The 56,079-nt window shown below is 63.1% G+C and carries 55 protein-coding genes (1 of these 55 only partly in view); 31 read left to right on the forward strand and 24 right to left on the reverse strand.

Annotation, left to right across the window (positions count from 1 at the left end; genetic code table 11):
• Positions 1-237: 237 nt before the first annotated feature.
• Complete coding sequence (locus tag MKI86_RS04170) at positions 238-1,131, reverse strand: LysR substrate-binding domain-containing protein (protein ID WP_241597892.1); 894 nt, start codon at positions 1,129-1,131, stop codon at positions 238-240.
• A gap of 100 nt (positions 1,132-1,231) precedes the next feature.
• On the opposite strand from MKI86_RS04170, the gene MKI86_RS04175 reads away from it, so the two are divergent.
• The gene (locus MKI86_RS04175) at positions 1,232-1,411 is read left to right on the forward strand and encodes a hypothetical protein (protein ID WP_241597894.1); all 180 of its coding nucleotides are present in this window, start codon (positions 1,232-1,234) and stop codon (positions 1,409-1,411) included.
• Here MKI86_RS04175 and xdhC read toward each other — a convergent pair.
• Positions 1,408-2,274, reverse strand: a complete 867-nt coding sequence (xdhC, locus tag MKI86_RS04180) for a xanthine dehydrogenase accessory protein XdhC (RefSeq protein WP_241597896.1) — start codon at positions 2,272-2,274, stop codon at positions 1,408-1,410. The two genes, MKI86_RS04175 and xdhC, sit on opposite strands and share 4 nt — an antisense overlap.
• 38 nt (positions 2,275-2,312) lie before the next feature.
• Positions 2,313-3,086 carry a 3-hydroxybutyrate dehydrogenase gene (locus MKI86_RS04185; RefSeq protein WP_241597898.1) on the reverse strand — a complete coding sequence of 258 codons (774 nt, stop codon included), beginning with the start codon at positions 3,084-3,086 and terminating at the stop codon, positions 2,313-2,315.
• A gap of 194 nt (positions 3,087-3,280) precedes the next feature.
• Between MKI86_RS04185 and glpK the strand changes: the two genes are divergently transcribed.
• Positions 3,281-4,774: a glycerol kinase GlpK gene (gene glpK / locus MKI86_RS04190; RefSeq protein ID WP_241597903.1), complete on the forward strand. Its 1,494-nt coding sequence runs from the start codon at positions 3,281-3,283 to the stop codon at positions 4,772-4,774.
• Between the two features lie 8 nt (positions 4,775-4,782).
• Here glpK and MKI86_RS04195 read toward each other — a convergent pair whose 3' ends face one another.
• The gene (locus MKI86_RS04195) at positions 4,783-5,151 is read right to left on the reverse strand and encodes a GNAT family N-acetyltransferase (protein WP_241597905.1); all 369 of its coding nucleotides are present in this window, start codon (positions 5,149-5,151) and stop codon (positions 4,783-4,785) included.
• A 321-nt stretch (positions 5,152-5,472) separates the two neighbouring features.
• Here MKI86_RS04195 and MKI86_RS04200 point away from each other — a divergent pair, with 321 nt between their 5' ends.
• The 7 genes from MKI86_RS04200 (at position 5,473) to sbmA (ending at position 12,199) form a co-directional block, all read left to right on the forward strand.
• Positions 5,473-5,901 (forward strand): YkgJ family cysteine cluster protein, encoded by a 429-nt coding sequence (locus tag MKI86_RS04200; protein WP_241597907.1) that lies wholly within the window; start codon positions 5,473-5,475, stop codon positions 5,899-5,901.
• 75 nt (positions 5,902-5,976) lie between these two features.
• Positions 5,977-6,351, forward strand: a complete 375-nt coding sequence (locus tag MKI86_RS04205) for a YciI family protein (RefSeq protein ID WP_134646892.1) — start codon at positions 5,977-5,979, stop codon at positions 6,349-6,351.
• Positions 6,348-7,619, forward strand: coding sequence for an RNA polymerase sigma factor (locus tag MKI86_RS04210; protein ID WP_241597909.1), 1,272 nt, complete (start codon positions 6,348-6,350; stop codon positions 7,617-7,619). Before MKI86_RS04205 ends, MKI86_RS04210 begins: the two co-directional genes overlap by 4 nt.
• A gap of 81 nt (positions 7,620-7,700) precedes the next feature.
• Positions 7,701-8,762 carry an LLM class flavin-dependent oxidoreductase gene (locus tag MKI86_RS04215; RefSeq protein WP_241597911.1) on the forward strand — a complete coding sequence of 354 codons (1,062 nt, stop codon included), beginning with the start codon at positions 7,701-7,703 and terminating at the stop codon, positions 8,760-8,762.
• Between the two features lie 46 nt (positions 8,763-8,808).
• A complete protein-coding gene (gene map / locus MKI86_RS04220; RefSeq protein ID WP_241597913.1) occupies positions 8,809-9,561 on the forward strand; it encodes a type I methionyl aminopeptidase in 753 nt (250 codons plus the stop codon).
• A 74-nt stretch (positions 9,562-9,635) separates the two neighbouring features.
• A complete protein-coding gene (locus MKI86_RS04225; protein WP_241597915.1) occupies positions 9,636-10,826 on the forward strand; it encodes a YbfB/YjiJ family MFS transporter in 1,191 nt (396 codons plus the stop codon).
• A 95-nt stretch (positions 10,827-10,921) separates the two neighbouring features.
• Complete coding sequence (gene sbmA, locus MKI86_RS04230) at positions 10,922-12,199, forward strand: peptide antibiotic transporter SbmA (protein WP_241597925.1); 1,278 nt, start codon at positions 10,922-10,924, stop codon at positions 12,197-12,199.
• Positions 12,200-12,217: 18 nt separating this feature from the next.
• On the opposite strand, the gene MKI86_RS04235 is transcribed toward sbmA, so the two are convergent.
• Entirely contained in the window at positions 12,218-13,228 is a 1,011-nt protein-coding gene (locus MKI86_RS04235) for a polysaccharide deacetylase family protein (RefSeq protein ID WP_370879884.1), read from the reverse strand.
• A gap of 143 nt (positions 13,229-13,371) precedes the next feature.
• Here MKI86_RS04235 and MKI86_RS04240 point away from each other — a divergent pair, with 143 nt between their 5' ends.
• From MKI86_RS04240 to der, 3 genes are all read left to right on the forward strand, one after another.
• Entirely contained in the window at positions 13,372-13,956 is a 585-nt protein-coding gene (locus tag MKI86_RS04240) for an NnrU family protein (protein ID WP_241597927.1), read from the forward strand.
• Positions 13,957-14,057: 101 nt separating this feature from the next.
• Entirely contained in the window at positions 14,058-14,729 is a 672-nt protein-coding gene (locus MKI86_RS04245) for a tetratricopeptide repeat protein (protein WP_241597929.1), read from the forward strand.
• Between the two features lie 36 nt (positions 14,730-14,765).
• The gene (gene der, locus MKI86_RS04250; protein WP_241597933.1) at positions 14,766-16,199 is read left to right on the forward strand and encodes a ribosome biogenesis GTPase Der; all 1,434 of its coding nucleotides are present in this window, start codon (positions 14,766-14,768) and stop codon (positions 16,197-16,199) included.
• Here der and MKI86_RS04255 read toward each other — a convergent pair.
• From MKI86_RS04255 to MKI86_RS04270, 4 genes are all read right to left on the reverse strand, one after another.
• Positions 16,150-17,007, reverse strand: coding sequence for a helix-turn-helix transcriptional regulator (locus MKI86_RS04255; RefSeq protein ID WP_241597934.1), 858 nt, complete (start codon positions 17,005-17,007; stop codon positions 16,150-16,152). The two genes, der and MKI86_RS04255, sit on opposite strands and share 50 nt — an antisense overlap.
• Positions 17,008-17,072: 65 nt before the next feature.
• On the reverse strand, positions 17,073-17,630 hold the full coding sequence (locus MKI86_RS04260) for a YbhB/YbcL family Raf kinase inhibitor-like protein (RefSeq protein WP_370879885.1): 558 nt from the start codon (positions 17,628-17,630) through the stop codon (positions 17,073-17,075).
• A gap of 97 nt (positions 17,631-17,727) precedes the next feature.
• Positions 17,728-18,642, reverse strand: coding sequence for a sugar kinase (locus tag MKI86_RS04265; protein ID WP_241597935.1), 915 nt, complete (start codon positions 18,640-18,642; stop codon positions 17,728-17,730).
• A gap of 16 nt (positions 18,643-18,658) precedes the next feature.
• Positions 18,659-19,663, reverse strand: a complete 1,005-nt coding sequence (locus MKI86_RS04270) for an Ldh family oxidoreductase (protein ID WP_241597936.1) — start codon at positions 19,661-19,663, stop codon at positions 18,659-18,661.
• Positions 19,664-19,823: 160 nt separating this feature from the next.
• Here MKI86_RS04270 and bglA point away from each other — a divergent pair, with 160 nt between their 5' ends.
• From bglA to MKI86_RS04285, 3 genes are read left to right on the forward strand one after another with little or no spacing between them, the layout of a single operon-like run.
• Positions 19,824-21,467: a beta-galactosidase BglA gene (gene bglA / locus MKI86_RS04275; RefSeq protein WP_241597937.1), complete on the forward strand. Its 1,644-nt coding sequence runs from the start codon at positions 19,824-19,826 to the stop codon at positions 21,465-21,467.
• Between the two features lie 55 nt (positions 21,468-21,522).
• Positions 21,523-21,786 (forward strand): type II toxin-antitoxin system ParD family antitoxin, encoded by a 264-nt coding sequence (locus tag MKI86_RS04280; protein WP_241597938.1) that lies wholly within the window; start codon positions 21,523-21,525, stop codon positions 21,784-21,786.
• Complete coding sequence (locus MKI86_RS04285) at positions 21,779-22,075, forward strand: type II toxin-antitoxin system RelE/ParE family toxin (protein ID WP_241597939.1); 297 nt, start codon at positions 21,779-21,781, stop codon at positions 22,073-22,075. The genes MKI86_RS04280 and MKI86_RS04285 overlap by 8 nt, the downstream gene beginning before the upstream one ends.
• Before the next feature lie 8 nt (positions 22,076-22,083).
• Here the strand turns inward: MKI86_RS04285 and ade are convergent, their stop codons facing one another.
• The 9 genes from ade to MKI86_RS04330 all read right to left on the reverse strand — a co-directional run bounded on the left by ade (position 22,084) and on the right by MKI86_RS04330 (position 31,673).
• Positions 22,084-23,778 (reverse strand): adenine deaminase, encoded by a 1,695-nt coding sequence (gene ade, locus MKI86_RS04290; RefSeq protein WP_241597940.1) that lies wholly within the window; start codon positions 23,776-23,778, stop codon positions 22,084-22,086.
• A gap of 74 nt (positions 23,779-23,852) precedes the next feature.
• The gene (locus tag MKI86_RS04295; protein ID WP_241597941.1) at positions 23,853-24,722 is read right to left on the reverse strand and encodes an aldose 1-epimerase family protein; all 870 of its coding nucleotides are present in this window, start codon (positions 24,720-24,722) and stop codon (positions 23,853-23,855) included.
• Positions 24,723-24,765: 43 nt separating this feature from the next.
• Positions 24,766-25,662 (reverse strand): DMT family transporter, encoded by an 897-nt coding sequence (locus MKI86_RS04300; protein ID WP_241597942.1) that lies wholly within the window; start codon positions 25,660-25,662, stop codon positions 24,766-24,768.
• Positions 25,663-25,784: 122 nt separating this feature from the next.
• Positions 25,785-27,110 carry an omega-aminotransferase AptA gene (gene aptA / locus MKI86_RS04305; protein WP_241597945.1) on the reverse strand — a complete coding sequence of 442 codons (1,326 nt, stop codon included), beginning with the start codon at positions 27,108-27,110 and terminating at the stop codon, positions 25,785-25,787.
• Between the two features lie 185 nt (positions 27,111-27,295).
• On the reverse strand, positions 27,296-27,625 hold the full coding sequence (locus MKI86_RS04310; protein ID WP_134646930.1) for an ArsR/SmtB family transcription factor: 330 nt from the start codon (positions 27,623-27,625) through the stop codon (positions 27,296-27,298).
• A gap of 189 nt (positions 27,626-27,814) precedes the next feature.
• Positions 27,815-28,579, reverse strand: a complete 765-nt coding sequence (locus MKI86_RS04315) for a HugZ family pyridoxamine 5'-phosphate oxidase (RefSeq protein WP_241597947.1) — start codon at positions 28,577-28,579, stop codon at positions 27,815-27,817.
• 77 nt (positions 28,580-28,656) lie between these two features.
• Positions 28,657-29,697, reverse strand: a complete 1,041-nt coding sequence (gene choV / locus MKI86_RS04320) for a choline ABC transporter ATP-binding protein (RefSeq protein WP_241597957.1) — start codon at positions 29,695-29,697, stop codon at positions 28,657-28,659.
• On the reverse strand, positions 29,694-30,566 hold the full coding sequence (choW, locus tag MKI86_RS04325; RefSeq protein ID WP_241597959.1) for a choline ABC transporter permease subunit: 873 nt from the start codon (positions 30,564-30,566) through the stop codon (positions 29,694-29,696). Before choW ends, choV begins: the two co-directional genes overlap by 4 nt.
• A 147-nt stretch (positions 30,567-30,713) precedes the next feature.
• On the reverse strand, positions 30,714-31,673 hold the full coding sequence (locus MKI86_RS04330) for a choline ABC transporter substrate-binding protein (protein ID WP_241597961.1): 960 nt from the start codon (positions 31,671-31,673) through the stop codon (positions 30,714-30,716).
• A gap of 229 nt (positions 31,674-31,902) precedes the next feature.
• On the opposite strand from MKI86_RS04330, the gene MKI86_RS04335 reads away from it, so the two are divergent.
• The 10 genes from MKI86_RS04335 to MKI86_RS04380 all read left to right on the forward strand — a co-directional run bounded on the left by MKI86_RS04335 (position 31,903) and on the right by MKI86_RS04380 (position 42,430).
• The gene (locus tag MKI86_RS04335) at positions 31,903-32,490 is read left to right on the forward strand and encodes a thymidine kinase (protein WP_241597963.1); all 588 of its coding nucleotides are present in this window, start codon (positions 31,903-31,905) and stop codon (positions 32,488-32,490) included.
• A gap of 28 nt (positions 32,491-32,518) precedes the next feature.
• A complete protein-coding gene (locus MKI86_RS04340; RefSeq protein ID WP_241597965.1) occupies positions 32,519-32,893 on the forward strand; it encodes a c-type cytochrome in 375 nt (124 codons plus the stop codon).
• Between the two features lie 172 nt (positions 32,894-33,065).
• Complete coding sequence (locus MKI86_RS04345) at positions 33,066-34,154, forward strand: hypothetical protein (RefSeq protein WP_134646944.1); 1,089 nt, start codon at positions 33,066-33,068, stop codon at positions 34,152-34,154.
• A 250-nt stretch (positions 34,155-34,404) separates the two neighbouring features.
• Complete coding sequence (locus tag MKI86_RS04350) at positions 34,405-35,553, forward strand: hypothetical protein (RefSeq protein WP_134646946.1); 1,149 nt, start codon at positions 34,405-34,407, stop codon at positions 35,551-35,553.
• A gap of 49 nt (positions 35,554-35,602) precedes the next feature.
• Positions 35,603-37,513, forward strand: coding sequence for an AAA family ATPase (locus MKI86_RS04355; RefSeq protein ID WP_241597967.1), 1,911 nt, complete (start codon positions 35,603-35,605; stop codon positions 37,511-37,513).
• A 69-nt stretch (positions 37,514-37,582) separates the two neighbouring features.
• Positions 37,583-37,816, forward strand: a complete 234-nt coding sequence (relB, locus tag MKI86_RS04360; protein WP_160869757.1) for a type II toxin-antitoxin system RelB family antitoxin — start codon at positions 37,583-37,585, stop codon at positions 37,814-37,816.
• Positions 37,800-38,069, forward strand: a complete 270-nt coding sequence (locus tag MKI86_RS04365) for a type II toxin-antitoxin system RelE family toxin (RefSeq protein WP_241597969.1) — start codon at positions 37,800-37,802, stop codon at positions 38,067-38,069. Before relB ends, MKI86_RS04365 begins: the two co-directional genes overlap by 17 nt.
• Before the next feature lie 18 nt (positions 38,070-38,087).
• Positions 38,088-39,389 (forward strand): DUF6638 family protein, encoded by a 1,302-nt coding sequence (locus MKI86_RS04370; protein WP_241597971.1) that lies wholly within the window; start codon positions 38,088-38,090, stop codon positions 39,387-39,389.
• On the forward strand, positions 39,382-40,530 hold the full coding sequence (locus MKI86_RS04375) for a DUF2333 family protein (protein WP_241597973.1): 1,149 nt from the start codon (positions 39,382-39,384) through the stop codon (positions 40,528-40,530). The genes MKI86_RS04370 and MKI86_RS04375 overlap by 8 nt, the downstream gene beginning before the upstream one ends.
• Before the next feature lie 220 nt (positions 40,531-40,750).
• Complete coding sequence (locus MKI86_RS04380) at positions 40,751-42,430, forward strand: formate--tetrahydrofolate ligase (RefSeq protein ID WP_241597976.1); 1,680 nt, start codon at positions 40,751-40,753, stop codon at positions 42,428-42,430.
• 38 nt (positions 42,431-42,468) lie between these two features.
• Here MKI86_RS04380 and MKI86_RS04385 read toward each other — a convergent pair whose 3' ends face one another.
• The 3 genes from MKI86_RS04385 to MKI86_RS04395 form a co-directional block, all read right to left on the reverse strand.
• Complete coding sequence (locus MKI86_RS04385) at positions 42,469-42,975, reverse strand: DUF1993 domain-containing protein (RefSeq protein ID WP_241597977.1); 507 nt, start codon at positions 42,973-42,975, stop codon at positions 42,469-42,471.
• Between the two features lie 90 nt (positions 42,976-43,065).
• Positions 43,066-43,890: an extensin-like domain-containing protein gene (locus MKI86_RS04390; protein WP_306424443.1), complete on the reverse strand. Its 825-nt coding sequence runs from the start codon at positions 43,888-43,890 to the stop codon at positions 43,066-43,068.
• 121 nt (positions 43,891-44,011) lie between these two features.
• On the reverse strand, positions 44,012-46,312 hold the full coding sequence (locus tag MKI86_RS04395) for a TonB-dependent hemoglobin/transferrin/lactoferrin family receptor (RefSeq protein WP_241597979.1): 2,301 nt from the start codon (positions 46,310-46,312) through the stop codon (positions 44,012-44,014).
• Positions 46,313-46,664: 352 nt separating this feature from the next.
• On the opposite strand from MKI86_RS04395, the gene MKI86_RS04400 reads away from it, so the two are divergent.
• From MKI86_RS04400 to MKI86_RS04410, 3 genes are all read left to right on the forward strand, one after another.
• Positions 46,665-48,860 (forward strand): anthranilate synthase, encoded by a 2,196-nt coding sequence (locus MKI86_RS04400; RefSeq protein ID WP_241597980.1) that lies wholly within the window; start codon positions 46,665-46,667, stop codon positions 48,858-48,860.
• A gap of 57 nt (positions 48,861-48,917) precedes the next feature.
• The gene (lepB, locus tag MKI86_RS04405; protein ID WP_241597981.1) at positions 48,918-49,727 is read left to right on the forward strand and encodes a signal peptidase I; all 810 of its coding nucleotides are present in this window, start codon (positions 48,918-48,920) and stop codon (positions 49,725-49,727) included.
• Positions 49,728-49,880: 153 nt separating this feature from the next.
• Entirely contained in the window at positions 49,881-50,798 is a 918-nt protein-coding gene (locus tag MKI86_RS04410; RefSeq protein ID WP_241597982.1) for a cation diffusion facilitator family transporter, read from the forward strand.
• A gap of 79 nt (positions 50,799-50,877) precedes the next feature.
• On the opposite strand, the gene MKI86_RS04415 is transcribed toward MKI86_RS04410, so the two are convergent.
• Entirely contained in the window at positions 50,878-51,456 is a 579-nt protein-coding gene (locus tag MKI86_RS04415) for a HupE/UreJ family protein (protein WP_241597983.1), read from the reverse strand.
• Positions 51,457-51,720: 264 nt separating this feature from the next.
• Here MKI86_RS04415 and MKI86_RS04420 point away from each other — a divergent pair, with 264 nt between their 5' ends.
• The 3 genes from MKI86_RS04420 (at position 51,721) to MKI86_RS04430 (ending at position 55,058) form a co-directional block, all read left to right on the forward strand.
• The gene (locus MKI86_RS04420) at positions 51,721-52,299 is read left to right on the forward strand and encodes an ATP-dependent Clp protease proteolytic subunit (protein WP_117366840.1); all 579 of its coding nucleotides are present in this window, start codon (positions 51,721-51,723) and stop codon (positions 52,297-52,299) included.
• Positions 52,300-52,744: 445 nt separating this feature from the next.
• Positions 52,745-54,451 carry a 2-isopropylmalate synthase gene (gene leuA / locus MKI86_RS04425; RefSeq protein ID WP_241597986.1) on the forward strand — a complete coding sequence of 569 codons (1,707 nt, stop codon included), beginning with the start codon at positions 52,745-52,747 and terminating at the stop codon, positions 54,449-54,451.
• Between the two features lie 133 nt (positions 54,452-54,584).
• On the forward strand, positions 54,585-55,058 hold the full coding sequence (locus MKI86_RS04430; RefSeq protein ID WP_241597988.1) for a VOC family protein: 474 nt from the start codon (positions 54,585-54,587) through the stop codon (positions 55,056-55,058).
• 93 nt (positions 55,059-55,151) lie between these two features.
• Here the strand turns inward: MKI86_RS04430 and MKI86_RS04435 are convergent, their stop codons facing one another.
• Both MKI86_RS04435 and MKI86_RS04440 read right to left on the reverse strand, forming a co-directional pair.
• Positions 55,152-56,012, reverse strand: a complete 861-nt coding sequence (locus tag MKI86_RS04435; RefSeq protein WP_241597990.1) for an anti-sigma factor — start codon at positions 56,010-56,012, stop codon at positions 55,152-55,154.
• Positions 56,012-56,079, reverse strand: the end of a protein-coding gene (locus MKI86_RS04440; protein ID WP_160869739.1) for an RNA polymerase sigma factor. It continues 451 nt past the right edge of the window; only the last 68 of its 519 coding nucleotides appear in the window; its start codon lies beyond the right edge, outside the window; its stop codon occupies positions 56,012-56,014. The genes MKI86_RS04435 and MKI86_RS04440 overlap by 1 nt, the downstream gene beginning before the upstream one ends.

Consider the following 56,079-nt stretch of genomic DNA (forward strand, 5'->3'; position numbering starts at 1 on the left):
GTCCGGCGGCGGAAGGACGTTCAGGATAGGCGATGGGCGGAAGGCGGGGATGATTTGCGGGTGAAAAGGGCGGCGGGAACTGGAATGATTGGGTTTTTCCGGCGTCGATGTCCCCGCACTTCGCTGTTGTGGCTTAACAATTCCCGCGAGCGCGGGGATCACGGTGGAAAGGGAGGGGGCGGAGGAAAGGTTGCGAAAGTTGAAAGGGTGGGGCGGCGTGCGTGCAGGTGCCGTCCCTCACACCGCCTTGGGCAAGGCAGTGAGGATCCAGTCGCGGAAGGCCTTGATCTTGCGGATGTTGCGGCGGTTTTCGGGGTAGGCGAGCCAGTAGTCGCGGCCGTCGTTGCAGGTAAGCTCGAAGGGCTGGTAGAGCTGGCCGGCGGCGACTTCGGCGCGAAAATGGCCGGGATTAAGAATGGCGACGCCCTGGCCGGCCATGGCGACCTGTGCGTCGATGGTCTGGACGCCCAGCTCGTTGGCCGGAAAGCGCTCCAGGCCCGGATCATCGATGCCCGCGGCGGCAAACCAGGTGCGCCACCAGATGTCCAGCGGGCTGATGATGGGCAGTTTCAGGAGGTCGGCGGGCGCGCGGATGCCGCCGATCGTTTCGGCAAGTTTGGGGCTGAGCATCGGTGCGAAATCCATGCGCATGACGCGGTGGCAGGCAAGACCCGGCCAGTCACCCTTGCCCCAGCGGATCGAGACATCGGCCTCCTCGCGTGAGAAATCGATCAGGTCCTGCGATGTGGACAGCCGCACCGCGATGGCCGGATGCTTGAGCTGGAAATCGCCGAGCGTGCGGCTCAGCCACTGCGTGGCGAAGGTGGGCGTGGAATTGATATGCAGCTTTTCCTCGCTCGCGCCCTTCAGGTCGGCGATGGCTTCGGCGAGCTTGCCGAGACCTTCCGCCACCTTGGGCCGCAGACGCTCCCCGGCCTCGCTCAGCACGACCTGACGCGGCTGGCGCAGGAAGAGCGTTACGCCGAGCGTCTCCTCCAGAAGCTTGATCTGGTAGCTGACGGCCGTCTGGGTCATGCCGAGCTCGTCGCCGGCGCGGGTGAAGCTGCCGTGGCGTGCGGCCGCCTCGAAGACGCGTAGCGCATTGAGCGGGACGTTCCGGGACATCTTCAAGGCCAAGTTCTCTTTATGGATGTAGATTAAGGTTCGATTGGAATTCCAACATTTTCCAGGGCATGGTGCAATCCATCACTGGAAATTTCGAGGCTTCATTATGTCCTACGCTGTTGATCGGGAGCCCGTCGGCGTCCTGCCGTTTCGTGAACTCACTTTCTGGCAAAGGCTGTCACACGGCATCTTCCGCCGGCAGCGGGCGGCTATATCGCGGCTCGACGTCACCGCGCTGTCGGATCACCTGAAACGGGATCTCGGCTTTCTTGACGGGCGCTGTTAGAGCCCTGCTGCATCATTCGATACCGAAGCAATCCCGCTTCGACTGGAAATGCCCTGGGTTTTCGCGGCGAAGGCGACGAGCAGTTCGGCGGCGGTCATGGCAGCGATAACCTCAGGCCGCTTGTCGTTCACGGCCGTTCCGCCGATCGGCAGGACGAGCCTGTCGGCCACGCTGCGGTCGATGCCGTCCTCGTCCAGCGTATGCAGGAAGCTGGCGCGCTTCGACTTCGAGCCGACCATGCCGATATAGGCGAGGTCGGTGCGGGCGAGCGCTTCGCGCGCGATCATGAAATCGAGCGCGTGATCATGCGTGACGATGACGACGGCCGCGCCCGCCGGAATGTCGGCGATCACCGATGCCGGCTTGTCGCTCAGCCGGTGATGCACCTCGGAGGTCATCTGGTCGAGTTCGGTCTCGCGCTTCTCCACGACGAAAACCTTGAGAGGCAGAGGCGTCAGCGCATCGGCCAGCGCGCGCCCGACATGGCCGGCGCCGAAGACCCAGACCTGCGGCTTGCGCCGCTCGTCCTCGGCCAGCCGTGCATCCAGCGCGGCGCGGGCGGGCTCGTCTGCAAAGGTGAAGGTCAGCGTGACGCGGCCGCCGCAGCACTCGCCGATCTCAGGACCAAGTGGGATATCGAGCACCGGCTCGCCGCCGGCCTCGGCCAGCAGCTTGCGCGCGTTCTCGATGGCTTCGTATTCCAGCTGCCCGCCGCCGATGGTACCGTGAATATCGGTCGGCGCCACCAGCATGAAGGCGCCGGCGTCGCGCGGGGCCGAGCCCTTGACGGCGGTGATATCGACGATGACGACGCGGTGTTCCCGGGCGAGAAAACCCTCCAGGCTGTCCTGCAGAAAATTCATGATGGTCTTCTTGTTTGCTGCTTATCGGTTGTTTGTTCTTACTGGGCGGTCCAGCCGCCATCGACGGAGATGTGGGTGCCGTTGATGGACTTTGCCGCATCCGAGGCGAGGAAAAGCGCGATGGCAGCGACCTCGTCGGTGCCGACGAATTCCTTGGTGGGCTGGAATTTCAGCATGACATCCGATTTCACCTCCGCCTCGCTAATGCCGCGGGCCTTGGCCGTATCGGGGATCTGCTTTTCGACGAGGGGTGTGAGCACATAGCCGGGGCAGATGGTGTTGGCGGTAATGCGGTTTTCGGCGACCTCCAACGCCACGGTCTTCGTGAGACCCATGACGCCATGCTTGGCGGCGACATAGGCTGCCTTGAAGGGGGAGGCGACCAGGCCGTGCGCGGAGGCGATGTTGATGATGCGGCCCCAGCCCTTGCGCTTCATGTGCGGCACGGCATTGCGAATGGTGTGGAAGGAGCTGGAAAGATTGATCGCGATGATCTGGTCCCACTTCTCCACGGGAAAGTCCTCGATCTTCTCGACATGCTGGATGCCGGCATTGTTGACGAGGATATCGACGCCGTCGAACTGTTCGACCGCCGTCTGGATGAGGTCGGAAATCTCGTGCGGTTTGGTCATGTCGGCGGGATGGTAGAGCACCTTGCCCTTGCCGAGGCCGTCGAGCTTCGCGCGGATCGCCTCGATCTCGTCGGCCGCGCCGAAGCCGTTGATGACGACATTGGCGTTGTTTTCGGCAAAGGCGGTGGCGATGGCGAGACCGATGCCGCTGGTCGAGCCGGTGACGACGACGCTTTTCATGAGGGCAATCTCCAATTCATGCTCTGATGTCGGCAGCCTACGCCCAAAATTCAAGCAATGACAATTGCGTTTTGCGCGCGGTACAGTCCCGCTGGAAGCGGGGCAAAGGTGCGTTTTATTTTCCTTTGACATTCGTTTTTGTATCGTATTGAAGATTCGAAGGGTCCTGGAGAGGCCCGCAACGGGAGGGCGGAATGAGCGGATATGTTCTCGCGATCGATCAGGGCACGACATCGAGCCGGGCGATCGTTTTCGACGGCAAGCAGAAGGTCGTCGGTTCGGGGCAGAAGGAATTCACGCAGATCTTTCCGCAGTCCGGCTGGGTGGAGCACGATCCGGAGGAAATCTGGGAAAGCGTCGTCTGGTCGGTGAAGGCGGCGCTGAAAAAGGCCGACGTCAAGGCCTCCGACATTTCCGCCATCGGCATCACCAACCAGCGCGAGACGGTCGTGGTGTGGGAGCGCGAGAGCGGTAAGGCGATCCACAATGCCATCGTCTGGCAGGACCGCCGCACGGCCTCCTATTGCGAGAAGCTGAAGCGGCAGGACCTTGAAAAGACCTTCACGAAGAAGACCGGCCTGCTGCTCGATCCCTATTTCTCGGGCACCAAACTGTCCTGGCTGCTCTCCAATGTGAAGGGCGCCCGCGCCCGCGCGGCCAAGGGCGACCTGTGCTTCGGCACCATCGATTCATTCCTTATCTGGCGGCTGACGGGCGGCACGGCCCATGTCACCGACGCCACCAATGCCAGCCGCACGCTGATGTACAACATCGCCGACAACAGCTGGGATGACGACCTCCTCGACATCCTGCGCGTGCCCAAGGCCATGCTGCCCGAGGTGCTGGACTGCGCGGCGGATTTCGGCGTGACGGAGAAAAGCCTGTTCGGTGCTGAAATCCCGATCCTCGGCGTGGCCGGCGACCAGCAGGCTGCGACCATCGGCCAGGCCTGCTTCGAGCCGGGCATGATGAAATCCACCTATGGCACCGGCTGCTTTGCGTTGCTCAACACCGGCCCGGACATGGTGCGCTCGAAGAACCGGCTGCTGACCACCATCGCCTACCGGCTGGACGGCGAGACGACCTATGCGCTCGAGGGTTCGATCTTCATTGCGGGGGCGGCCGTGCAATGGTTGCGCGACGGGCTGAAGGTCATCAAGTCGGCCGCCGATACCGGCGATCTCGCGGCCAAGGCCGACCCGACGCAAAATGTCTATCTCGTGCCTGCCTTCACGGGGCTGGGCGCGCCGCACTGGGACCCGGAGGCGCGTGCCGCGATCTACGGCATGACGCGCAATACGGGGCCGGCGGAATTCGCCCGCGCCGCGCTTGAAGCCGTGTGCTACCAGACGCGCGACCTGCTCGACGCCATGCACAAGGACTGGAAGGCGAACGGCAAGGAAACGGTGCTGCGCGTCGATGGAGGCATGGTCGCCTCCGACTGGACGATGCAGCGCCTTGCCGACATTCTCGACGCGCCCGTCGACCGCCCGACCATTCTGGAGACGACGGCGCTGGGGGCCGCATGGCTTGCCGGCCAGCGCGCCGGCGTGTGGCCGGACCGCAAGGGCTTTGCCAAGTCCTGGGCGCGCGACACGCGCTTCGAGCCCAAAATGGATGAGAAGACCCGCGCGACGAAGATCAAGGGCTGGAAAGATGCGGTGCGCCGCACGCTGAGCGCCGGCTAGGATTTTGGTCACGGGGAGGGCGGTCCGGTGCCCTTCCAGTCCGCGCGGTTCAGCTCGTACCATACTTCGCCCTGTTCGCAGCCCGGGAAGATGTCCGGGCCGGTAACATCGACGGTGCGCGTGTGGCGCATGCCGAGCTTTTCCATGACGCGGCGCGAGGGATTGTTCACCGCCATCGTGCAGGCGACGATGGTATCGTAGCCGGCGTTCTCGAACCCCCAGTTCACAAGGGCTGCGGCACTTTCCGATGCAAAACCTTGGCCCCATTCCGCCTGTCGCAGGCGGTAGCCGAGTTCGGCCAGCCTTGCCGTTTCCGGCCAAAGGCCAGATCCAGCCGACGAAGGCCCGGCTGGCGGTGCGGCGCACCGTCCAGACATGGGGCTCGGTGCCGCGCGGCATGAGGAAGGTTGCATCCGGGTCGCTCTCCGCCTTGCCGACCGGGTAGCCGCCATTGAGGAAGCGCATGACCGCGGGATCGCTTTCGAGCGCGATGAAATCGGCGCGGTCGTCAGGCGTGCACGGGGTCAGTGTCAGTTGCCTCGTCTGCAACACCGTCATGCGTACAGTCCTCTCTGTCTGGCGGCGACTGTGCCCCGATTTTTCCACTTTGCCAGCCTGGCGGCGGATGCGTGCAGAAAATCGGTGCATGACGGCGGGCGGAGCGGTATGGATCGGCCGGTTCGTCAATGGAGATCGCCATGCCGCAGGCCGAAGACCGGTGCGCGACGCCTTCGCCCGCCACCGTGCCGGGCCGGGCGTGCGGTAGCTGCACGCTGTGCTGCCGGCTGCCCGATATCGATCTGTTCGACAAGCCGGCCAACGCCTGGTGCCGGCATTGCATTGCTGGCAAGGGCTGTTCGATCTACGAGGAGCGGCCGTCCGTCTGCCGGGATTTTCTCTGTCTGTGGATGACGGACGCTACGCTCGGCGCTGCCTGGGACCCGTCGCGTTCCCACATGATGATCTATCGGCAGGGGCCGCAGATCACCGTTCTGGTCGATCCCGATCACGCGGATATCTGGCGGCTGGAGCCGTATCACGCGCAGTTGCAGGCCTGGGCTGACCAGGGGGCGTCGACAGGCGGCTATGTCATCGTGTTCCAGCAGGACGACGTCTTCAAGATCTGATCCGGTGAAAATAATCCGGTGCGGCCTGTCGGCGGACGCGCTACGTCTACGTCTTCCAGCCAACGGGAGGTTTCCATGCTGTATGCCGTTCTCTGCTACGATTCCGAAAGTGAAGTCTGTGCCTGGTCGAAGGAGCAGGACGACAAGGTCATGGCCGATCTCGGCGCCGTCAACCAGCGGTATGCCGAGGCCGGCAAGCTGGGGCCTGTCGCCCGCTTGATGCCGACGACGGCGGCCGTGACGGTGCGCAAGGGCGCGACCGATGCCATCGTGATGGACGGGCCGTTTGCCGAGACCAAGGAACAGTTCCTTGGCTTCTTCGTGGTGCAGGCCGAGACGCTGGAGGAGGCGATCACCTTCGCGCGCGAGCTTTCCGCCGCCAACCCGGCGCACGGCACCTATGAAATCCGGCCGCTGCAATATTTCATGCCGGGAGTGCCCATCGCATGACGGACCCCGGCTGGATCGATCTTGCGCTCACATCGGCGCGGCCGCAGGCCATGGGCGCGCTTCTGCGCTATTTTCGTGACCTCGACCTCGCGCAGGAGGCCTTTCAGGAGGCCTGTCTCAGGGCGCTGAAGACCTGGCCGGAAAAGGGACCGCCGCGTGACCCCGCGGCCTGGCTGATCTTCGTGGGCCGCAACAGTGGTATCGACCAGGTGCGCAAGCGGGCAAAGACCCAGCCGCTGCCGCCCGAAGAGATGCTCTCCGACCTCGAGGACCGGGAGGCGGACATGGCCGACCGGCTGGACGGCGCGCATTACCGCGACGATATCCTGCGGCTGCTCTTCGTCTGCTGCCATCCCGAACTGCCGGCGACACAGCAGATCGCGCTGGCGCTGCGCATCGTTTCCGGGCTTTCCGTGCGCCAGATCGCGCGCGCGTTCCTCGTATCGGAAGCGGCGATGGAGCAGCGCATCACGCGGGCCAAGGCGCGGATCGGTGCGGCGGGCGTTGCCTTCGAGACGCCGGATGCGGTGGCGCGTGCCGAACGCCTCGGCCGTGTCGCCGCGATGATCTATCTCGTCTTCAACGAGGGCTATTCGGCCGGCGCGCCGGAAAAGCTCGATACGCCGTTCTGCGCGGAGGCGATCCGGCTGGCGCGGTTGCTTTTGGTGCTGTTTCCGGCCGAACCGGAGATCATGGGGCTGACGGCGCTGCTGCTGCTCCAGCATGCGCGGCGCAAGGCGCGTTTCGACGGCGACGGCCAGATCGTGCTTCTGGAGGACCAGGACCGGTCGCTCTGGGACCGCGGCATGATCGACGAAGCACTGGTGCTGATCGACAAGGCGCTGCGCCACCGCGCGCCGGGACCATTCCAGATCCAGGCAGCTATTGCCGCGCTGCATGCCCGCGCGCCGACGGCGGCGCAAACCGACTGGCTGGAGATCGACCTACTCTACCAGACGCTGGAACGCCTCCAGCCGTCGCCGGTCGTCACGCTCAACCGGGCGGTGGCGGTGTCGAAGCGCGCGGGGCCGGAGGCCGCACTGGCGCTGGTGGAGCCGCTGGCGGATACGCTTTCGGGCTACTTCTACTTCCACGGCCTGCGCGGCGGGCTCCTGAAACAGCTTGGCCGTTATTCAGAGGCCTGCGAGGCCTTCGGCAAGGCGATCGCACTTGCCACCTCTACAGCGGAAGCCGCGCATATCCGCCAGCATCTCGACAGCCTGCAGCGTGAGATGGCCGCAGGTGCAGTGCCTTCAAGCGCTCCGTAAACACACTGTTTCCCGAGCGGGGCTTTCAACCGGGGCGCGGACGCCATATTTCAGGGAAAATCCTCTGATCTGGAACATCCCATGGAACTTGGCCTCTATACCTTCGCCGATGTCGATCCCAATGCCGCCGACAAGGGTCGGGATGGGGAGCGGCGGCTGAAAGAGCTGCTTGACGAGATCGAGCTTGCCGATCAGGTCGGCCTCGACGTGTTCGGGCTTGGTGAACATCACCGTCCGGACTATGCGGCGTCTGCCCCCGCCGTCGTGTTGGCGGCGGCAGCGGCGCGCACGAAGACCATCCGGCTTTCAAGTGCGGTGACGGTGCTGTCGTCGGACGATCCGGTGCGGGTGTTCCAGCAGTTCTCGACTGTCGACCTCATCTCGGGTGGCCGGGCCGAAATCATGGCGGGGCGCGGCTCCTTCATCGAATCCTTCCCGCTGTTCGGCTATGCGCTCGACGATTACGACAAGCTCTTCGAGGAGAAGCTCGATCTGCTGCTCGCGCTCAACGAGAGCGAAAAGGTCTCGTGGAACGGCACCATGCGCGCGCCGCTGCCCGGGCTCGGTGTTTATCCCCGGCCGGTCCATGGCCGGCTGCCGATCTGGATTGCCGTCGGCGGCACGCCGCAATCGGTGGCGCGCGCGGGCGCCTATGGCCTGCCGCTGGCCCTTGCCATCATCGGTGGCACGCCGGCGCGCTATGCGCCGCTCTTCGATCTCTACCGCGAGGCCGCGCGCCGCGCGGGCCAGGACGCAGCGGGGCTGAAGACGAGCATCAACGTGCACGGTTTCATCGCTGACACGACGCAGGAGGCGGCCGACACATTCTATGGCCCGCAGGCTGCGGTGATGAACCGCATCGGCGGCGAGCGCGGCTGGGGACCCACCAGCCGGGCGCAGTTCGACCAGTCAACCGGACCTGACGGCCATCTGTTCCTGGGCGATCCGGAGACGGTGGCGCGCAAGATCGTGGCGCATCAGCGGATTTTCCGCAACGATCGCTTCCTTTTGCAGATGGCAATCGGGCTGATGCCGCATGACCGGCTTCTTCGCGGGATCGAACTCTACGGCACCAAGGTTGCGCCGCTGGTGCGCGAAATGCTGGCCGAGGACAAGACGGCGGAGGCGCCCGCTTCTGCCTGACAGCGGCGCGCGGTTGTGTTAGGACGCCCCGCGAAAGAGAGATGCGATGACTCTAGAAAATGATGAAGACCTGGAGGGCCTGAAGGCCATCGGGCGGATCTGCGCCAATGTTCTGCAGCATATGTCGACGGCCGTCCGGCCGGGCATGACGACCGGGGAACTCGACCTGATCGGCCGGCGCATGCTGGAGGAGGCGGGTGCCACCTCCGCACCGGAGAGCTGCTACAAGTTTCCGGGCGCGACCTGCATCAGCATCAACGAGGAAGTTGCGCACGGCATTCCCGGCGAACGCGTGATCAGGAACGGCGATCTCATCAATATCGACGTCTCGGCGGTGCGGGACGGTTATTTTGCCGATACGGGCGCATCCTTCACATTGGGCCGTTCAACGCCTGCCGTTGAGCGCCTTTGCCGTGACGGCAAGCGGGCGCTCTGGGTGGGGCTCAAGGAGGTCAAGACCGGAAAGCCTTTCGCGCAGGTGGGCAACGCCATCGGCGAATTCGCCCGCAAGAACCGTTATACGCTGATCGCCAATCTTGCGAGCCACGGCGTCGGCCGGTCGCTGCACGAGGAGCCCACGGAAATCGCGACCTGGCCAGACCCACAGGAAAAGCGCCGCATGACGGAAGGCTTGGTTTTCACGGTGGAGCCGTTCCTGTCGCTCGGCGCCAACTGGGCGGGCAGCGGCGACAAGGACGAATGGACGCTCTATAGCGAGCCGAGCGCACCGACCGTGCAGTTCGAGCATACTGTGGTGGCCACCCGCAACGGGCCGCTCGTCGTCACGCTGCCGGGCTGAGCCTTCAACGGCGCTGATCGACGGATCAATTTATCTCGTTTGTTCGCCTGGCGCCGCGGTGCCATGGTCGCGCCATGACGCAGTGCACAAATTTCCTGTCCCGCGAGCCGGTGCGGGCCGCGCTTTCAGGCGCGGTCGCGATGGCCGTTGCGATGGGCATCGGCCGGTTCTTCTACACACCCGTGCTGCCGGGCATGATGACGGGGCTTGGTCTTGATGCGGCCGAGGCCGGCGTGATTGCCGCGGCAAATTTCGCGGGCTACCTGCTGGGAGCACTGCTTGCCGCCCACGGCTGGGCCACCGGCCGGGAGAGGCCTCTGGCAATCGGTGCGCTCGCCGCCACCGTGCTGCTGCTGTTTGCCATGGCGCTGGCGTCCGATGTCGCGGTGCTCTCCGTCATTCGTTTCCTTGCAGGGCTCGCCAGCGCCTTCGCCATGATCTTCACCTCCGGCATCGTGCTTTCCATCGGCCTCAGCCACGGCGATCCGCGCGTGCAGCGGGCGCATTTTTCCGGCGTCGGCTGCGGCATCGCGGTTTCGGCGGTGCTCGTCTATGTCCTGTCGCTGGTTCCGCCCACGGCGATTTCGCCGTGGCGCATCGACTGGCTGGCCGGCGGGCTTCTGGGGGCTGTCGGCCTTGCAGCCGTGGCGCTTCTTCTGCCCCGTCCGGCCGCGCAGGCTGACTCCCGGCGCGAGCCGTCCATCAGGTGGACGCGGCCACTGGTGGCGTTGACGGCGAGCTATGGACTGTTCGGCATCGGCTATGTCGTCACCGCCACCTTCATCGTGGCCATCGCGCGCGCGGGCGCCCATGATCCGCTGCTGGAATGCCTTACCTGGCTCGTGACCGGCGCGGCTGCGGCAATCTCCCTTTTTGCATGGCGCCCGGTCGAGCGCCGTCTCGGCGTGGCGGCAACCTATCTGGCCGCGCTTCTTTTGGAAGCGGTCGGTGTCGCGGCGACCGTCGTGCTGCCGTTTCCGGCATCGGCCCTCATCGGCGGCGCGCTGCTCGGCTTCACCTTCATGATCGTGACGGCGTACGGCTTGCAGCTTGGGCGCAGACTGGCAAGCGACAGCCCACGCCAGGTGCTGGCGCTGATGACGGCCGCCTTCGGGGTGGGGCAGATCGTCGGCCCGCTCGGCGCCGGCATACTGGCCGCGCAGACCGGCAGCTATGTGCTGCCGAGCCTTGTCGCAGCCGGCGTCCTGCTGATCGCCGCGGTGACGGTCGTCGCCGGCGGAGCGCTTTCCATTAAATCTCCGTAATGCCGGCCCACGGTAATTGTTGCGGCGCGCAAACTCCTCTAGATTCAGCGTGAATTGGCGGTGCCGCTGCCGCTGAACGATCGAGAGTCTCGCCCTTGTTCCATTCCTTCTTCCCGCAGCCCAAGCTGTTCTTCTCGTCCTTCGTCGTCTGGTCGATCATCTGCATGGTGGTCTGGTATACGGTGGGGCCGCAAATGGGGGCGGCGATCGGCTTGCCGCCACTGGCGCCCGGTGAGGCCGCGCCGCTCGGCATCGCCTACTTCTTCTCTCCCGACAATCTCTGGTTCTACCTGTATTTCGCGATCTTCGTCGCGATCTTCGGTGGAGCCTGGAAGGTGATCGCGCGTGACCATCCCTGGACGAACTGGTCGATCTGGGGCACCGCGTTCCTCATCTTCATCGCCTATTTCACCGTGCAGGCCTATGTCGCCATCAACAACTGGCGCGGCCCGTTCTTCGACCTCTTCCAGAAAGGCCTGACCGGGCCCGGAAACGTCACCGCGACCGAACTGTGGGACATGCAGATCTACTTCCTGCAGATCGGTGCCGTCGCCGTCGTCATCAATGTCGTGACGGCCTTCTTCACCAACCACTACGTCTTCCGCTGGCGTACCGCGATGAACGACTATTACATGTCGCTCTGGCCGAAGCTGCGTCATATCGAAGGCGCCTCGCAGCGTGTGCAGGAAGACACGATGCGCTTCGCCAATATCGTCGAAGGCCTCGGCGTCGTCTTCATCAACTCCATCATGACGCTCGTCGTGTTCCTGCCGCTGCTCTTCAAGCTGTCCGAGCATATGGCGGATGTGCCGGTTCTCGGCGCCATTCCGCACTCGCTGTTCTGGCTGGCCATCGGCTGGTCGATCTTCGGCACGGCGCTGCTGGCGCTCGCCGGCATCAAGCTGCCGGGTCTGCAATTCCGCAACCAGCGCGTCGAGGCGGCCTATCGTAAGGAACTCGTCTATGGCGAGGACGATGCGGACCGGGCGCAGCCCGTCACGGTGCGGGAGCTGTTCAACAATGTGCGCAAGAACTACTTCCGCATGTACTGGCACTATTGCTACTTCAACATCGCGCGCTTCGGCTACAACCAGCTCGACGGCAGCTTCCTCACCTTCATCCTGATCCCCACCGTTGCTGCCGGCAAGATCACGATGGGTCTGTGGCAGCAGATCAGCACGGCCTTTGGCCAGGTGACGGATTCCTTCCAGTACCTCGTCAGCTACTGGTCAACCATCATCGAGCTGCTTTCCATCTACAAGCGTCTGAAAGCCTTCGAGGCGGCGATCGATGACAAGCCGCTGCCGGAAATCGACCAGCGTTACCTGGAGCGGGAAGCCGCCGAAGGGGAGCTTGCGGCCAACCGGCCGTAACGCTTCGACCTTAAACGATCAGAGGGCGGCTCCGGCCGCCCTTTTTTCCTTGGTGAGGATATCCATGGCCTCGACATAGCTGACGCAGGCCACATCCTCCTTGCTGCAGGTCTCCGTCAGGAAACGGTCGAGGGCACGCCAGTAGGCGCCGGCATTCATCTCGACAAAATGGAAGCCGAGCTGGAGGGGAATGCGCGCGCCGTCATATTGTCCGGTGAAGGCGTCGCGGTAGGCTTTCAGCGTGCTGTCCTCGAAGGCCGCGTTCTTGTCAGGGTTCTCCTTGCCCTTGGAATGGCGGACATAGAGGTTGTAATCCATGGCGATGACAGGGCGCTGCGAGGCGCCTTCGGGAATGAGCGGCAGGCCGAAGCGGGCGATATCGCCGCTGGTGACCGGCATGGCCGGCCCCTTGGTGACGAGGCTCGCATCGTAGGTGAAGCCTTTCGCCTTCAGCGCCTTGACGAGGCCGGGGCCGGCGGAGAGGTAGGGCGCGCGGAAGCCCTTGATGTCCTCTTTCACGAAGCGTTGCCAGTCGGCGGGCTCGCGCTCGGGCGCCCCGGCATTGCGCCAGCCGTTCTTCAGCGCGTCGGCGAAGAAAGCGAACTCTGCCGCCCAGTCGTTCTCGCTCCATTTGCCGCCGTCGAAATGGCCGCAGGCATGGCTGCCGATATCGTGGCCTTCCTGTTTCGCCATCCAGATTTCGCTGAGCCTGAGCAGCGTATCCTGCCTGTCCGGCGAAAAGCCCACATTCGAGCGGCCGCGCTTTTCGTGCGGCGCCTGATAGGTGGCCCGGTCCTCCCGCGGGAAGAGGAAGGTGCAGGAGAGGAAGTAGGTGAAATGCGCGCCGGTACGCTTGGCCATGGCGCGGCTCTTCTCCCAGAGCGCATTGTCATGCGCGCCGTCGAAGGAGACGATGACGAGCTGCTTGCGTTTCACCGTCTCGCCGGCCTTGTCCTCGGCAAGCGCCGGCACGGCGGCCACGGCTGCGGAAAGGCAAAGAAGGACGAAACGAGACGAAAACAACGACAAGAGGACCACCCGCGACAATTTGCAAAGGGTCCGTCATCGATTGTGAATGCGGCAATCCTTTGATCGGGCTGGCATTATCGTTCCGTGACGGATATTCCTGCGCAAACGGCCCTGCGGCCGGAAGTTCTTCAAGGGGCATTATCATGACGCTGCTCGTCGCCGGTCTCGTTCTCTTCATCGCCACGCATCTGCTGAGGCCCATCGCGCCCGGGCTGCGCAATTCCGCCATCGCCGCGTTCGGCAAGCCGGGTTGGATGGCCCTGCACGGCATCGCCTCGCTCGTAAGCCTTGCGCTCATCGCCTACGGTTTTGTCCAGGCGCGCGAGAATGGCGGGGAGATGCTCTATTTCCCGCCGAAATTCCTGTCGCATATCGCGCTGACGCTGATGCTGATCGCCTCGATCTGTCTCGTCGCCGGGTTTCTCCCGGCCGGTCATATCCGCACGAAGCTGAAGTTTCCGATCCTCGTCGCGATCAAGATCTGGGCGCTGGCGCATCTTCTGGCCAACGGCGAGAGCTATTCCGTGCTGCTCTTCGTGACCATTCTCGCCTGGGCGGTCATCCTGCGCATCACTTTGAAGAAGCGCATCGCCAATGGCGAGACGAAACTGCCGGTCTTCGTGTCGGCGAAATACGATGCGATTTCCGTCGTCATTGGCCTGGCGCTCTACCTCGTGATCCTCTTCAAGCTTCACGAATGGTTGATCGGCGTCGCGCCGCTGCCGTGATCGGGGGCTGAACCGGCGCTTTTCGCGCCTGCCCCCTTACAACGCGGCCAAAATGGAGTAGAAGGCGCGAACTCCAATCGTCAGCAAGAGCCGGGCAGGGAATGGTAAATCAGGACGACAGCTTTATCCGCGAGGTGAATGAGGAACTGCGCTCGGACCAGATGCGTCTGGTCTGGAAGCGTTTCGGACGCATTCTCATCGGCATTGCCGTACTGGTCGTTCTCGGCACAATCGGCAAGGTGAGCTACGAATACTGGCGGGATTCGGAAGCATCCGCCGCCGGCGACGAGTTCCTGGCCGCGCTGACACTTGCCCGCGACGGCAAGAAGGACGAGGCGCTCGAAGCCCTCGGCAAGCTCGAGAAGGAAGGCTTCGGCTCCTATCCCGTGCTCGCCCGCATGCGCTCGGCCTCGCTGCTCGCCGAAACGGATGCGCAGGGCGCGGTCAATGCCTTCACCGCCATCGCCAAGGATACGTCCGTGCCGCAGCCGGTGCGTGATGCCGCCCGCCTGCGCGCCGCCTATCTTCTGGTCGACACCGGAACCTACGAGCAGGTTTCCGCCGAAGTCGAGCAGCTGACCACGCCGCAGAGCGCTACGCGCCACTCCGCGCGCGAGGTTCTCGGCCTGTCCGCCTACAAGCATGGGGATTACGCACGCGCCAAGGAATGGTTCGACGCGATCCTCAACGACAACGAGACGCCGCGCAACGTCGCCAACCGTGCGCAGATGCTGCTTGACCTGATTACGGCAAGCGGCAAGCTGTCCTCCTGATCCGGCTTTCGCCGGACACCGAAACGGAATTGATCCATGAGCTTCACCGTCGCCATTGTCGGACGCCCGAATGTCGGCAAGTCCACCCTGTTCAACAGGCTCGTGGGCAAGAAGCTTGCGCTGGTCGATGACACGCCCGGCGTGACGCGTGACCGCCGCCCGGGCGATGCGCGCCTCATCGACCTGAAATTCCGCATCGTCGACACGGCGGGCCTTGAAGAGGCCGCGCCGGACACCTTGCAGGGCCGCATGCGCGCCCAGACGGAAGCCGCCATCGACGAGGCCGACCTGTCGCTCTTCGTCGTGGATGCCAAGATGGGGCTGACGCCCGTCGACCAGGCGCTCGCCGAAATGCTGCGCAAGAAGGGCAAGCCCGTCGTGCTCGTTGCCAACAAGTCGGAAGCCCGCGGCTCTGACGGCGGCTTCTATGACGCCTTCACGCTGGGGCTTGGCGAGCCGACGCCGATTTCGGCCGAACACGGCCAGGGCATGCTCGACCTGCGCGACGCCATCGTCGCCGCGATCGGCGAGGAGCGGGCCTATCCGGAAGAGGACGAGGCCGTCACCAATATCGACCTGCGCGCGGAAGCCGCCGAGCAGGGCATCGAGCGCGACGACGACTACGAGCCGGAATATGACGAGACGAAGCCGCTGCGCGTGGCCATCGTCGGTCGGCCGAATGCCGGCAAGTCGACGCTGATCAACCGCTTCCTCGGCGAAGACCGGCTGCTGACCGGCCCGGAGGCGGGCATCACGCGCGATTCCATCTCCGTCGACTGGAGCTGGAACGACCGGACGATCAAGATGTTCGACACGGCCGGCATGCGGCGCAAGGCGCGCGTGCAGGAGAAACTGGAGAAGCTTTCGGTTGCCGACGGCCTGCGCGCCATCCGCTTTGCGGAGACCGTCGTCATTGTCTTCGATTCCACCATTCCCTTCGAAAAGCAGGATCTGCAGATCGTCGACCTCGTGCTGCGCGAGGGCCGCGCAGCCGTGCTTGCCTTCAACAAGTGGGATCTGATCGACGACCCGCAGGCGGTGCTGGCGGATCTGCGCGAGAAGACGGACCGGCTGCTGCCGCAGGCGCGCGGTATTCGTGCCGTGCCGGTCTCCGGTCAGACTGGGCGTGGCCTGGACAAGCTGATGCAGGCCGTCATCGACACGGACCGCACCTGGAACCGCCGCATCTCCACCGCCAAGCTCAACCGCTGGCTGGATGCGCAGCAGACGCAGCATCCGCCGCCGGCCGTCTCGGGCCGGCGCCTGAAGCTGAAATACATGACGCAGGTGAAGGCCCGCCCGCCGGGCTTCATGATCTCCTGCACGCGTCCCGATGCCGTGCCGGAATCCTATATCCGCTACCTCACCAATGGTCTGCGCAACGATTTCAACATGCCGGGCGTGCCGATCCGCATCCACTTCAGGGCAACGGACAATCCGTATGCCTCGAAGGCGAAGAAGAGGCGCTGATTTTCGGGTCAGGTCTGATGTGCCCGCGGATCGCGCTTGGCGCAAAACCGAAGCGCGCGCGAAACCGCACGGCAAAACGGGATTGCGATTCGTAGCCGACCGCCTCCGCGATACGCAGGATCGAAAGGTCGGTGGATTGCAGGAGCTGCATGGCGATCGACATGCGCACATCGATCAGCAGCGACTGCAGTGACCAGTTTTCCGCCGCGAGCTTGCGCCGCAAGGTTGCCTCGCTGACGCCGGTGAGGCGGCAGAGCCGCACGCTCGTCCAGTCCCCGTTCGGTTCATTCGAGATGAGGTCGCGTACGCGGTCGCTGAAGCCGGGCGGTCTTGGTGGAGCAAAACGCCCGCCGGCCAGATCGAGCCAGAGCAGGAGTTCGTCGAGACGGTGTCGGGCAATCTCGACCGGGATGCCGCCCGGCTCGGTGATCGCCTGCGCGCAATCGGCGAAGGCATCATGGAACCGCTTGTGAGGGCCGTGGATCGGGAAAGCGCGGGGGAAAGGCCGGCCTTGTCCAGCCTTGGCGGCGAAGGCGCCCACGGTATCCGGCTCGAAGGCGATCCAGCGCGCTTCATAGGCGTGCTCGCCCTCGGCCGCGTTCACCACATCGAAGGTTTCGCCCTGGGCGAGCGCGATGCACCCGCCGGCCGGCACCACCCATTCCTCCTCGCCGCTGCGCAGTATCTTCGTGCCGCGCTCGACCAGGATAAGGACAGGGCGATTGATCAGGATATTGGCATAGCGCAGCCGATTGTACTGCACGATGCGTGCGGAAGCGCCGACATCAGGGCGTATGGCGATGCTCATCCGGTTCATCCTTGTTCCTGCCCGAGCCTAGCCTTTCGCGGCCGGGCCGGGCAAGACGTCGGCCATCAGCGCTTGCCCTTGGCGGAAATGGTCGCTGTCGCAAGCGCATTCATATTGCTCACGAAGCCGACCATGGCGGGCGTCGCATTGTCGGGCACCGGCAGTCTGTCGATCCCGAGCGCTTTCACGGTGATGGTGTAATCGTGCTCCGGTCCTTCCGGCGGGCAGGCGCCGAGGAAGCCGGGTGCCCCCATATCCGTCGGGGTCATGCGTGCACCCTCCGGCATCTCGGCTTTGCCTTTGCCGTTGCCGGCGCCGGCCGGGAGCGAGGTTGCGTCCGCCGGCAGGTCCACCACGACCCAATGCCACCAGCCGGAGCCCGTCGGGGCATCCTTGTCATAGATCGTCACCACGAAACTCCTCGTGCCCTCAGGCGCGTTGGACCAGTGGATATCGGGTGAGAGATTTTGCCCTGTGCAGCCCATGATGTCGGAGAACTGGGCCGGCTGGACCTGCCCGGAGGCGAAGGCCCTGCTGGTCACGGTGAAATCGGCCGCATGGGCGGCAAGGGGGCAAAAGGAGAGGGCAGCGAAGAAGGTCGCCATGCAGCGGGATATGGTCATGGTCTTTTCCTGTGTACCTTGGAGACAGGAAAAGTGTAGGCGCAGACTCCATCCGCGTCGGTGCACGGCCGATCGATTTTGGCGCCGATCCGATCAATCAGGCTTCCGGCAGCTTGTCCCTGGCCACCAGTGCGCCGTGATGCTGGATGACGGCGGCGGCGACGTTTGCGGCAAACCGCGCGGCGTCCTGCGGGCTCGCACCCGTGGCGAGGCGGGCGAGAAAAGCGCCGTTGAAGCTGTCACCGGCGCTCGTCGTGTCGATGATCGTCTCGACCTTCGCGGACGGGGCGTGGCTGCGCTCCTCGCCGAAGACCAGCGTCGCGCCCTCGGCGCCATCCTTCACCACCAGGTCGGCCACGCCGAGCGCGCGATAGCGGGCGATGGTCTCTTCCAGCCCGGCATCGCCGAAATGGGTCGTTTCGTCGTCCAGGCTCGGCATGACGAGGGTGGCGGCGCGTGCGCCTTCGGTGATCGTGTCGCGCATGCGCGCGGCATCGTCCCATAGCCGGGGGCGGATATTGGGATCGAAGGCGATGCGCTTGCCGGTGGCCTTCGCGCGGCGCAACTCGGCCAGCAGCGTTTCCACATCTTCCGGCGGCAGGATCGCCAGCGTTATGCCAGAGAAGACGAGGAGGTCAGACGCATCCATCGCCGCGCGCAGACGATCGCCGTCACGCGCCAGCAGCCTGGCGGCAGAAGCGGAGCGCCAGTAGGAGAAGCTGCGCTCGCCATCCTTCAGATGGATCATGTAGAGGCCGGGCGAGCGGCCCTCGATTTGGGCAACATGCTCGGTGCCGATGCCGTGGCCCTGCATGAAGGCGAGCATTTCGTCGGAAATCGTGTCCGTTCCGACGGCGGAGAGGTAGTCGACGCTCCAGTCCGATGGGAGGTACTGGCGGGCATAATAGGCAGTGTTGAAGGTATCGCCGGCATAGCCTTTGCGCAGCAGCCCGCCTTCCGCCTGCATCAGTTCCACCATGCATTCGCCGATTGCAAGCAGCCGCCCTGTCATGCCCTGTTCCTCCCGCCTAATTGCGCCGGAAAGAGGAAATACTGTCAAAGAGTTGGCGCGGCAAGACGATGCCCGCGCTTTCGGCGGCCTGTTGCCGCGAAAGGCGATCGAGACCGGGCACATGGACACCGTAATCGCGGGAAAGCCGTTCCGCCTGCGCCTCGAGCCGTGCGGTGAAATCATCGGCCAGAAGTTGCGGCGACAAGGCCAGCACGAAGAGGCCGGCACCGGGCGAAGCGTCACCCGCCTGGAAATCCGGCGCGTCGAGCGACCAGTTCGCGCCGGTCATTCCCGCGGCGAGGATTTCGACCATCAGGGCGATGTTGGCGCCACGTGCCCCGCCGAAGGCAAGCAGCGCGCCCTGCATGGCGGCGAAGGGATCGGTCGTCGGGCTGCCGTCCTGATCGAGCGCCCAGTCGTCCGGGATCGGCTCACCGCGCGCTGCGGCCTCGCGCACCTTCACGAAGGCGGTGGCGCTGGAGGACTGGTCCATCAGCACGAACCGGCCATCGGCAAGCGGTGCGGCGAAGGCCAGCGGATTGGTGGAATAGACAGGCTGGGTGGCGCCGGCGCCGGCGAGCAGGGCCGGCCCGTTCGTCGCGGCGATGGCGACCAGGCCCTCCGCCGCGAGGCGTGCGGCATACCAGCCGAGTTCGCCCGTCGTGTAGCTGTTGTGCGCGGTGAAGATGGAGACGCCGAGTGCTTTCGCCTTTGTGACGAGCTCCTCGCAGGCCATGTCGAAACCATATTGCGCCACGCCGCCCATGACGTCGCATTTCAGGATGGCGGGCACGGGAGACGTGATGAGGGGCTCGGCGCGCCCATCGATACGGCCATCGACGAGGGCGTGGAGATAATCGGTGAGGTGGGCAAAGCCGACCGCACCCTTGCCGGCGGCTTCGGCATCCACGCTCGCGCGGGCAAGGGCAGCTGCCGCCGCCTCGACCATGCCGACACGCATCAGCGCGGTTTTCGCAAGCACAAAGGCTTCATCTGGCAAAAGGGTGACGTCAGCTGTCATGCGGTCAACCTGTCCTGGGAATTTCGTCTTGGGATCCGGGGTATCATCAAGACCTGCTGCCGCTTCGTCAACCTGCGAAAAATCCCGCCGCGCGCCGTTTACCCTCCACCGGGCGCGCGCTACATCTTGGCCGAACGCAAACCAACCGGAGCGAGAATGCATGACCAAGCCACGTAAGAAGGCCGACGATTGGTGGCGCGGCGCGGTGATCTATCAGGTCTATCCGCGCTCGTTTCAGGACACGACCGGGGATGGGATGGGGGATCTGCGCGGCATCACCCGGCGGCTCGGGCACATCGCTTCGCTCGGCGTCGACGCCATCTGGCTGTCGCCCTTCTTCAAGTCGCCGATGGCCGACATGGGCTATGACGTCTCGGATTATTGCGATGTCGATCCGATGTTCGGCACGCTCGCCGATTTCGACGCCATGCTGGCGGAGGCGCACCGCCTCGGCATGAAGGTCATTATCGACCAGGTGATCTCGCACACATCTGACCAGCATCCGTGGTTCATCGAAAGCCGCGCGAGCCGGGACAACCCCAAGGCGGACTGGTATGTCTGGGCCGACCCCAAGCGCGACGGCACCGCGCCCAACAACTGGCTGTCGATCTTCGGCGGGCCGGGCTGGGAATGGGACGGTGTGCGCAAGCAATATTACATGCACAACTTCCTGACCTCGCAGCCGGATCTGAACTTCCACAATCCGGATGTGCAGGATGCGCTCTTGAAGACCGTGCGCTTCTGGCTCGACCGCGGCATCGACGGCTTCCGGCTCGACACGGTGAACTTCTATTTCCACGACAGGAAGCTGCGCGACAACCCGCCGCACGAGCCCGACCCTGAAGAGATCGGTTTGGATGCGCCCGACGTGAACCCCTACGGCATGCAGTCGCATCGCTATGACAAGACGCAGCCGGAGAACATCGATTTCCTCAAGCGTTTTCGCGCGCTGCTCGACGAGTATTCCGGGCGTATGACGGTGGGCGAGGTCGGCGACGGTGCGCGCTCGCTGAAGACGGTTGCCGACTATACCGGTGGCGGCGACAAGCTCAACATGTGCTACACGTTCGACCTGCTCGGCCCGGATTTCACCGCCGAGCATATCCGTAAGTGCGTGCAGGCCTTCCAGCGCGCGGTGACCGACGGCTGGGTCTGCTGGGCCTTCTCCAATCACGACGTCAACCGTCATGTCAGCCGCTTCATCAAGGGGCCGGAGGAGCGCGAGCGAGTGGCCAAGCTTGCGATCACGCTGCTGTCGACGCTGCGCGGTTCAATATGCCTCTACCAGGGCGAGGAGCTTGGGCTGACGGAAGCCGACCTTGCCTTCGAGGACCTGCGCGATCCCTACGGCATCCGCTTCTGGCCAGCGTTCAAGGGGCGTGACGGATGCCGCACGCCCATGCCCTGGCAGCAGGGCGAGGCGCATGCCGGTTTCAGCACGGCCAAGCCCTGGCTTCCGGTGCCGGAGGACCATGCGCGCCACGCCGTCGACACACAGGAAAAGATCGCGGGCTCCGTTCTCAACCACTATCGCGCGACGCTCGCCTTCCGCAAGGCGCACGACCTGCTGCATGACGGCGACATGGCCTTCGTGCATTCCAATCAGGACATTCTCGCCTTCACGCGAGAAAAGGGAGGCGAGAAGCTGCTCTTCGTCTTCAACCTGACGCGCGAGAAGGCCGAATTCGTGCCGGCAAAATCGCTCAAGCTCGGCCAGCCGGTCTCCGTTCCGGGCTTCGGCGCGAAGCTGAAGGACGGCACGATCGAGCTGGACGGGCTGGATATGGCCTGTGTGCGGGTGTGAGCTTGCAGACAGGCGAGCACGATAGTATCATAAAGTGATACTTTGGAGATGTGCCATGGCGTCCAGCTACACTCTTGGCAGTCATTATGAGACCTTCGTTCGTGAGCTTCTGGCCAGCGGACGTTACGCGAGCGCGAGCGAGGTCGTGCGAGATGGTCTGCGACTGCTCGAGGATCGCGAGATGCAGCGCGAAGCCAGGATTGCAGCGCTGCGGGAGGCTATTCAGGAAGGGCTGGACAGCGGGCCCGCGACTGCGCTCGACATGGATGCGATAAAGGTACACGCCCGTATCGGTCGGCGAACCACGCGCAATGCTTGAGGTCTTTCATCTTCCGCGCGCGGAGGAAGACCTGATCGACATCTGGCGCCACATTGCGCACGACAGTGAAAGCGCCGCCGATCGACTGCTTGACAGGTTTGCCGATGCCGCAGAAAAGCTCGCGGCTCATCCGGATGCCGGCCGACCGCGACCGGAATTGGCGGAAGGTCTGCGCAGCCTTTCTGTCGGAAACTACGTGTTGTTCTATACGGTGACGCCGCCCCGCCTGATTCTCGTACGCATTCTAAGTCGCTATCTCGATATCGACGATGCGGATTTTCAGCCCTAACGCAAACATCACCCGATCAGCATGAACCGGTCCACGTCCACCATACCGCGGTCGGAGATCTTCAGATGGGGAATGACGGGGAGCGGCAGGAAGGCTAGCTGGAGGAAGGGTTCTTCCAGCGTGGCACCAAGCGCGAAGGCGGCCTTGCGGAGGTTGTGTAGCGTGTCGCGCACGCTCTCATAAGGCTCGAGGCTCATCAGGCCGGCGACGGGCAGGGCGATTTCGCCGGTGACCTCGCCATTTTCCACCACGACGAAGCCGCCCTTGATCTCGCCAAGCCGGTTTGCGGCGCGCGCCATGTCGTCTTCATCGACGCCGACCACGCAGATATTGTGGCTGTCATGGCCGACCGTCGAGGCAATAGCGCCCTTCTTCAGGCCGAAGCCCTGCACGAAGCCGTTGGCATGGTTGCCGTTCTTGCCGTGGCGCTCGATGACGGCGACCTTGATGATGTCCTGCGCCAGATCGACGGTCGTCTGGTTGCCTTTAGCGGGCAGGCGGTAGCGCCGGTGTTCGGTGATGATCTTGCCCGGCAGCACGCCGATGACAGGTGTCTCGGCGTCGGTGGCGGGCACGGCGAAATGGGCGGCCTCCACGGGCCGCGCCTTGACGCTGTCCAGCCCGACGGGCTCCACGGCAGAGCGCGTCGCGAAGAGCGCGTCGTCCACCGGACGGCCGGCGGAAAACACCATCTTGGCCTTGCAGCTTTCCAGCGTGTCGATGACGACGAGGTCGGCGCGCCAGCCGGGTGCGACGAGGCCGCGGTCGTTGAGGCCGAAGGCCTTGGCAGCGGAAATGGAGGCCGCACGGTAGACGGCAAGCGGCGCCCGGCCATGCGCGATCGCGGTGCGGATCATGTAATCGAGATGGCCCTGCTCGGCGATGTCGAGCGGATTGCGGTCGTCCGTGCAGAGCGCAAGGAAGGGCGACAGGCGTTCCGTCATGATCGGCAGCAGTGCCAGCAGATCCTTGGAGACGGAGCCCTCGCGAATGAGGATGTGCATGCCCTTGCGGATCTTCTCCAGCGCTTCCTCGGCGGTCGTGCATTCATGCTCGGTGCGGATGCCGGCGGAGAGGTAGCCGTTGAGGTCGTTGCCCAGAAGCAGCGGTGCGTGCCCATCGATATGGCCGCCCTGGAACGCCTCCAGCTTGGCAAGGCAGATCGGATCCTTGTGGATGACGCCAGGGAAATTCATGAATTCGGCGAGGCCGATGACCTTGGGATGATCACGGAACGGCAGCAGCCGCTCGACGGGCAGATCGGCGCCTGAAGTTTCCAGATGCGTCGCGGGCACACAGCTCGACAGCTGCACACGGATATCCATGATCGTCTGCATGGCGCTGTCGAGGAAGAACTGGATACCTTCCGTGCCGAGCACATTGGCGATCTCGTGCGGATCGCAGATCACCGTCGTGACGCCGTAGGGCAGCACGCAGCGGTCGAACTCATGCGGCGTCACCAGCGAGGACTCGATGTGCAGGTGCGTGTCGATGAAACCCGGCACGACGATGCGGCCGGTGATGTCGATTTCCGTCCTGCCCTTGTATGTGCCGCACGTGCCGACGATGCGGTCACCGCAGATCGCGATGTCGGACGCCACGAGCTCGCCCGTCACCAGATCGAAGAACTGTCCGCCCTTCAGGACGATATCGGCCGGCTCGCGGCCTGTTCCCTGGTCGATGATGCGTTCCAAGTCGGTCATGGCGGGTCTCCTGAATCCTTTTCTGCGACTCTAGCGGGGTAGGCGCCGGAGGGAAGGGCCCGGCGGGTAAAACCTCAGGCGGAAAAGGTCACCGAGAAGGCGAAACGCTTCGCTTCGCCGCTTTCCAGCACGCTGGTATAGGGCCGGTCCTTCAGTTCGGGCGAAGCGCCGCATTCCGCCGCCGTGCCGTGCCAGGGTTCGACACAGAGGAAGGGCGCGCCGGGCTTCGTCCACAGCGCGAGGTTCGGCAGGTTGTCGAAACGGAAGGCGAGGGATGGACCGTCTTCGGCGGCGTAGACGAGGCTATCGCCGGCTCCCTCGGGAAAGACCAAAGCGTCGTTGGCAAACAGTTCATGTGCGAGCACGAGGCGCCCTCGCTCAAAGGGGGATGGCGTGCGGTTCGTGGAGAGAAGGCCGTTTTCCAGCGGTTGGCGCAGCGGCTCGCCGCCATTTGCAAGCGTCACCGTATGCGGCTTGCCCTCCGCTCCCGGCAGTGGCCAGGAGAAAGCGGGATGATAGCCGAAGCCGAAGGGCATCGGCGCGCTGCCCCGGTTTTCAACCGTGCTGGTCACCGTCAACGTGCGATCATCAAGGCTGTGCTCGACCGTGAGACGGAAATCGAACGGATAGACGGCGCGGGTCTCGTCGGAGGCCTCCAGAACATAACGGCATGCGGTGGCCGATCTCGTTTCGATCGTGAACTCCCGTCGCCGGGCAAAGCCGTGCTGGGCCATGGGATAGGGCTTGCCGTCGATCGCCAGCGTATCGTTCGGCGCCTTGCCGACGATGGGAAACAGCACCGGGGAGCGGCCCGTCCAGAAGGCGGCGTCGCCGTTCCACAGCCAGCTCCCGCCATCCGCGGAGGTTATGGACTGCATCTCGGCGCCGAGGGAAGAAATGTCGACGGTGAGGAAAGCATTCTCGATACGGGTGTTCGTCGGCATCGAATCTCCTTTTGCGGAAAGCCGGCCTTACTGTAGCGCAATCTCATCGCCGCGTCTCGCGCAGGGCGCGTTGCCGGCCGATCTGCAACATCGCGATGCTGGTGAGCACAAGGATAATGGCGGCGATTTCCAGTGTGCCGACCGTCTCGCCGGCCGCCCAGCCGATCAGCAGAGCGACGTTTGGCGTGATGTATGTCGCGCCCGAGGCGGCCACGGCGCCCAGTTCCTGTAACAGATAGTAGTAGATCAGGAAGGCCATGCCCGTGCCGAGAATGCCGAGCCCGATGGCTACACCCGCGGCCGCGTGCCAGTCGCCTAGGATGGCTGTGATGCCCGTGCGGTCGGTGACGGCGAGCAATACGAGCAGGGCAAGTCCCGTCTGCCATGTGGCGAGTGCCAGCGGCGGCAGTTCATGGGGCGAGAGGAAGCGGCGCACATAGACATAGGAGAGACCGAGGATGCTCGTGGCGGCTAGCATCCACAGGACGCCGTCTATATCGATGCTGCCGTCCGTGCGCTCCCACGGCCGGGCGATCAGGACGATGCCGGCAAAACCTGTCACCACACCGGCAAGCATCAACGCATTGGGTCTTTCCGTTCGCAGGAAGAGAAGCGTGGCGAGGGTGGTGAAGAGCGAGATCGATCCGCCGAGAACGCCCGCAATGCCGGACGGCAGGCGCACGGTGCCTTCCGCGATCGCGAAATAATAGAAGGCCGTCGCCAGCACCGCCATGACGAGAAAATGTGGCAGATGCCGTATCTGCTCCCTGCGGATCACGCCGCGCTGCAAGGCGACCACGGCGAGCGGGAGGAAGCCGAAGAAGACGCGCAGCAGCGTGATCTGCGCGGGCGTGATGAGCACCGACGCCCATTTCATGTAGATGAAATTCGATCCCCAGAAGAGGCCGAGCAGGACAAAAGCCAGATAGATCGATCGCATGGACTTTCTCCCACCATGCGGGGAGCCGACCCGGATCACGGTACGGAGATGATGCGGCCCGCCGCGCCGTCCCTGTGGGACCGGCGCGACGGGAAATCACCTGTATACGACCTGCTGTCGGCTCAGATGTTGTTCTGGAGCACGTCGCGCAGCTTGCCGAACAGCTCGTCGATATGGTGTTTCTCGATGATCAGCGGCGGCGATAGCGCGATAATGTCGCCTGTCGTGCGTATGAGCAGGCCCTGCTCATAGGCCTTCAGGAAGGCATTGAAAGCGCGCTTGGTGGGCTCGCCCGCGATGGGCGAAAGCTCGATGGCACCGATCAGGCCGACATTTCTGATGTCGATGACGTTGGGGCAGTCCTTCAGCGAATGCAGGCCGTCTTCCCAGTAGGAGGCGAGTTCGCTGGCGCGGGTGAGCAGGCCCTCTTCCTTGTAGGTATCGAGCGTGCCGAGTGCGGCCGCACAGGCGATCGGGTTGCCCGAATAGGTGTAGCCGTGGAAGAACTCGATCATGTGCTCCGGGCCGCTCATGAACGTGTCATGGATCTCGGAGGTCACGAAGACGGCGCCCATTGGGATCACGCCGTTTGTAAGGCCCTTGGCCGTGGTAATGATATCCGGCTTCACGTCGAAATACTGCGCGGCGAAGGGTGCGCCGAGGCGGCCGAAACCGGTGATGACCTCGTCGAAGATGAGCAGGATGCCATGCTGCGTGCAGATCTCGCGCAGCTTCTGGAGGTAGCCCTTCGGCGGGATGAGAACGCCGGTGGAGCCGGCGACCGGCTCGACGATGACGGCCGCGATGGTGGAGGCGTCATGCAGGGTGATGATGCGCTGCAATTCGCTGGCGATGTCGCCGCCATGCTCCGGCTCACCGCGCGAAAACGCGTTCTTGTCGGGGAAATGCGTGTGCGGCATGTGATCGACGCCGGTCAGCAGCGTGCCGAACATCTTGCGGTTGGAGACGATGCCGCCGACGGAGATACCGCCGAAATTGACACCGTGATAGCCGCGTTCACGGCCGACAAGGCGGAAGCGCGAGCCGTCGCCCTTGGCGCGATGATAGGCCAAAGCCACTTTCAGCGCCGTTTCGACCGATTCGGAGCCCGAGTTGGTGTAGAGAACGTGGTTCATGCCCTCGGGCGCGATGTCCACCAGGCGGTTGGCAAGTTCGAAGGCCTTGGGGTGGCCGAGCTGGAAGGCAGGCGCATAGTCGAGCTCGCCTGCCTGTTCGCGGATCGCCTCGGTGATCTTGGGGCGGCAGTGGCCGGCATTCACGCACCACAGGCCAGCGGTGCCATCCAGCACCTGACGACCGTCGTGCGTCGTGTAATACATGTCCTTGGCGCCGACGAAGAGGCGCGGCTCCTTCTTGAACTGCCGGTTTGCCGTGAACGGCATCCAGAAGGCACGCAGATCGTTGGGGGTGTTCAGGCGGTTGGACATGCGGTTCTCCATGGTCCGTGAAGTGCCGGGCCCAAAGGGCTATGCCGGCCGGCAAATGCTTCGGGATTTTTACCCGGTGGTCAAACTATCAACGCGCCGGCTACCGTCAAGGCGTTGCGGGATTGCGCACAAGCAAACGCCCCGGACTTTCGGCCGAGGCGTGAAGAGACGATTGGTCTGGTGTCTCAGGCGATGCGCAGCTTCTTTTCCGCGCCCGGCGCGGCGTAGATGCGGTCCAGCGAATCGAGGATCGTGAGAACGGCTGCGGACTTGCTGGAATAGTAGATGGTCTGGGCGTCGCGGCGGGTGGTGACGAGGTTCTGCGCGCGCAGTTTGGACAGGTGCTGCGAAAGCGCCGACTGGCTGAGACCGACCTTGGTTGCGAGCGCGCCAACGGCGATTTCGCCGCCGACCAGAACCCGCAGAATCAATAACCTTTTGGGGTTGGCCATAGCGGACAGGAAGTCGGATGCAACTTCGGCCTGCGCATGTTCAGCCTCAGAAATCTTATCCATTTGAAAACTCCTCTGGGCGTTTCCGCTTCAAATCATGACGTTTTAAGTTAATGCGCTTGTAAGCATATAAACAAAACCTCCTGCATCAAGGGCAAGAAATGGGGGTAGGCATACACGCATAGCGCTAATATGACTGCCATATTCAAGTCTTGATGCCAAGAGAGTTGCTGAGGAAGCCGTTGGCGCGGGTCAGGCGGGTTGGCGCGCCTCCCGCAGCAGACGGACCAGTTCACCGCGAAGCGCGTCGGCATCCGTCAGCTCATGTGGGAATTCGAGGCGCTTCAGCTGGTCTCCGCTCGCGAGATCGACACCGGCGGCATCGAGGCCGACAATGCGCCAATTCCCCTCTTTAGCGCCGCAATAATGGGCTGCGTAGAGGCCTGCGGCTTCCGCATGGTCGCTGTTCATGTGGTCGATCGCGCCTTGCTCCATGGCTGCGAGGGCGGCGCGGGCCGGCGAGCGAATCAGCAGATCGTCCGCCGTCAGCACGAAGGCCTTGCCGAAGCCGCCGTTGAGAAGGGCGCGCTGTGGGACAAGGCGGAAGAAGGCGAAATCGGGAAAATCGATATAGAGTTTCGCTTTAGGATGGCGGCGGATGAAGCGTTCGCGAAGTGCCACGCGGGCTTCACTTTCGCGTGATACTTCCTCGGCCTCGCAAAGCACGGTGAGGCGGGCATAGGCGAGCGGATCTCCCTTGCCGGGTTCGCCCGCCAGCAGGGAGGCGCGCGGATCGGCGCGCAGCGCCGTGGTGTGAACGGAAAGCGCGGATACGAGGATGACCGGCGTGCCGTCCGTGTCGGTGCCCGTCAGCGTGCGGCTGGCGAAGGGCGCGCCAGTCTCCGGCTCGAGCACGGCCAGCGCGCAGGAGCGGGCGGAGCGAAGCAGCGTGCGGGCGAGGTGGCGCGCCTCGTCGTCGGTTTCGCGCAAAACGCTGGGTTTGTCCTTCTCGGTCATGGTTCGGCTCCGTATCGGCAAGAAAAAGGCGGCGCCCCGGAGAGCGCCGCCCTGTCTAGACCGAAGCTAGCCGGTTGTCAGCCGCGTCGGCGGTGGCGCGTCAATCCGCCTATGATGTCCTGTGCGCTGATCGTGCCGACGACGGTGCCGTTCTCGACGACGCCGACATTGCCGGGCGTGCGCGCCATGGCGTCGAGCACATCGACCAGCGGCGTTTCCGGCGCGGTGGTGGCCGTGACGGTGCCGCTGTGCGAGGCGCCGGGCTGCATGACATCGTGCGCCGTCAGCATGTTGATCGGATTAATGTTCTGCACGAAATCCGCGACATACTGGTTGGCCGGGTTCTTCACGATCTCCTGCGGCGTGCCGCACTGGATGATGCGCCCACCTTCCATGATGGCGATGCGGTTGCCGATGCGGAAGGCCTCGTCCAGGTCGTGGCTGACGAAGATGATGGTCTTCTTCAGCCGACGCTGGAACTCGAGGAGTTCGTCCTGGAGGCGGGTGCGGATCAGCGGGTCGAGCGCGGAGAACGGCTCGTCCATGAGCAGGATCGGCGCGCCCGTCGCAAACGCCCTCGCGAGGCCGACACGCTGCTGCATGCCGCCCGAAAGCTCGTTGACCTTGCGGTTCGCCCATTTGGTGAGGTTGACGAGTTCGAGCTGCTCGGCGACGCGGGCCTTGCGCTCGCTATCAGGCACGCCGGCAAGCTCCAGGCCGAAGCCGACATTGTCGGCGACCGTGCGCCAAGGCAGGAGCGCGAACTGCTGGAACACCATGGAGACGGTGTGCATGCGGAAATCGCGCAGCGCCTTGGGTGTTGCCTTGTAGGGGTTCACCGCGCCGTTGCCGGCCTTGACCGCAACGTCGCCGCGCACGACGGGTGCAAGTCCGTTGACGGCGCGCAGCAGCGTCGACTTGCCCGAGCCGGACAGGCCCATCAGCACGAGGATCTCGCCCTCGTTGATCGACAGCGTGGCATCGGCCACGCCGAGCACGAGCCCGGTTTCGGCGCCGATCTCGTCGCGCGATTTGCCGGCATCGGCCAGAGCCAGCGCTCTCTGCGGATTGTCGCCGAAGATGATGGAAACGTTGTTGAAGACGACAGCGTCGGTCATTTGCCGTCTCCTTCATCAGCGGCGCGGAAGAGGCGATCGAGAATGATCGCGAGAATGACGATACACAGGCCCGCCTCGAAACCCATCGAGATGTTCACGGTGTTGAGGGCGCGTACGACGGGAACGCCAAGGCCCTTGGCGCCGACGAGGGCGGCGATGACCACCATCGACAGCGACAGCATGATCGTCTGGGTGAGGCCCGCCATGATCTGCGGCATGGCGAAGGGCAGCTCGACCTTGCGCAGCACCTGACCCGGCGTCGCGCCGAAGGCCTGTGCGGCTTCGACCAGCGCGGGCGGCGTGGAGATGATGCCGAGGCGGGTGAGGCGGATCGGAGCGGGGATGGCGAAGATCACCGTCGCGATCAGGCCGGGCACCATGCCGAGGCCGAAGAGGATGAGAGCCGGGATCAGGTAGACGAAGGTCGGGATCGTCTGCATGAGATCGAGGATCGGCCGCAGGATGGAATAGAACCAGGGTCGTCGGGCGGCCGCGATGCCAAGCGGCACGCCGACGACCATGCTGACGCCGGTGGCGGCCAGAACGAGGGCCAGCGTTTCCGTGGTTTCCTTCCAGTAGCCCTGGTTCACGATGAGCAGGAGGCCGAGGAAGGTGAAGAGCGCCACTCCGACGGACCGGCGGAAATACCAGCTTGCGGCCGAGACGAGCAGGATGAGGGCGATGGAATAGCCGAATTTTCCGCCGGCGCTGGCGAACGGGCCCTGCAGCACATAGAGCACGGCGTCGATACCGGCCTGCAGGAAGACTTTCAGGAAATCAAACAGTCCCTTGCCGTTCGTCGTCAGCCAGCTGACAACCTCTTTGGCGATGGGGCCGATCGGAATTTTGGAGACGGTAAGCCAATCCACGAGAATAGGTCCCTGGCTGGAGTGCGAATATTGGCAGCAACGCGTCCGCAGGCGCAGGCGCAAAACCGCTCGGATATGTCTGAAGCTATCGCAGTATCCGGCGGCAAGAAGGGCGGGAAAGTTTCCTCCCCGCCCGATTCTTGTCTGTTAGAGACCAAGCGCGGTTTTGACCGCCGGCAGGGCCTCGCCGCTGCCGTCCTTCGTCGTGACGCCGGCGAGCCACGGCTCGATGGCGGCCGGGTTGGCCTTCAGCCATTCGGTTGCCGCGGCTTCCGGATCCTGACCATCGTTCAGGATCTTGCCCATGATCTGGTTTTCCATTTCCAGCGAGAACTTGAGGTTCTGCAGGAATTTGCCGACATTCGGGCACTCGGTCGTGTAGCCCTTGCGCACGTTGGTGTAGATCGTCGCGCCGCCGAAGTTGGGGCCGAAGACGTCATCGCCGCCGGTGAGGTAGGTCAGCTTGAAGTTGGCGTTCATCGGATGCGGCTCCCAGCCCAGGAAGACGACCGGCGTGCCGTCCTGCTCGGCGCGGGCGACTTCGGCCAGCATGCCCTGCTCGGAGGATTCAACGACTTCAAAGGCGGAAAGGTCGAACTTGTTGCCCGATACCATGTCAATGATCAGACGGTTGCCGTCATTGCCCGGCTCGATGCCGTAGATCTTGGAGCCGAGCTCGTCCTTGTGCTTGGCGATGTCGCCGAAATCCTTGATGCCGAGTTCGGCACCCTTGGCATTGGTCGCCAGCGTGTACTTCGCGCCCTCCAGGTTTTCGCGCACGGTCTCGACCGAGCCGTCCTCGCGGAAGGGCTTGATGTCGGCCTCCATCGTCGGCATCCAGTTGCCGAGGAACACGTCGATGTCCTTGTTCGACAGCGAGGTGTAGGTGACGGGCACCGAAAGCACGGTGACTTCCGTCTCGTAGCCGAGGTTCTTGAGGATGGTCGTGGCGGTGGCGGTGGTCGCGGTGATGTCCGTCCAGCCGACATCCGAGAAGCGGACCTTGCCACAGCTTTCAGCTTCGGCGGCGGATGCGCCGGCAACGCCCAGCGCGATGACGGAGACGGCGGCGGCAAGCAGGGTCTTGAATGGCGATGCAGAGTTCATTTTATGGCTCCCCTTATAACTGGTGTATTAGAAAATCATCAAAACAATGGGCTTTCAAGCCGTCTGAACTAGCCGGAAGCCCCTGAAAGGTCCAATAAATTTCGGGCCGGTTCGCAATTTAACACATCTATGTCGCACCGGATGGGCCCCCGTGTTTTCTGTGGTTTTCAGCCGTTTGCGGCTGGAAAATCGCCCCCCGACGGGCCATGAGGCGGGGACGGAGAAAATCATGGCCAAACTTTATTTCAGCTATGCGACGATGAATGCGGGCAAGTCGACGCTGCTGCTTCAGGCGTCCTACAACTACCGCGAACGCGGCATGCGCACGGCGATCTTCATTGCCTCCTTCGACGACCGCGCCGGTGCCGGCCGCATCTCCTCACGCATCGGCCTTTCCGCCGATGCCATCGCATTCGACCAGAGCGACGATCTCTATCGCCATATCGAGGAACTGAGCGGCAACGGCGAGGGGCCGATTGCCTGCGTCTTCGTCGATGAGGCGCAGTTCCTGACGGAGGAACAGGTCTGGCAGCTCGCCCGCGTGGCCGACCGGCTGCATGTCCCCGTCATGGCCTATGGCCTGCGCACGGATTTCCAGGGCAAGCTGTTTCCCGGTTCGAAGGCGCTGCTCGCCATCGCCGACGAAATGCGCGAGGTGCGCACCATCTGCCATTGCGGGCGCAAGGCCACGATGGTGGTGCGGCTCGGCGCCGACGGCGAGGTGGCGAAATCGGGCGCGCAGGTGGAAATCGGCGGCAATGACAAATATGTATCCTACTGCCGCCGGCATTGGGACGACATAATGAATGCCGACTGAGGTTCGGCGCCGGCAAAGGAGCCCCGCGATGAAGCCGCTTGCCGCACTGGCCGCCTTGCTCTGTCTTGTCACCCCGGCCTTCGCGGACGGGGACGCTGCCGCCGGTGCCGCGGTCTTCCGCAAATGCCAGGCCTGCCACTCCATCGAACCGGTCAACCGCGTGGGGCCGACGCTGGCCAGCATCGTGGGCCGGCCCGTCGCGTCCGTTGCGGATTATACGTATTCGCCCGCCATGAAGGCTTTCGCCGAGGGCGGCAAGGTTTGGGACGAAGCACTTCTGGCCGAATACCTCATGGCGCCCAAGGCGATGGTGCCTGGCACGCGCATGACGTTTGCCGGATTGCGCAAGGCGGAGGAGATCGCAAATCTCATTGCGTTCCTGAAGGCGGCCCCGGCCCCCTAGCGGGCGCTGAAAAATTTCCCGCGCAGCCTTGCGGCGCGTCCCGCCTGTCCCACATGTTCTGCGGGAAAACACGCAGGCAGGTTCCTATCTGTCTGAAATCGTATAGTGTTGCGCCGGAATAAATCGGGGGGCGAAGACGTCTGCCGTGGAGAGCTCAAGGGGATAGAGGCATATGGCCACACTTCAGAACTTCGATACGGAAATTGAGAAAACCCGCTCGGTCGTCGACCAGATGCGCGGCAAGCTGGAGCAGTCCGGCATCGTGCTGGAGCAATTCGCCAAGGCGGATACCAAGCTCGGCGACGTCAATTTCGATATCGAGAACGCCCGCATTCAGGACGTCATCAACCAGCAGAAGGTCATGGAAGGCAACATCGCCGACCTCATCATCGGGCTGGAGGATGCGACCAACATCTTCGGCACCGAATTCGAGAGCATGAAGAGCTATACGGGCTACGAAAAGTTCATCGGCATGTTCTCCAAGCAGAAGATGCAGCGCATGCGCACCGACCGCGTGCGCAACATGTCGCTTGCCGGCAACCTGCAGGAACTGCTCGCCAAATCCGACACGATCGTCGGCATCCTCAAGGAGCAGAAGTCGATCCTCGAGCAGCGCTACAAGACTTCCGAGGCCAGCCTGATCAGCGTGATCGAGCGCCGCAAGGGCACGATGACCAATCTGGAAGCCACGCAGAAGCGCATCGAGGAGCTGAACCCGCTCCTGATGGACCTCGAAAACCGCATCGCCGCCTCCACCGACCAGCGTGCCCGCACCGACCTCGAAGGCGAGCGTTCGGCGCTGGCGACCGAATACAACCAGATGCAGGCGAAGGAACAGGAGCTTCTGGCCGAGAGCCAGACGCTGGAGCGCTACACCTCGATGTTCCAGACCTTCGTGGATTCGCTCAACAACCAGATCGCCGCGCAGAACACGCTGATCAACAAGCTGACCATCGATACCGAGCAGCGCATCGTGCTCTACAAGGCGCTGGAAGACTCGCTGAAGACGGCGGCCCAGCAGGACGTGGCGCACAAGATCAATACGCTCGGTTCGCAGGTCGATACCGCGGCCGAGGAAACCATGGCCGGCATCGGCTCGGCCTCGCAGCGCCATATCGGCGACCTCCTGGAGATGCACGAGAAGAACATGCTGGCGACGCAGGACATCCAGCGCCGGAAGAAACTCGCCGACGACGCCTTCGCCCGCCGGTTCCAGGCCGTCATGGACAAGCACAACGCCGCGAACTACGTGAAGTCGTGATGGTTTCACGCATGGGATTGCGGGGCGCGGTGACACCCCCCTCTGCCCTGCCGGGCATCTCCCCCACAAGGGGGGAGATCGGCAGTTCGCGCGGTCCGCGTCTCGATCGTGACGTCACAAAAGTGTCAGCGGTCGGCGTCAAGGAGGGGCAGGTCGTTCACCCCATCGCATCTCCCCCCTTGTGGGGGAGATGCCCGGCAGGGCAGAGGGGGGTGTTTTCCGCCTTCACGAGCAATGGGGCACACCCCCAATGAACGCGCCAGCCGACAGCGCCATCGCGCAGTATTTCTCCACTATCCGGTCCGCGCTCGGCGGCCTCGAGATCTTTCTCGGCGACCGCAACTCGCCGCTCTACCGCAACAGCGTGGTGGGCGAAGTGATCATGCCTTATCTGGCGCGGCTGAAGGCGTCCTTTGCCTGCTGGGAGAACCGCATCGGCTTCGTCGACCAGTTCCGCGTGTCGCGCGCCGAAAGCGGATTTCCGGTGTTCCAGAACGTGCTGGAGCTGGAAAACGACCGGCAGAGCGCGGAAAAGCGGCTTGCCGCCATGCCGAACGCCGACCAGCTGCGCACGGAAATGGCGGATTTCATTCTTCGCCAGAAGGCGTTCCCGAGCGACCTTCAGGCCCGCATGGCAGAACGGCTCTATCTGGAGCAGATCGGCAAGGGCGACATCTTCTCGCCCTTCGTGCTGCCCGAGACCATTCGCGTGGCGGTCAATCCGAAGACCATGCGGCCTTATTATGTGGTGTGCTGGGGGGCGTTCGACGGCTCGGCGACGCTACCGATGGTCTATATGGCGATGATCGAGGATTCGAGCGACAACGTCGTGAAGATGCTCGTGACGAAGGACGGCAAGCTCAATCCGGATGTCGACATTCCGCTGCCCGTCGGCGGGCTGCTGAACCCGGAACTCGCCAGCCGCTTCGACGATTTCGCGTTGAAGAACAGCGCCTATTCGCTGACGCCGGTGACGATCGCCACCAATCTCGACAAGGATTTTCCCACGCTGCATCCCAAGCAGCTGCGCCGCATCGTGCTGGGGCCGTTCTATTCGGCCGGCATCACGGAGAACAATGCGCGTATCAATGACATCCTCTCCAAGGTGCGCCGGCCGGAAAATGCCTGGCTTCTGACCTGGACGGTGCAGGAGGTGTTCTCCAAGGCCGAGCGACCCGCCCAGAAGGGGTTCTGGAGCTCGACGCCGGCGCAGGAGGAATTCCACATCGAGACCAGCGATCTCGAAGCCACCCGCATGGGCGTCAGCGCCTATGAGAAACATGCGCTGGTGCCGCACGATGCCTATCAGGCGCTCTACGCCGCGGGCGAGACCGAAGGCATTTTCGGCGCCTACAAGGTGCATGTGATTTCAGGAAACCAGGTGATCAGCGAGGTTTGAGGCCAACGTTCCCGGCCCGCTGTTCCCGGATTTTGCATAAGGATTCCCGATGAGCCTCAACGCCGGACTGACGACGATCCACGAAGACGACATCGCCAAACACCAGGCCGCCGCGCAGAGCCTCGTGTCCAAGCTCGTCATTCTCGAAAGCGACGACGGCCAGAACGGAACCGCCCTTGCCGGCACCGGCCGCCGTTTCGTCTCCACGGTCTCGACCGCCGGCGCGCGGCGCACGCGGGAGGTGGAACTGGCAAAGACCATCCAGGCGGTGCGGGCCGGCGATCCGCTGCTGTCGCCGCAGCAGCACGCCGTGCTGTACCGGGCGCGGCGCGGGCTGCAGGTGGCGCTTGCCGTGACGGACGCCTTCTCGCGCCAGACCAACCTCGAAGGGCTGCAATCGCGCAATCTCGCCGCGCCGCTGTCCGGTGACGAGGCCAACCAGTTCAAGGCGCTGCTTGCGGCCTCCGCCTATATCGCCGCCTTCACCTTCGCCGCCTATCTCGGCGCCACACTGCCGGGCGAGGGCGAGCCGGTCGAGGACGGCGGGGAGCCGGACTATCTGTTCGACACGCCGCAGGATGCGCTGAAGAGCATGGTCTCGGGGCTCGACCGCACGCTTGCCGGCGCACCCGACGATGCTGCGCTCGTCAGCCGTGCGCGCGCCTTTTCGCGCGTCGCCATTGAGGGGCTGATCTCGCGCCGCGCCCGTTTCACGGGGCTTGCCGGCTTCGAGAACGCGCATATCCGTATAGAACAGGACGATTTCACGCTCTCCGGTTTCGACGTGGCGCCGGGCCAGAAGCGCAAGCCGCTGTCCATGACCTTCAAGAAGCCCAACGAGATCATCGGCAACCACATCGCCAAATACCAGGCGATGAAGCTCGCCAAGATGCTGGTCGCCTACGACTTCGAACGGCAGATGAATCCGTTCGTTGAACTCGGCGGCTTCCTCTTCACCTTCATTGGCGACGGCATGCCGGGCACGGGCAAGACGATCCTGATCCAGATGCTGGCCGGCCTCGTCAACGATTACTGCCAGACCGCCGGCTACGCCTTCCATTACGAGAATTTCGGCGTCGACCAGATCTCGTCCTATCAGGGCAAATCCGGCCAGAACTGCAAGGAGTTCGTGACCAACGTCATAAATCCGAAGGCGATCGGCTTCGGGACCATCGACGATGTCGACCAGGTCGCTGCCAAGCGCTCCGACGACCGGGCGTCCGCGGGTCAGCACGAGGTGACGGCGGTGCTGATGGAAAGCTTCGCCGGCGCCTCGACGGTGGTGCGCGGCAATTGCACCTTCGGCATGTTCTCCAACTATCCGGAGAATGTGGACGACGCGCTGCGCCAGCGCGCCGGCGCCCGCTGGCTGGTGGACGGGCCGCAGACCGAGGACGACTATATCGACATCTTCGCCATGCTGGTCGGCAAGAACCACTCGATCCCGCTCGGCGAGCACACGTTGTTCGAGGGGCAGGAGATCAAGCGCGCCGTCTCGACCTCCTACGGGCAGCACGCCAGGCCGCAGGAAGAGGGGTTGCTTGCCGTGTGGGAAGCGCATGAGAAGGAGCATGGCGCCATACGCTCGCTCGCCGATGTCGGCGCCTATCTTCACCGCATCAAGGTTGCCGAGCCGCGCTTCACCGGCCGCGCCATCAAGAACATCACCGACGCGATCAAGATGCGCGCGATGGACGTGGACCTGCCGGACGACTGGTTCGTGGATGCCGGCACCTTCATGCACAAGAGCTACGATGAAAAGAAGGCCATGATCGAGGAGCTGCGCGGCCCGATCTCGATGGACATGGTGCTGCAGGAGATCAACCGCTACGCCGACTCGGAATTCCGCTACACCGACAAATCCGACGACGCCGCCGTCTCCGACATCATCCGCCGCGAACGCCAGCGCGAGAAGGCAATCCGCGAAATGGAGAAGATGAAGGCCGAGGGGCGGTGGTAGCGGCTTTGTTGGAAAAGTCTTGGCACAGATGCTATATGTTAGGGATACATGTACCCCAAGGAGGATGGCATGGCGAGACAGACGGCAATCCGACTTCCTGACGAGACCTATGAGCGGCTGCAGGCGTTGGCCGCGCGGACTGGGCGCACAGCGACATATTACATTCGCGAGGCCATTGAACAGCATATCGAGGATCTCGAGGATATTTATCTCGCGGAGCAGGAACTTGAGCGCGTGCGGCGTGGCGAAAGCCGTGTCTATTCTCTGAAGGAGGTTGAGGACGAGCTTGGCCTGGGCGATTGAGATCACCGAAGGGGCTAAGAAAGAGCTCGATCAACTCGGTCATGTCGAGGCAAAGCGCATTCGTAATTTTCTTGTCACGAAGCTTGCTTCCTCGGAAAATCCTCGTCTGCCGGGCAGCGCTTTGCAGGGCGCGCGGCTGGGAAGCTATTGGCGGTATCGCGTTGGCGACTATCGGATCATTTGTGACATCCAGGACAACAGGCTTGTCGTGGTCGTCGTTCGTGTAGGACATCGGCGTGAAGTATATTCCTGAAGTTTCCGGTGTCTCGGCATGAAACTCCTCCTCGAAGCCGAACTGATCTATGGGCGTTTGCTGCCGATCGATGAGCCGCATCTTGTCGAACGATACAACAAGGCGCTTGACGGGTTCGGAATGCGGCGCACGGCGCTTTCCCGTTTCCGCATCGACATGACAGGCTTTTCGCCGGAAATTGCCGACGAGCTTGGCGACCGTGATTATCTCGATCCGAACCGGGTCAACCGCCGCTTCATCATCATGACGCCGGATCAGGTGAACCTGCCGGTGGTGCATACGAGCTTTTCCAATACCGCCGCGCTGATGCACGAATTCTTCTCGGCCAATGCGCGGGCGATCAATGCGATCACCATTCGCGATGCTCTCTATGGCGAGATCGAGGACTCGGTTTCGGTCGTCAACGATATCGACGACCTGCTGTCGATCAACGAGGTGCGCTTCAAGGTGCTGTCGGCCGAGGACATGCTCGGCAAGGCGGCGGAGCTGCGCGGGCTGGTCGATCGGTTGAAGACAGTGCCAAACGCTTGGTCGGACGATGCGATGCTCAACCGCATGGTGGACCTCGCCAAACAGACCGGCGACATCAGGCAGAACGCGCTGGTGCCCGACCAGCTGGTGTTCCGTCATGATGCCTACTGGGCGAACCATTTCGGCGGCGTCTATGTCTTTCTCGACGACAAGACGACGACGGTCATCTGCGATCCGACCGTGCCGGGCTTCCGCCGTTCGCGCCCGTGGCAGGTCAGCTACATCGCGCTCGACGACCATAAGCGCATCTTCGATTTCCTTGCCTCCACGGGGCGACTGGAACTGCCGCGTGCCTCGTGGGTGGAGCCGTCGGGGCTCTTCCAGCACCGGGCAGACATGACGATCGTGAACCTCGTCAACCAGGCCGATCCGACAACCGATCTGGAAAAGATGGACCGGATCTGGCTGCAGACCTGGATGCACCGCAATGCGGATCGCGTGGCGCGCGACGGGACCTATCCCTTCCTGCAAGAGGCGATCCGCACGGTGGCGGCGACGGGCGAGATCAAGATTGCCGACATCGCGCCGGAGCGGCGGTTCATGCTGGTGCGCGCGGCCCCGGCGCATCCCGATCAGTGGCTGGTCAACCGTTTGATTTCACAAATGGTTCCCTACGATTTCGTGTCCCGCTTCGTGTTCGACAAGCAGGGATTCTATTCTGCCTACGATCAATACAGCGAAAAGTTCCGCGCCTATGTTGTTGCAACGTTGACGCGGACCTATCTGCAAGACAAGGCTGCCTTCCGCAGGAAACTTTACGGCATCAGAGAGGATGACCCTTATGCTTGATCCGGTCGTCGCGTTCTTTCAGCGCATCTTTTCGGCCATCGGCCGGGGCATCGGCACGGCGGTCGCCTGGCTGCTCTGGCCCTTCGTCACGGCGACGAACTGGTGCCGCGAGCGCAGCTGGATCATCAAGGGACCGATCGGCATCGGCGTGCTTTTGCTCGTCGGCTTCTATGCCTATTTCATCTGGCAGACGCAGATGTGGAGCGGATTCAATCCTGACTACATCAACAACTACAACCTCGCGCAGCGCAAACAGGATGCGGGAGCGTCTTCAACCACGACGACCACCACGCCGGCCGCCGGTGAAATCGCAGAGCCGGCGCCGAAGACCTGCGTGCGCTCGGCCATCGTTGACGTGACGGCGGATCTCATCGACTACAACGTCAACCAGAACGCCTGGATTTCGTCCATGCTGCTCTACAAGCTCGGCCTGTTCGGGCTCGACTGGGACAGGACGCCGTGGTTCGACAACAAGGCGGCGTTCCAGCGCGGCGTCAACCAGACCGTCCGCCGCACGGCCGTCGAGCTTGTGGATGTGCTCGGCCGCGTTCGCGGCACGTCCGGTATCAACGCCGATCTCCAGCGCGCCCGCGGCAACATGCAGTTCGACGAGGAAACCTGGTATTTCGGCTCCGATTCACTGCTGCCCAAGACCCCGACGCCGAACTATTACCGCACGGCGATGGCGGACCTGCGCAAGTTCAACGCGTCGCTCGAGGCGTGCGACGCGATCTTCGATGGCCGCTCCGACAACCTGATCGAGTTCCTTGACCGCATTTCGAATGACATAGGCTCCACCTCGGCCATCATTCGCGAGCGCTCCGAATTCCACAATGGCGGCTGGTTCGACACGCGGGCGGATGATCGCTTCTGGTTCGCCTATGGCCAGCTCTACGGCTATTACGGCATTCTTTCCGCCGCCGGCGCGGATTTCGACGCCGTGATCAAGGCGCGCGGCATCGAGCCGCTTTGGACGGAAAGCATCAAGCAGCTGCGCTCGGCGCTCAACATCCAGCCGGCGATCATCTCCAACGGTCGCGAGGACGGCTGGATCATGCCGACGCATCTGGCCACCATCGGCTTCTATATCCTGCGCGTACGCTCCAACCTCGTGGAAATGCGAGACGTTCTGGCACGCTGATCACCCGATCCATTCTGGACGGCACGCATCGTCAGTTGCGTGCCGTTTTTAGTTCGGGCGCAATTTAAGGGCTGCATGTCGTTTCTGGCGTACCGGGCGGCAAATTCCGGCGTGGCATCGCACACGGCTTCACGATGAAATGACGCGCCAAGACAAGAAAGTGCCGCTACGGGAGAGGAGCCCGTGGTAGCCAAAAACGCTGAAGAGGGAGCGACACCGTATGGCCGATGTGAAGTCCGATATTGAAATTGCCCGCGCCGCGAAAAAGAAACCCATCGTCGAAATCGGGGCGAAGCTCGGCATCCCGTCCGAACACCTGATCCCCTACGGTCACGACAAGGCGAAGATCGATGCCGCGTTCATCGCTGCGCAGCAGGACCGCAAGAACGGCAGACTGATCCTCGTCACCGCCATCAACCCCACGCCGGCTGGCGAGGGCAAGACGACGACCACGGTCGGTCTCGGCGATGGCCTCAACCGCATCGGCAGACAGGCGATCACCTGCATCCGCGAGGCATCGCTCGGTCCGTGTTTCGGCGTGAAGGGTGGGGCGACCGGCGGCGGTTATGCGCAGGTCGTGCCGATGGAGGACATGAACCTCCATTTCACCGGCGATTTCCACGCCATCACCTCGGCGCACAACCTTTTGTCCGCGCTCATCGACAACCACATCTATTGGGGCAACGAGCAGAACATCGATGTGCGCCGCATCGCCTGGCGCCGTGTTATGGACATGAACGATCGCGCGCTACGCCACATCGTTGGGTCGCTCGGCGGCGTCGCCAACGGCTATCCGCGCGAGACGGGTTTCGACATCACCGTCGCTTCGGAGGTCATGGCGATCCTGTGTCTTTCGGTCGATCTCAAGGATCTCGAAAAGCGCCTTGGCAATATCATCATCGGTTACCGGCGCGACAAGTCACCGGTTTTCGCACGCGATATCAAGGCGGACGGCGCGATGACGGTGCTCTTGAAGGACGCCATGCAGCCGAACCTCGTACAGACGCTGGAAAACAATCCCGCCTTCGTGCACGGCGGTCCCTTTGCCAATATCGCGCATGGCTGCAACTCTGTCGTCGCCACGACGACGGCGCTGAAGCTTGCCGACTATGTCGTGACGGAAGCCGGCTTCGGCGCCGATCTCGGCGCGGAGAAATTCTTCGATATCAAGTGCCGCAAGGCCGGGCTGAAGCCTGATGTGGCCGTCATCGTTGCCACGGTGCGGGCCATGAAGATGAATGGCGGGGTGAAGAAGGACGATCTTGGTCGCGAGAACATCGAAGCTGTGAACAAGGGCTGCGCCAATCTCGGCCGGCATGTGCAGAACGTCAAGAAATTCGGCGTTCCCGTCGTGGTGGCGATCAACCACTTCACGTCCGACACGGACGCCGAAATCCAGGCGGTGAAGGACTATGTGGCGACACTGGGCGCGGAAGCCGTGCTGTGCAAGCATTGGGCGGAAGGCTCGGCGGGCATCGAAGAACTGGCGCACAAGGTGGTGGAACTGGCCGAGTCCGGCCACGCGCAGTTCTCCCCGCTCTACCCCGACGACATGCCGCTCTTCGAGAAGATCGATACCATCGCTCGGGAAATCTATCACGCCTCGGAGATCACCGCCGACAAGAGCGTGCGCGACCAGTTGCACGCATGGGAGGCGCAGGGCTACGGGCACCTGCCGGTCTGCATGGCCAAGACGCAATATTCGTTCTCGACCGATCCGAACCTACGGGGCGCGCCCTCCGGCCATGTCGTGCCGGTGCGCGAGGTGCGTCTTTCGGCCGGCGCCGGTTTCGTCGTGGTCATCACAGGCGAGATCATGACCATGCCCGGCCTGCCGAGGTCGCCGTCGTCGGAACGGATCCGACTGAACGAGCAGGGGCATATCGAAGGCCTGTTCTGAGATTTGGGGGCGCCAAAGGGCGCCCCCAACGTTTCCGGCTATGCGCGGCCGAGATAATCCAGCTTGCCGACCGGCACGCCATTGTGCCGCAGGATCGCGTAGGCGGTCGTGAGGTGGAAGTAGAAGTTCGGCAGCGCGAATGTGAGAAGGTATTCCTTGCCGGTCGAGGTGTGTTCGCCGCCGCGCGATTTTACCGTGACCATGCGCTCCGCCGCGCCCTCGAAGCCGTCCTGCGGCACGGAAGCGAGGTAATCGGTGGTCCTGGCAATGCGGGTGCGCAGGTCGGCGAGCGTCTTTTCGTCATCCGCGAAGCTCGGCGCTTCCGTGCCGGTGAGGCGCGCGGCAGCGAACTTCGCCGTGTCGCTCATCCGCTGGACCTGGCCGGCCAGCGACAGCATGTCGGGTGCCAGACGCGCCTCGACCAGCACTTCCGGCTTGATCTTGCGCTCTTCTGCAAAGGCCTCCGCCTTGTCGAGCAACTTGGAGAGCACGGCAAAGCCGCGCTGGAAGGTGGGCACGGAGATTTCGTAGGGCGTGATCGACATGTGGGGGACCTTTGAGGATAGAGCGGGTCCGGGACAGATAGGTGGCCTGAAGGGTCTTTTCAGGAGGCCAGGGCAATTAATCCGCGCGCCTTACCAGCAATAGCGATAGCCGCCGCGCCGTTCCTTCACATCGAGATGCAGGTGGTTCTCGTGCGCGGCGTCACTGCCGGGATCGAGCACCGTCGTGAAATAGAGGCAGGCGGCCTCCGTGATGGCGCGCTGGAACGCACCTTCGAGGGACGGGTCCTTGTCGGCCGGGCGGATGGTGATGGTCTTGCCGCTTTTCAGCGTGAAGCCAGCGATGTCGATGGCATTGCCGAAAGCGTGCTCGGAAATCCGCCCGGTCTCGGCATTGTTGCGGTTGCGGCAAACGTAGGCGGATGCCTGCGCGAGCTGGTTTATGGTCTCGCCCGGCATGGCCGTCGAAAGGGCCGGCGCCACCGAACCTTCCATCCAGCGCGCAAGCTGGAGGGCTGTTTCGCAGCGCACCGTGGCAGGGGGCTCGACCTTCACACCATCCTTGAGCGCACTCAGCAGGAGAGGCTTGTCTATACCGCAGGCCATGCCGTCCTCGATGGCCGGAGCGTCCGTGAAGACGGCGCCGATCTTCTGCAAGGCAACCCGGCACGCCGCCTCATCTGCCGCGCTCTCCTTAGGCCGCTCCGCGGCTTTCTCCTCCTCGGCAGCCTTCTCCTTGTCGTCGGACTTACCGTTGTCCTTTTGTGTCGTCTTGACCTGGTCGGAGACCTTGTCCTTGTCGGGCTCGGCGGCGCCATCCGGCGTGGCCTTTTCCGTTCCGGGCGTGACTTTTTCCTCCGGTCGCGCAACCGGCCGCGGCCCGTTGTCCGGCAGCTCGGCGGCGCCTGTGAGGGTAAGGATGGCAGCAATAAGCGCTATGCGAGAAATGGTAGCGATCGGACCTGTCTCCCACTGAAGAGCAGGATTGAAACGCCGTGGAACCGATTTGGTTGCCGCGACTCGGCCTGTAAATGCAAAAGCCCGCCGTCAGGCGGGCTTTCTCAGGTTTTGCGAGCGATCAAAACTTCTTCGTAATCGAGACCTTGAAGGTCCGGCCCGGTTCGCTGAAGTAGTCGCGGGCGGCAAGCGACGTGTCTGCCGGCACGTCGATCGCATTCCAGTAGCGCTTGTTGAAGACGTTGAAGACGCCGGCCTGGACGCGCAGGCCGCTCAGATCGGTGTCGCCGATCTTTTCCGGCTGCCACCAGACGGTCGCATCAACGATGCCATAACCCGGCGCTTCGAATCCCTTGCCCGTTACTTGGCCGTTGCTGGTTTCGCCACGGCTGACTTTGTTGCGGGCCGATGCCATAGTCAGGGAGAGATCACTGCCCCAAGTCTCCGTTGCGTAGCCGAGACCGACAATGGCGCGCAGCGGGGCGACGGAGTTGAGGTAGTCGTCCTTCTGCGTGTCCTTGCCATGCGACCAGGCCACCGAACCCCATGTGCGCCAGTTTTCATGGAAGCGCCATTCGCCGCCGAGTTCGACACCGTAGATCCGCACCTTGTTGCGATTTTCGTAGCCCGTAATGCCACCGACCGGATAATCGCCACCTGGGGGGGCGATGACAACCGTGTCGATGAAGTTGCGGTAGTAGTTGTTGAAGACCGTGGCAGACAGCGTGTAGTCGTCGCTCTCGTACCGCGCACCGGCTTCAAAGCCGTTGCTGGTTTCCGTATCCAGGTTCGGGTTGCCCAAGCGGGCATACGAGCCGGGCGCGCCGTAGTTCTGATAGAGTTCGGTCACGCTCGGCGCGCGGAAGCCGCGGGCGTACTGGGTGAAGAGTTCCAGTTCCTCGGTTGCCTGCCATGCCAGACGCAACTTGGGCGAGATGCCGAAGTCATCGGCTTTCTTCATGTAAGCCGGGTCATAGTTCGGGCTGCTTTCGAAGGTCGCCGTTCGCTGAGGCGAATGGCTGTACCAGTCCAGGCGCACGCCTGGCGTCACTGTCAGGCGGTTATCGAAGAACTTAATGTCGTCTTCGAGAAACAGGCCTGCCACGGTGCTGTCCACATCTGGCATGTCGGATGCGTTGGTGTGCAGCATGCGGCACGACTGCGGGCCGAACGGCTGAGGAATTCCGTTCCAGTTGATCGTCGGGCAATTGTCCTTGCCTGCGGAATATTGATGGGTGTCCTGCCAGTAGATTTCACCGCCGAATCTGAAATTATGACTGATGCCACCGAGTTCCAATTCCTTCGAGGCGTTCCCTGTGAGGCCGTAGGAGGACTGCTCGAGCATGTTGTCGCGCATATAGTCGCCGGTTGGAAAACCGTAGCGGAAAGGGTCCCCGGGAATGATGTCTGCGCGCGCGTCACGAAGGCGAAATCCGTTCGTCCTGCGGTTGAGCGTTTCCTTCTGCCAATAGGCAGTGAGGTTAGCCTTGTCGACGATGTCCGAACCATCCGGAGAATCGAAATCGTAGCTGGCCGAAAGGCGCTTGCGGTCGACTTCTTCGCCACTCTTCAGCGTGCCTGGCCGATAGCTGGCCGTCGTGCCTCGCCGGTCATCGATGTCCTCGTCGCGGTTATACAGGTCAGCTGTGAGGCCCAAGCGGTGACCGCCCTCGAGATACTGATGGAATTTGACGAGGAGGTTTCTCTGTACAAAATCGGACGGATTGGCTTCCGTGCGGGTGTTGCCGTATCCATCGATTTCGCCGAGGTTCTTCGTTTCGTGGCCTTTCTTGTAGCCACCCTGCACGAGAACCCACGTATCGTCGTAACGTGCAGCAACGGCGCCGTTACCACCCGTGCTGCGGTCGCTGCTGTCATACCCGCTCTTCACGAGGCCGCCGAAAGTCTTGCCGTTTTGGACCAAGTCTTCCGGATTGAGGGTACGGAGTTCGACGACGCCACCGAGCGCACCCGAACCGTACTTGCTCGAATCCGCTCCCTTCGTGATGTCCAGCGATGAGAGGCTGTCGAAATCGAAGGCGTTGACACCACCCCGGGCGCTGTCACGTGGATCGGTGAGCCATGGCAATCGGATGCCGTCGATCGTCGTCAGGACACGGTTATCCTGAAGGCCGCGCAGGTTGACGCTTTTACTGGTGCTGTTGAAGTTCACACCGGCGTCGACACGGCGGGAGAAGTCATTGAAGTCGGTGACCATTCGTTCGTCGAGCGTGGAACGCTCAGTCGTCTTCGTCAGGGGGGACGGTGCGACGCGCGCCTGCTTCTTTCCTTGCACCGTGATGGTTTCGAGCTGCGTCGCGGTGGTCGTCGCCTGTTGAGCGAGGGCGACCGTGGGCATGCAGAAGATGAGGGCGGCCGATCCACTCAACAGACGTAGACGCGGCGATTTGGACCAGCGCATGGAAGCTCCTTGGCGTTTTGCAATTGGGCGGAAATGTGGCTACTAAATGTTTCCTCAATGAGTCAAGTTTGAATATGATTTTTTAATTCATGTTTTTGTTGGCGTTGTGCTTTTGCGACAGGTGAGGAAATGGTTCGGCTGCGAACAAGGTGGTCTTGCGTAGTCGCGCATCTCGCGCTAACAATCCCGCCATGACGAACATGATCATCATCGCTGGCTGGTGGTGGGCTCGCTGAGGCGGCCTTGACCAGTCATGCGTGATTGAGACGACAAGCCGCCCGGAGAATTCGAGGCGGCTTTTTTGTGTTTTAGGCCGCCTTCTTAAAGACCGGGCCTGAAAACGGAGTGGGGAATGGCGACGAAAGTACTGGATGACGGCAGCGAGGCCTATGAGACCAAGGGCGGGGTGACCGTCACCCGGCGGCGTCGCGCGGCGGATTACGCCAATGCGATCTCGACCTATATCGACAAGCTCGACGAGCGGCGCGGCGCCGTGTTTTCGTCGAACTACGAGTATCCGGGTCGTTATACCCGCTGGGATACGGCTGTGGTCGATCCGCCGATCGGCATTTCCTCCTTCGGTCGCGCCGTCTGGATCGAAGCCTACAATGCGCGCGGCGAGGTCTTGCTCTCCTTCATCGCCGACCGTCTCGCCGCCGTGCCGGAACTGGCACTTGGCGCGCGTTCGGCGACGCGTCTCGATCTCGACGTGAAGATGCCCGACCGGGTGTTCACCGAGGAGGAACGCTCGAAGATGCCGACGGTCTTCACGGTGCTGCGCGCCGTGACCGATCTCTTCCATTCGGACCAGGACGCCAATCTCGGCCTTTATGGCGCCTTCGGTTACGATCTCGCCTTCCAGTTCGATGCCATCGACCTGAAGCTCACGCGGCCGGACGACCAGCGCGATATGGTGCTGTTCCTGCCGGACGAAATCCTCGTCGTCGACCACTACGCCGCCAAGGCCTGGATCGACCGCTACGACTTTGCCAAGGACGGGCAGTCGACCGAAGGCAAGGCCGAGGCGATCGCGGCCGAGCCGTTTGAGACCGTCGATGTCATCCCGCCGCATGGCGACCATCGACCGGGCGAATATGCCGAACTGGTCGTCAAGGCGAAAGAAAGCTTCAAGCGCGGTGACCTTTTCGAAGTGGTTCCGGGCCAGAAGTTCTTCGAGCGCTGCGAAAGCAAGCCCTCGGAAATTTCGCGGCGCCTGAAGGCGATCAATCCGTCGCCCTATTCGTTCTTCATCAATCTCGGCAACCAGGAATATCTCGTCGGTGCCTCGCCGGAAATGTTCGTGCGCGTGTCGGGCCGGCGCATCGAGACCTGCCCGATCTCGGGCACGATCAAGCGCGGCGACGATCCGATTGCCGATTCGGAGCAGATCCTGAAGCTGCTCAACTCTAAGAAGGACGAGTCCGAGCTCACCATGTGCTCGGATGTCGACCGCAACGACAAGAGCCGCGTCTGCGAGCCGGGTTCGGTAAAGGTCATCGGCCGCCGGCAGATCGAGATGTATTCACGCCTCATCCACACGGTCGACCATATCGAGGGGCGGCTTCGCGACGACATGGATGCCTTCGACGGCTTCCTCTCGCATGCCTGGGCCGTGACGGTGACGGGTGCGCCAAAACTGTGGGCGATGCGCTTTATCGAGGCGCATGAGAAGAGCCCGCGCGCATGGTATGGTGGGGCGATCGGCATGGTCGGCTTCAACGGCGACATGAACACGGGGCTGACGCTGCGCACCATCCGCATCAAGGATGGCATTGCGGAAGTGCGGGCCGGCGCCACGCTGCTCTACGATTCCAACCCGGACGAAGAAGAAGCCGAAACCGAACTGAAGGCCTCCGCCATGATCGCAGCCATTCGTGACGCAAAGTCGGGCAATGCCGCCAAGGTCCAGCGTGATGTCGCATCGGTCGGGGCAGGGGTGAAGATCCTGCTCGTCGATCACGAGGACAGCTTCGTGCACACGCTCGCCAATTACTTCCGCCAGACCGGCGCGGACGTGACGACCGTGCGCACGCCGGTGCCGGAGGAGGTGTTCGATCGCATCAATCCCGACCTCGTCGTGCTGTCGCCCGGACCGGGCAATCCGAAAGACTTCGACTGCAAGGCGACGATCAAGAAGGCGCGCGCCCGCAACCTGCCGATCTTCGGCGTCTGCCTCGGCCTGCAGGCACTGGCGGAGGCCTATGGCGGGGAGTTGCGGCAGCTCGCCGTTCCCATGCACGGCAAGCCCTCGCGCATCCGCGTGCTGGAGCCGGGCATCGTGTTTTCGGGACTGGGCCGCGAAGTCACAGTCGGCCGCTACCACTCGATCTTCGCCGATCCCTCGACCCTGCCGCGCGATTTCATCATCACGGCCGAGAGCGAGGATGGCACGATCATGGGCATCGAGCATGCCAGCGAACCCGTCGCAGCCGTGCAATTCCACCCGGAATCGATCATGACGCTCGGGCAGGATGCCGGCATGCGCATGATCGAGAACGTGGTGGCGCATCTTTCCAAGAAGAAGGACGCCAAAAGCAAGGTGGCCTGACCGACCGTTTGCCGCGCCAGTCCACGGGACAGGCGCGGCGCAGCCGGAGACGATGGAATGATACAGTCGAAGCGAATGATGGCCGAAATTTTTGCGGCGCTCAGCCTGTCGGTGGCAGCGGCCCATGCGGCCGATGAACGGGAGGCGGCGGCCAAGACCCTCGTTTCGGCCAGCCTGCCGGTCTGGCTGGCGCAGGCCGACGCCTTCACCGCCGATGTGACTGCGATCCAGACGGCGACCGAACGGTCCGCGCATGGCCTGGCGTCCACGCTTCCCGAGACCTGCGACGTTGCGCGCATGAACCGCGATCTCTGCGGCGTCAAGCTGGTGCGCATTCCGTCCTTGTCCATGGCGCCGGGACTGCTGGAAAAAGACACTGTCGCCGTGTTGCAAAAGGATTTCGGCGCGGTCCGCCGGGGCGATGTCCTCGTGCACAATGCGAAATACCAGGGCGCTGCCTCGCTGGGCATAACGCGGGTGATCGGCATGCCGGGGGATACGGTCGAAATCCGCGCGGGGGACGCGCTTGTCAACGGCAAGCCCTTTGCCCGCGAGGTGACCGGAGAGACATATGGCGACGACATCTTCTCCGCTGCCGTCGTGCGCGAGACAACGCCTGAGGGCCGAAACTACACGATCGCCATGCCGGACCCGCGTCCGCAGACCCAGGCGGACAATTTCGGGCCCGTCACGGTGCCGACAGGCAAGTATTTCGTCATGGGCGACAACCGGTACAATTCGCTCGACAGCCGTTTCCCCGACATGTTCAACGAAGACGGTTTCGTCGCGCAGTCCGACGTCGTCGGTGTCGCCGCCTCGGTGCTCGCGGCCAACGACCACGCGCGGATCGGGCTAACGCTCAGATGAACGATGCCGCAAGCGGTTTGCGGTTTTGACAAACCGGCTCGTCTGCTCTAAACGCCCAGCATACAGAACCGCCTGCGCGACACACCGCGCGGGCGGTTTTGCGTTGATGGGCCAGGCTTTTTGCAACTCGGTTGCATGCGCATGGAGAGCGGCATGGAAAAATCGGATATCAGGACGGTCCAGCGGCTGGCGCTGTGGGGCATTCCCTTCGCCTTCTTCGTGATGGGGCTGAAACTCGTGGCCTGGTGGGTGACTGGTTCCGTCGCACTCCTGTCGGATGCAATGGAATCGAGCGTCAACGTCATCGCCGCCATCGTCGCCTTCGCTGCGATCAGCTATGCGGCGAAACCCGCGGACAAGACGCATCCTTTCGGGCATCACAAGGCGGAATATCTCTCGGCGGTGCTGGAGGGCGTGCTGATCGTCGTCGCTGCACTTCTTATCGTGAAGGAGGCGCTGCCGGCGGTCTTTGCGCCCACGCCGATGGAGGCGCCGGTGCTCGGCCTTGCCATCAACTTCGCAGCCGCGGTACTCAACGCGATCTGGGCGATGGTGCTCATTCGTGCCGGCAAACGCTACCGCTCGCCTGCGCTTGCGGCCGACGGCCAGCATATCCTGTCGGACGTCGTGACATCCGTCGGCGTGCTTGTCGGTCTCGTGCTGGCGATCCTCACCGGATATGCCATGCTCGATCCGCTGCTCGCCGTGCTCGTTGCGCTCAACATTCTCTATCAGGGCTGGAAGGTCATCACGCATTCGGTGGACGGGTTGATGGACCATGCGGTGGAGCCGGCGGAAGCTGAGGCCATCAAGGCGGCGATTGCGGCCAATGCCACGGGTTCGCTCGGCGCGCACGACCTCAAGACACGGCGTGCGGGGGCGGCGACCTTCGTCGATTTCCATCTGGTGGTGCCGGCGGCAATGGCGGTCGGCAACGCGCACGACATCTGCGACCGGCTGGAGGACGCCATCCGCGTCGTTCTACCCGGCGCGCAGATCGCCATCCATGTCGAGCCGGAAACGGAGAAGGCGCATGGCGAGCGCGTGCGGATGACGGCGCCTGACGTCTAGATCATGCCGGTGAACCGCGGTTCACCGGACATGCTTTATCGAACGGCGGCATTTTCACGCCGCCGTTTCAGGCTCGGTTTCAGCCGAAGGCGAGGGCGAGGCCGGCCAGGGCGGTCAGGCCGCCGATGATCCGGGCCACGATGCCGTTGCCAGAAAGCCGCGCAATGCCGAGACCCAGCCCGATGCCTGCGGCATGCAGCAGCGCGGTCGCGATGACGAAGCCGACGCCGAAGGGCAGGGCGCCCGCAGCGCCGAGTTCGCCGCCATGAGCATGGCCATGGAAAAGCGCGAAGACGGCGACGATCGCCATCGACATCGCCGCATCGAGCCGGACCGCCATGGCGACCAGCAGGCCGAGCGCGACCACGGAGGCGAGGATCGCCGGCTCGACGAAGGGCAGGTCGATGCCGGCAACGGCGACGCCGAAGCCCACAGCCATGGTCGCGACGAAGGCGAGCGGCACGCGCCACAACGCACGTCCGCCGATCTGCGCTGCCCACAGGCCGACGGCGACCATCACGAGGATGTGGTCGAGCCCGAAGAGTGGATGCGAGAAGCCGGCCATGAAGGAGCCGTGTTCGGCCGGGTTGAGATGGGCAAAGGCGGGTGCGGTGGTGGCGGCGAAGGCGATGCTCGCCAGCCCAAGGATCCTGATCATGATGTCCCCTGTCTTCCGGCCCCGGGAGCGGGCCGGGCATCGATTTATCACCATGCCATCCTAGGAGCACAGCAGCAGCCAAGTCCATACGCAATTCATGCAGGGTAGGGCGTGCCTGTTGTGTGCGAGCGCGGCGTTTACCCTGTTTTCCGGTGTCGCGGCGAGGCTCTATCGCGCCTTATCCGTTTTGTTGCATTGTCTTGGCGGGTGAGTCGCATTATCTGACAGCGACACGACTATTGACGAGCAATCCGGAGACTTTGGATGAGCGACGAGGACGACAAGAAGACGGAACTGCCCCTGGGCAAGGAAACGGAGGCGAACCTTTTCAAGTCGCGTTCGATCTTCATCTATGGGCCCATCAATCAGGAACTGGCGCAGAAGGTCTGCTCGCAGCTCGTGGCGCTTGCCGCCGCCAGCGACGAGGACATCCGCATCTACGTCAATTCACCGGGCGGTCATGTTGAATCGGGCGATTCGATCCATGACATGATCAAGTTCATCAAGCCGAAGGTCTGGATGATCGGTACGGGTTGGGTGGCCTCGGCCGGCGCACTGATCTATGTCGCCGCTCCCAAGGAGCAGCGCCTTTGCCTGCCCAACACCCGCTTCCTTCTGCATCAACCGTCGGGCGGCACCCGCGGCATGGCGTCGGATATCGAGATCCAGGCCCGCGAAATCATCAAGATGAACGAGCGCCTGAACAAGATCTTCGCCGACGCCACCGGCCAGCCGATCGAGAAGATCGCCAAGGACACTGACCGCGACTACTGGCTCTCCGCAGAGGAAGCCAAGGGTTACGGCCTCGTCTCGCGCATCGTGACGTCCCAGGCGGATATCTGAGGCTTTTCGGCCAGATGAATTGAGGAAGCCCTCCCGTTTCGGAGGGCTTTTTCTTTTAGATGGTTGCGCAATCGGCGTCCCGCCGGTATAGACGGCCTCATGTTGAAGACCGGCGCACAGATCATCGAACGAGTTTCCCGCGGCAGCGCAGCTGTTCGCGAGCGTTCGCGCGGCTTCTCCTCGCTTCTTCTTCTCGGCCTTACGCGCGGTTGCCGGGTTCGTTGAGGAGCGCCCGGCGGCCGAAAAGCCCGCCCAGGCCATAGCTCCTCGTTTCACCCCTATGCATTAATTCCGGTTCTGGCCGCCCATGGCCAGCATTCGCCATCGCAAAATGCGCATAGTCCTTGCTACAGCGGCCTTTGCACGTCATGAAATGACGTGCGGCACTGTGAAGCTTGCGCTAAGACGCTTTGCCGAATGCCGGGACGACGAAGAGACGAAGACGATGATTTTGAAGACCCATACACCCAAGCAGGGCATGCCCGAAGCCGCCGCCAAGTATCAGCCCTATCCTGTCATCAACATTCCCGACCGCACCTGGCCGGGCAAGGTGATTGACAAGGCGCCGATCTGGTGCTCGGTAGACCTGCGCGACGGCAACCAGTCGCTGGTCAACCCGATGGGCCACGACCGCAAGGCCCGCATGTTCCAGCTGTTGCTCGACATGGGCTTCAAGGAAATCGAGATCGGTTTCCCATCGGCATCGCAGACCGACTTCGATTTCGCCCGCTGGTGTGTCGAGCAGGGCAATGTTCCGCAGGATGTTTCGTTGCAGGTTCTGGTGCAGTGCCGCCCGGAGTTGATCACCCGCACCTTCGAGGCGCTGGACGGCGCGCATAACCCGATCATCCACTTCTACAATTCGACGAGCGAATTGCAGCGCCGCGTGGTGTTTGCCAAGGACGTGCCCGGCATCAAGCAGATCGCCACCGACGCCGCCAAGATGATCACCGACATGGCTGCGAAGGCCGGCGGCGGTTACCGCTTCGAATATTCTCCCGAGAGCTTCACCGGCACCGAGCTGGAAGTGGCGCTGGAAATCTGCAACGCCGTCGTCGAGATCGTGAAGCCGACGGCCGACAACAAGCTGATCCTCAACCTGCCGTCCACCGTCGAGATGGCGACGCCGAACATCTATGCCGACCAGATAGAGTGGATGTGCCGCAACATCGACAACCGCGAGAACGTCATCATCTCGCTGCATCCGCATAACGATCGCGGCACGGGCATCGCCGCCACCGAACTCGCCTTGATGGCCGGCGCGGACCGCGTCGAGGGCACACTGTTCGGCAATGGCGAGCGCACCGGCAATGTCGACGTGGTGACGCTGGCGCTCAACATGTACACGCAGGGCGTCGATCCCAAGCTGGACTGCTCCGACATCGAGCGCATCAAGGCGGTCTACGAGTATTCCAACGAGATGGCCATTCCCGAGCGCCACCCCTATGTCGGTGAACTGGTCTATACGGCCTTTTCCGGCTCGCACCAGGACGCTATCAACAAGGGCATGAAGGCCATCAAAAAGGCCAACAAGCCGTTGTGGGAAGTGCCTTACCTGCCGATCGATCCTCAGGATGTCGGCCGTTCCTACGAGGCGATCATCCGCATCAACTCGCAGTCGGGCAAGGGCGGCATCGCCTATATCCTGCAGGAAGACTACGGCATCAACCTGCCGCGCAACCTGCAGGTCGAGTTCCGTGACGAGATCCAGCGCATCACCGACGAGGAGGGCGTTGAGCTGCCGGCCAAGCGCATCCACGAAGAGTTCATGCGTACCTATGTCACGCAGCCCGACACGCGCCTGCGCTTCGTCGATCATCACACCTATCCCGATACGAGCGGCAAGGGCGCGCGCATCGTTGCGGCCGAGATCACCGACGGCGGCGAGACGAAGCGCATCGAGGGCAAGGGCACCGGCCCGATCGACGGCTTCATCCATGCGCTGTCGATCTATCTCGGCATAGACATGTCGGTTGCCGACTATTCCGAACACTCGCTCCAGCAGGGCTCGAACGCTGCGGCCATCGCCTATGTCGAGGTCGTGCATCCCGGCGGCAAGCTGTTCGGTGTCGGCATCAACACCAATATCGTGACCGCCTCGCTCGAGGCGATCGTGTCCGCCGCCAACCGGGTGCTTGCGACACGCGGCTGACGGCCGACAAGAGACTGCAAAAGCCCGGCAATCGTATTGCCGGGCTTTTTGTTTTCGGGACGTGTCGGCCTGGCCGGGCATTGTTCGTCTTCTAGGTATCGTTCAACGAAACCACGGAAGAAAGGAACATGTCATGGCAAAGAACACCATCTGTCTCTGGTACGACAAGGATGCCGAGGAGGCCGCACGCTTCTATGCGCAAACCTTTCCCGACAGCGCCGTCGGCGCCATTACACGGGCACCTGGCGACTATCCCAGCGGCAAGGAAGGGGAGGTGATCGTGGTCGCCTTCACTGTGGCGGGCGTTGCGTGCATCGGCCTCAACGGCGGCCCGGTCTTCAAGCACAACGAGGCTTTCTCCTTCCAGATTTCCACCGAGGATCAGGAAGAGACCGACCGGTACTGGAACGCCATCGTCGGCAACGGCGGGCAGGAAAGCGAATGCGGCTGGTGCAAGGACCGCTGGGGCATTTCCTGGCAGATCACGCCGCGTGTGCTGACCGAGGCGCTTGCTGTCGGCGGTGCGGAAGCCAAGCGTGCTTTCAGCGCGATGATGACGATGAAGAAAATCGACGTGGCGGCGATCGAAGCGGCACGGCGCGGCTGAGGCCGGAAGGCATCACTTCGGCGGCGGACAGTGCGGCCAAAAGAACGATAGAGGTATTTCAGGTGAACTCGTGTTCACCTGAAAAATCTGGTGTCAGATCGTTGTGGAGACTGCTTCGGCGATACGTTCGAGATCAGGGTCGGCGGATGGACCGACGACCACGAAGGAGGCATCGCCCTTCTGCCAGGAGATCAGGCCGACATCGTTGCGCATGCTCTCCACCATCGCCGTGGTGCCCTCGACCGGGTCGCTTTTCAGGAAACAGATTGCGAAGATCTCGTTTTCAGCGTCCCGGTAGAGCAACTGGGCCGTCGGCTTGCCGTTGGCCACCAGCAGGCGCGCGCCCTCGAAGGTCAGCTTTTGTGCCGTCAGGTCGGGCACGGTGAAGGTCACGCCGGTGCTGGCCGAGAGCCACTCCGCGATATGGTCCTTCTCGCTTGCCGGCACTTCCACGAGATGGCGTGCCTGCCGCGCATAGATGCGATGATAGTCCGCGACATCGTCGAGCCAGGTGCGGGCGGGCGCGAACTCGTTTGCGGCGGACTGGAACGAAGTCTGCTTCTGCTCTGAAATGAGGTAGCCCACGGCGCCGCCGGCGAGAAAGATCACCAGCGAGGCGGCAAGCGCCTGCGGCCAGAAGGCGCTGCGGCGCGGCGCGCGGGTGTCCGAAATCGGGATGGCGGCAAAACCGAGCGATGACGAAGAATCATCTTGATCGCCGCGGACGTCCTTGATGTTGCGCACCAGATCGAACGGGATCGGCTCCTGCAGCATCCTCTCGAAGGCGCGGGCACCGAACTCGCTGCCGAGCTTGAGCTTTTCGTAGACGGCGCGCGCGGCGGCGTCGTCGGCGAGGATCGCGTCGATCTCCGCCACTTCGTCTGCCGGCAACTGGCCGTCGAGATAGGCTGACAGACGGACTTCCAACGGGAGACCCTGCGTACTTCCAACCATCAGGCCCTCCTTTCCGTCTGCTCGGAGATCATGGCCGAAAGCCTGATGCGCGCCGCCGAAAGACGGC

The sequence above is a fragment of the Shinella sedimenti genome, assembly GCF_022601905.1.
Taxonomy (GTDB): Bacteria; Pseudomonadota; Alphaproteobacteria; order Rhizobiales; family Rhizobiaceae; genus Shinella; species Shinella sedimenti.

What these genes read in the sequence shown, in the direction of transcription:
- MKI86_RS04175 (WP_241597894.1), top strand. Translation starts at nt 1,232, where the DNA reads ATGTCCTACGCTGTTGATCGGGAGCCCGTCGGCGTCCTGCCGTTTCGT.
- xdhC (WP_241597896.1), bottom strand. Translation starts at nt 2,274, where the DNA reads ATGAATTTTCTGCAGGACAGCCTGGAGGGTTTTCTCGCCCGGGAACAC.
- MKI86_RS04185 (WP_241597898.1), bottom strand. Translation starts at nt 3,086, where the DNA reads ATGAAAAGCGTCGTCGTCACCGGCTCGACCAGCGGCATCGGTCTCGCC.
- glpK (WP_241597903.1), top strand. Translation starts at nt 3,281, where the DNA reads ATGAGCGGATATGTTCTCGCGATCGATCAGGGCACGACATCGAGCCGG.
- MKI86_RS04195 (WP_241597905.1), bottom strand. Translation starts at nt 5,151, where the DNA reads ATGTCTGGACGGTGCGCCGCACCGCCAGCCGGGCCTTCGTCGGCTGGA.
- MKI86_RS04200 (WP_241597907.1), top strand. Translation starts at nt 5,473, where the DNA reads ATGCCGCAGGCCGAAGACCGGTGCGCGACGCCTTCGCCCGCCACCGTG.
- MKI86_RS04205 (WP_134646892.1), top strand. Translation starts at nt 5,977, where the DNA reads ATGCTGTATGCCGTTCTCTGCTACGATTCCGAAAGTGAAGTCTGTGCC.
- MKI86_RS04210 (WP_241597909.1), top strand. Translation starts at nt 6,348, where the DNA reads ATGACGGACCCCGGCTGGATCGATCTTGCGCTCACATCGGCGCGGCCG.
- MKI86_RS04215 (WP_241597911.1), top strand. Translation starts at nt 7,701, where the DNA reads ATGGAACTTGGCCTCTATACCTTCGCCGATGTCGATCCCAATGCCGCC.
- map (WP_241597913.1), top strand. Translation starts at nt 8,809, where the DNA reads ATGACTCTAGAAAATGATGAAGACCTGGAGGGCCTGAAGGCCATCGGG.
- MKI86_RS04225 (WP_241597915.1), top strand. Translation starts at nt 9,636, where the DNA reads ATGACGCAGTGCACAAATTTCCTGTCCCGCGAGCCGGTGCGGGCCGCG.
- MKI86_RS04240 (WP_241597927.1), top strand. Translation starts at nt 13,372, where the DNA reads ATGACGCTGCTCGTCGCCGGTCTCGTTCTCTTCATCGCCACGCATCTG.
- MKI86_RS04245 (WP_241597929.1), top strand. Translation starts at nt 14,058, where the DNA reads ATGGTAAATCAGGACGACAGCTTTATCCGCGAGGTGAATGAGGAACTG.
- der (WP_241597933.1), top strand. Translation starts at nt 14,766, where the DNA reads ATGAGCTTCACCGTCGCCATTGTCGGACGCCCGAATGTCGGCAAGTCC.
- MKI86_RS04255 (WP_241597934.1), bottom strand. Translation starts at nt 17,007, where the DNA reads ATGAGCATCGCCATACGCCCTGATGTCGGCGCTTCCGCACGCATCGTG.
- MKI86_RS04260 (WP_370879885.1), bottom strand. Translation starts at nt 17,630, where the DNA reads ATGACCATATCCCGCTGCATGGCGACCTTCTTCGCTGCCCTCTCCTTT.
- MKI86_RS04265 (WP_241597935.1), bottom strand. Translation starts at nt 18,642, where the DNA reads ATGACAGGGCGGCTGCTTGCAATCGGCGAATGCATGGTGGAACTGATG.
- MKI86_RS04270 (WP_241597936.1), bottom strand. Translation starts at nt 19,663, where the DNA reads ATGACAGCTGACGTCACCCTTTTGCCAGATGAAGCCTTTGTGCTTGCG.
- bglA (WP_241597937.1), top strand. Translation starts at nt 19,824, where the DNA reads ATGACCAAGCCACGTAAGAAGGCCGACGATTGGTGGCGCGGCGCGGTG.
- MKI86_RS04280 (WP_241597938.1), top strand. Translation starts at nt 21,523, where the DNA reads ATGGCGTCCAGCTACACTCTTGGCAGTCATTATGAGACCTTCGTTCGT.
- MKI86_RS04285 (WP_241597939.1), top strand. Translation starts at nt 21,779, where the DNA reads ATGCTTGAGGTCTTTCATCTTCCGCGCGCGGAGGAAGACCTGATCGAC.
- ade (WP_241597940.1), bottom strand. Translation starts at nt 23,778, where the DNA reads ATGACCGACTTGGAACGCATCATCGACCAGGGAACAGGCCGCGAGCCG.
- MKI86_RS04295 (WP_241597941.1), bottom strand. Translation starts at nt 24,722, where the DNA reads ATGCCGACGAACACCCGTATCGAGAATGCTTTCCTCACCGTCGACATT.
- MKI86_RS04300 (WP_241597942.1), bottom strand. Translation starts at nt 25,662, where the DNA reads ATGCGATCGATCTATCTGGCTTTTGTCCTGCTCGGCCTCTTCTGGGGA.
- aptA (WP_241597945.1), bottom strand. Translation starts at nt 27,110, where the DNA reads ATGTCCAACCGCCTGAACACCCCCAACGATCTGCGTGCCTTCTGGATG.
- MKI86_RS04310 (WP_134646930.1), bottom strand. Translation starts at nt 27,625, where the DNA reads ATGGATAAGATTTCTGAGGCTGAACATGCGCAGGCCGAAGTTGCATCC.
- MKI86_RS04315 (WP_241597947.1), bottom strand. Translation starts at nt 28,579, where the DNA reads ATGACCGAGAAGGACAAACCCAGCGTTTTGCGCGAAACCGACGACGAG.
- choV (WP_241597957.1), bottom strand. Translation starts at nt 29,697, where the DNA reads ATGACCGACGCTGTCGTCTTCAACAACGTTTCCATCATCTTCGGCGAC.
- MKI86_RS04330 (WP_241597961.1), bottom strand. Translation starts at nt 31,673, where the DNA reads ATGAACTCTGCATCGCCATTCAAGACCCTGCTTGCCGCCGCCGTCTCC.
- MKI86_RS04335 (WP_241597963.1), top strand. Translation starts at nt 31,903, where the DNA reads ATGGCCAAACTTTATTTCAGCTATGCGACGATGAATGCGGGCAAGTCG.
- MKI86_RS04340 (WP_241597965.1), top strand. Translation starts at nt 32,519, where the DNA reads ATGAAGCCGCTTGCCGCACTGGCCGCCTTGCTCTGTCTTGTCACCCCG.
- MKI86_RS04345 (WP_134646944.1), top strand. Translation starts at nt 33,066, where the DNA reads ATGGCCACACTTCAGAACTTCGATACGGAAATTGAGAAAACCCGCTCG.
- MKI86_RS04350 (WP_134646946.1), top strand. Translation starts at nt 34,405, where the DNA reads ATGAACGCGCCAGCCGACAGCGCCATCGCGCAGTATTTCTCCACTATC.
- MKI86_RS04355 (WP_241597967.1), top strand. Translation starts at nt 35,603, where the DNA reads ATGAGCCTCAACGCCGGACTGACGACGATCCACGAAGACGACATCGCC.
- relB (WP_160869757.1), top strand. Translation starts at nt 37,583, where the DNA reads ATGGCGAGACAGACGGCAATCCGACTTCCTGACGAGACCTATGAGCGG.
- MKI86_RS04370 (WP_241597971.1), top strand. Translation starts at nt 38,088, where the DNA reads ATGAAACTCCTCCTCGAAGCCGAACTGATCTATGGGCGTTTGCTGCCG.
- MKI86_RS04375 (WP_241597973.1), top strand. Translation starts at nt 39,382, where the DNA reads ATGCTTGATCCGGTCGTCGCGTTCTTTCAGCGCATCTTTTCGGCCATC.
- MKI86_RS04380 (WP_241597976.1), top strand. Translation starts at nt 40,751, where the DNA reads ATGGCCGATGTGAAGTCCGATATTGAAATTGCCCGCGCCGCGAAAAAG.
- MKI86_RS04385 (WP_241597977.1), bottom strand. Translation starts at nt 42,975, where the DNA reads ATGTCGATCACGCCCTACGAAATCTCCGTGCCCACCTTCCAGCGCGGC.
- MKI86_RS04395 (WP_241597979.1), bottom strand. Translation starts at nt 46,312, where the DNA reads ATGCGCTGGTCCAAATCGCCGCGTCTACGTCTGTTGAGTGGATCGGCC.
- MKI86_RS04400 (WP_241597980.1), top strand. Translation starts at nt 46,665, where the DNA reads ATGGCGACGAAAGTACTGGATGACGGCAGCGAGGCCTATGAGACCAAG.
- lepB (WP_241597981.1), top strand. Translation starts at nt 48,918, where the DNA reads ATGATACAGTCGAAGCGAATGATGGCCGAAATTTTTGCGGCGCTCAGC.
- MKI86_RS04410 (WP_241597982.1), top strand. Translation starts at nt 49,881, where the DNA reads ATGGAAAAATCGGATATCAGGACGGTCCAGCGGCTGGCGCTGTGGGGC.
- MKI86_RS04415 (WP_241597983.1), bottom strand. Translation starts at nt 51,456, where the DNA reads ATGATCAGGATCCTTGGGCTGGCGAGCATCGCCTTCGCCGCCACCACC.
- MKI86_RS04420 (WP_117366840.1), top strand. Translation starts at nt 51,721, where the DNA reads ATGAGCGACGAGGACGACAAGAAGACGGAACTGCCCCTGGGCAAGGAA.
- leuA (WP_241597986.1), top strand. Translation starts at nt 52,745, where the DNA reads ATGATTTTGAAGACCCATACACCCAAGCAGGGCATGCCCGAAGCCGCC.
- MKI86_RS04430 (WP_241597988.1), top strand. Translation starts at nt 54,585, where the DNA reads ATGGCAAAGAACACCATCTGTCTCTGGTACGACAAGGATGCCGAGGAG.
- MKI86_RS04435 (WP_241597990.1), bottom strand. Translation starts at nt 56,012, where the DNA reads ATGGTTGGAAGTACGCAGGGTCTCCCGTTGGAAGTCCGTCTGTCAGCC.